The sequence below is a fragment of the Mesorhizobium sp. LEGMi-168a genome, assembly GCF_058312955.1.
Map to the genome: position 1 here is coordinate 230687 of NZ_JBZEGV010000003.1, position 54361 is coordinate 285047.

General features: G+C 64.8%; 57 protein-coding genes and 1 riboswitch (2 of these 58 cut by a window edge). Of the genes, 29 read left to right on the forward strand and 28 right to left on the reverse strand.

Features of this window, described 5'->3' with window-relative positions:
- Positions 1-156: the 5' portion of a LacI family DNA-binding transcriptional regulator gene (locus AC4FWB_RS06675; RefSeq protein ID WP_491025078.1), read on the reverse strand. 867 nt of this gene lie to the left of the window's left edge; 156 of the gene's 1023 nt are visible here — the first part of the coding sequence; the start codon lies at positions 154-156; its stop codon lies beyond the left edge, outside the window.
- A 242-nt stretch (positions 157-398) separates the two neighbouring features.
- Here AC4FWB_RS06675 and AC4FWB_RS06680 point away from each other — a divergent pair, with 242 nt between their 5' ends.
- The 3 genes from AC4FWB_RS06680 (at position 399) to AC4FWB_RS06690 (ending at position 3088) form a co-directional block, all read left to right on the forward strand.
- A complete protein-coding gene (locus tag AC4FWB_RS06680; RefSeq protein ID WP_491025080.1) occupies positions 399-1346 on the forward strand; it encodes a sugar kinase in 948 nt (315 codons plus the stop codon).
- Positions 1343-2629, forward strand: a complete 1287-nt coding sequence (locus AC4FWB_RS06685) for a D-tagatose-bisphosphate aldolase, class II, non-catalytic subunit (RefSeq protein ID WP_491025081.1) — start codon at positions 1343-1345, stop codon at positions 2627-2629. Before AC4FWB_RS06680 ends, AC4FWB_RS06685 begins: the two co-directional genes overlap by 4 nt.
- A gap of 144 nt (positions 2630-2773) precedes the next feature.
- Entirely contained in the window at positions 2774-3088 is a 315-nt protein-coding gene (locus tag AC4FWB_RS06690) for an EthD family reductase (protein WP_491025082.1), read from the forward strand.
- A gap of 127 nt (positions 3089-3215) precedes the next feature.
- Here AC4FWB_RS06690 and AC4FWB_RS06695 read toward each other — a convergent pair whose 3' ends face one another.
- Positions 3216-3755 (reverse strand): Lrp/AsnC family transcriptional regulator, encoded by a 540-nt coding sequence (locus tag AC4FWB_RS06695; protein WP_491025083.1) that lies wholly within the window; start codon positions 3753-3755, stop codon positions 3216-3218.
- A gap of 48 nt (positions 3756-3803) precedes the next feature.
- Between AC4FWB_RS06695 and AC4FWB_RS06700 the strand changes: the two genes are divergently transcribed.
- Complete coding sequence (locus AC4FWB_RS06700; RefSeq protein ID WP_491025085.1) at positions 3804-4982, forward strand: MFS transporter; 1179 nt, start codon at positions 3804-3806, stop codon at positions 4980-4982.
- A gap of 4 nt (positions 4983-4986) precedes the next feature.
- Here the strand turns inward: AC4FWB_RS06700 and AC4FWB_RS06705 are convergent, their stop codons facing one another.
- The 3 genes from AC4FWB_RS06705 to AC4FWB_RS06715 form a co-directional block, all read right to left on the reverse strand.
- Entirely contained in the window at positions 4987-5904 is a 918-nt protein-coding gene (locus AC4FWB_RS06705; RefSeq protein ID WP_491025086.1) for a sigma-70 family RNA polymerase sigma factor, read from the reverse strand.
- Positions 5905-5949: 45 nt separating this feature from the next.
- On the reverse strand, positions 5950-6369 hold the full coding sequence (locus AC4FWB_RS06710; RefSeq protein WP_491025087.1) for a GFA family protein: 420 nt from the start codon (positions 6367-6369) through the stop codon (positions 5950-5952).
- A 218-nt stretch (positions 6370-6587) separates the two neighbouring features.
- Positions 6588-7127 carry a dihydrofolate reductase family protein gene (locus AC4FWB_RS06715; protein ID WP_491025089.1) on the reverse strand — a complete coding sequence of 180 codons (540 nt, stop codon included), beginning with the start codon at positions 7125-7127 and terminating at the stop codon, positions 6588-6590.
- A gap of 144 nt (positions 7128-7271) precedes the next feature.
- On the opposite strand from AC4FWB_RS06715, the gene AC4FWB_RS06720 reads away from it, so the two are divergent.
- Positions 7272-7697, forward strand: a complete 426-nt coding sequence (locus AC4FWB_RS06720) for a GNAT family N-acetyltransferase (protein WP_491025090.1) — start codon at positions 7272-7274, stop codon at positions 7695-7697.
- Here the strand turns inward: AC4FWB_RS06720 and AC4FWB_RS06725 are convergent.
- On the reverse strand, positions 7694-8809 hold the full coding sequence (locus AC4FWB_RS06725; RefSeq protein WP_491025092.1) for an anhydro-N-acetylmuramic acid kinase: 1116 nt from the start codon (positions 8807-8809) through the stop codon (positions 7694-7696). The two genes, AC4FWB_RS06720 and AC4FWB_RS06725, sit on opposite strands and share 4 nt — an antisense overlap.
- Before the next feature lie 220 nt (positions 8810-9029).
- Here AC4FWB_RS06725 and AC4FWB_RS06730 point away from each other — a divergent pair, with 220 nt between their 5' ends.
- From AC4FWB_RS06730 to AC4FWB_RS06765, 8 genes are all read left to right on the forward strand, one after another.
- Positions 9030-9719: an SDR family NAD(P)-dependent oxidoreductase gene (locus AC4FWB_RS06730; RefSeq protein ID WP_491025093.1), complete on the forward strand. Its 690-nt coding sequence runs from the start codon at positions 9030-9032 to the stop codon at positions 9717-9719.
- Between the two features lie 207 nt (positions 9720-9926).
- Positions 9927-10766 carry a substrate-binding periplasmic protein gene (locus AC4FWB_RS06735; RefSeq protein ID WP_491025094.1) on the forward strand — a complete coding sequence of 280 codons (840 nt, stop codon included), beginning with the start codon at positions 9927-9929 and terminating at the stop codon, positions 10764-10766.
- A 2-nt stretch (positions 10767-10768) separates the two neighbouring features.
- Positions 10769-12133 (forward strand): dicarboxylate/amino acid:cation symporter, encoded by a 1365-nt coding sequence (locus AC4FWB_RS06740; protein WP_491025095.1) that lies wholly within the window; start codon positions 10769-10771, stop codon positions 12131-12133.
- Positions 12130-12927, forward strand: a complete 798-nt coding sequence (cuyB, locus tag AC4FWB_RS06745) for a cysteate racemase (RefSeq protein WP_491025096.1) — start codon at positions 12130-12132, stop codon at positions 12925-12927. The genes AC4FWB_RS06740 and cuyB overlap by 4 nt, the downstream gene beginning before the upstream one ends.
- Before the next feature lie 204 nt (positions 12928-13131).
- A complete protein-coding gene (locus AC4FWB_RS06750) occupies positions 13132-13983 on the forward strand; it encodes a MetQ/NlpA family lipoprotein (RefSeq protein ID WP_491025097.1) in 852 nt (283 codons plus the stop codon).
- A gap of 83 nt (positions 13984-14066) precedes the next feature.
- The gene (locus AC4FWB_RS06755; RefSeq protein WP_491025098.1) at positions 14067-15158 is read left to right on the forward strand and encodes a methionine ABC transporter ATP-binding protein; all 1092 of its coding nucleotides are present in this window, start codon (positions 14067-14069) and stop codon (positions 15156-15158) included.
- Positions 15139-15795, forward strand: coding sequence for a methionine ABC transporter permease (locus AC4FWB_RS06760; RefSeq protein WP_491025099.1), 657 nt, complete (start codon positions 15139-15141; stop codon positions 15793-15795). Before AC4FWB_RS06755 ends, AC4FWB_RS06760 begins: the two co-directional genes overlap by 20 nt.
- Positions 15796-16022: 227 nt before the next feature.
- Complete coding sequence (locus AC4FWB_RS06765; protein WP_491025100.1) at positions 16023-17042, forward strand: isopenicillin N synthase family dioxygenase; 1020 nt, start codon at positions 16023-16025, stop codon at positions 17040-17042.
- A 265-nt stretch (positions 17043-17307) separates the two neighbouring features.
- Here AC4FWB_RS06765 and hpaH read toward each other — a convergent pair whose 3' ends face one another.
- The 5 genes from hpaH to AC4FWB_RS06790 form a co-directional block, all read right to left on the reverse strand.
- Complete coding sequence (gene hpaH, locus AC4FWB_RS06770; protein ID WP_491025102.1) at positions 17308-18111, reverse strand: 2-oxo-hept-4-ene-1,7-dioate hydratase; 804 nt, start codon at positions 18109-18111, stop codon at positions 17308-17310.
- Positions 18108-18983 carry a fumarylacetoacetate hydrolase family protein gene (locus AC4FWB_RS06775; RefSeq protein WP_491025104.1) on the reverse strand — a complete coding sequence of 292 codons (876 nt, stop codon included), beginning with the start codon at positions 18981-18983 and terminating at the stop codon, positions 18108-18110. The genes hpaH and AC4FWB_RS06775 overlap by 4 nt, the downstream gene beginning before the upstream one ends.
- A gap of 255 nt (positions 18984-19238) precedes the next feature.
- The gene (gene hpaD, locus AC4FWB_RS06780; protein ID WP_491025106.1) at positions 19239-20219 is read right to left on the reverse strand and encodes a 3,4-dihydroxyphenylacetate 2,3-dioxygenase; all 981 of its coding nucleotides are present in this window, start codon (positions 20217-20219) and stop codon (positions 19239-19241) included.
- A gap of 13 nt (positions 20220-20232) precedes the next feature.
- Complete coding sequence (hpaE, locus tag AC4FWB_RS06785) at positions 20233-21750, reverse strand: 5-carboxymethyl-2-hydroxymuconate semialdehyde dehydrogenase (protein WP_491025108.1); 1518 nt, start codon at positions 21748-21750, stop codon at positions 20233-20235.
- 38 nt (positions 21751-21788) lie between these two features.
- Entirely contained in the window at positions 21789-22175 is a 387-nt protein-coding gene (locus AC4FWB_RS06790; RefSeq protein ID WP_491025110.1) for a 5-carboxymethyl-2-hydroxymuconate Delta-isomerase, read from the reverse strand.
- 223 nt (positions 22176-22398) lie between these two features.
- On the opposite strand from AC4FWB_RS06790, the gene hpaR reads away from it, so the two are divergent.
- On the forward strand, positions 22399-22803 hold the full coding sequence (gene hpaR / locus AC4FWB_RS06795) for a homoprotocatechuate degradation operon regulator HpaR (RefSeq protein WP_491025112.1): 405 nt from the start codon (positions 22399-22401) through the stop codon (positions 22801-22803).
- A gap of 5 nt (positions 22804-22808) precedes the next feature.
- On the opposite strand, the gene AC4FWB_RS06800 is transcribed toward hpaR, so the two are convergent.
- Together AC4FWB_RS06800 and AC4FWB_RS06805 are read right to left on the reverse strand one after the other, a co-directional pair.
- Positions 22809-23318, reverse strand: coding sequence for a flavin reductase (locus AC4FWB_RS06800; protein WP_491025114.1), 510 nt, complete (start codon positions 23316-23318; stop codon positions 22809-22811).
- Between the two features lie 23 nt (positions 23319-23341).
- Positions 23342-24886, reverse strand: a complete 1545-nt coding sequence (locus tag AC4FWB_RS06805) for a 4-hydroxyphenylacetate 3-hydroxylase N-terminal domain-containing protein (protein WP_491025260.1) — start codon at positions 24884-24886, stop codon at positions 23342-23344.
- Positions 24887-24979: 93 nt separating this feature from the next.
- On the opposite strand from AC4FWB_RS06805, the gene AC4FWB_RS06810 reads away from it, so the two are divergent.
- A complete protein-coding gene (locus tag AC4FWB_RS06810) occupies positions 24980-25849 on the forward strand; it encodes a helix-turn-helix domain-containing protein (protein ID WP_491025116.1) in 870 nt (289 codons plus the stop codon).
- Positions 25850-25926: 77 nt separating this feature from the next.
- Here AC4FWB_RS06810 and AC4FWB_RS06815 read toward each other — a convergent pair whose 3' ends face one another.
- Genes AC4FWB_RS06815 through AC4FWB_RS06830 form a run of 4 tightly spaced genes read right to left on the reverse strand, consistent with a single transcriptional unit; the run spans position 25927 to position 30018 of the window.
- Positions 25927-27282, reverse strand: coding sequence for an aminotransferase class III-fold pyridoxal phosphate-dependent enzyme (locus AC4FWB_RS06815; protein ID WP_491025118.1), 1356 nt, complete (start codon positions 27280-27282; stop codon positions 25927-25929).
- A gap of 22 nt (positions 27283-27304) precedes the next feature.
- Positions 27305-27970: an HAD-IA family hydrolase gene (locus AC4FWB_RS06820; protein ID WP_491025120.1), complete on the reverse strand. Its 666-nt coding sequence runs from the start codon at positions 27968-27970 to the stop codon at positions 27305-27307.
- Positions 27967-29217: a Tm-1-like ATP-binding domain-containing protein gene (locus tag AC4FWB_RS06825; RefSeq protein ID WP_491025121.1), complete on the reverse strand. Its 1251-nt coding sequence runs from the start codon at positions 29215-29217 to the stop codon at positions 27967-27969. The genes AC4FWB_RS06820 and AC4FWB_RS06825 overlap by 4 nt, the downstream gene beginning before the upstream one ends.
- Before the next feature lie 30 nt (positions 29218-29247).
- Complete coding sequence (locus tag AC4FWB_RS06830) at positions 29248-30018, reverse strand: IclR family transcriptional regulator (RefSeq protein ID WP_491025123.1); 771 nt, start codon at positions 30016-30018, stop codon at positions 29248-29250.
- Between the two features lie 167 nt (positions 30019-30185).
- Here AC4FWB_RS06830 and AC4FWB_RS06835 point away from each other — a divergent pair, with 167 nt between their 5' ends.
- From AC4FWB_RS06835 to AC4FWB_RS06845, 3 genes are read left to right on the forward strand one after another with little or no spacing between them, the layout of a single operon-like run.
- A complete protein-coding gene (locus AC4FWB_RS06835; RefSeq protein WP_491025124.1) occupies positions 30186-31643 on the forward strand; it encodes an APC family permease in 1458 nt (485 codons plus the stop codon).
- A gap of 58 nt (positions 31644-31701) precedes the next feature.
- Positions 31702-32889 (forward strand): cytochrome P450, encoded by a 1188-nt coding sequence (locus AC4FWB_RS06840; protein WP_491025126.1) that lies wholly within the window; start codon positions 31702-31704, stop codon positions 32887-32889.
- A gap of 2 nt (positions 32890-32891) precedes the next feature.
- Entirely contained in the window at positions 32892-34382 is a 1491-nt protein-coding gene (locus tag AC4FWB_RS06845) for an aldehyde dehydrogenase (RefSeq protein ID WP_491025128.1), read from the forward strand.
- Between the two features lie 28 nt (positions 34383-34410).
- Here AC4FWB_RS06845 and AC4FWB_RS06850 read toward each other — a convergent pair whose 3' ends face one another.
- Positions 34411-35313 carry a LysR family transcriptional regulator gene (locus AC4FWB_RS06850; protein ID WP_491025130.1) on the reverse strand — a complete coding sequence of 301 codons (903 nt, stop codon included), beginning with the start codon at positions 35311-35313 and terminating at the stop codon, positions 34411-34413.
- A 102-nt stretch (positions 35314-35415) separates the two neighbouring features.
- On the opposite strand from AC4FWB_RS06850, the gene AC4FWB_RS06855 reads away from it, so the two are divergent.
- A complete protein-coding gene (locus AC4FWB_RS06855; protein WP_491025132.1) occupies positions 35416-36402 on the forward strand; it encodes a zinc-dependent alcohol dehydrogenase family protein in 987 nt (328 codons plus the stop codon).
- A gap of 87 nt (positions 36403-36489) precedes the next feature.
- Positions 36490-37137 carry a glutathione S-transferase family protein gene (locus AC4FWB_RS06860; RefSeq protein WP_491025134.1) on the forward strand — a complete coding sequence of 216 codons (648 nt, stop codon included), beginning with the start codon at positions 36490-36492 and terminating at the stop codon, positions 37135-37137.
- Positions 37138-37205: 68 nt separating this feature from the next.
- Here AC4FWB_RS06860 and AC4FWB_RS06865 read toward each other — a convergent pair whose 3' ends face one another.
- Positions 37206-38102 carry an AraC family transcriptional regulator N-terminal domain-containing protein gene (locus AC4FWB_RS06865; RefSeq protein WP_491025136.1) on the reverse strand — a complete coding sequence of 299 codons (897 nt, stop codon included), beginning with the start codon at positions 38100-38102 and terminating at the stop codon, positions 37206-37208.
- 147 nt (positions 38103-38249) lie between these two features.
- Between AC4FWB_RS06865 and AC4FWB_RS06870 the strand changes: the two genes are divergently transcribed.
- On the forward strand, positions 38250-38975 hold the full coding sequence (locus tag AC4FWB_RS06870; RefSeq protein ID WP_491025138.1) for an SDR family oxidoreductase: 726 nt from the start codon (positions 38250-38252) through the stop codon (positions 38973-38975).
- A gap of 131 nt (positions 38976-39106) precedes the next feature.
- Here AC4FWB_RS06870 and AC4FWB_RS06875 read toward each other — a convergent pair whose 3' ends face one another.
- The gene (locus AC4FWB_RS06875) at positions 39107-39256 is read right to left on the reverse strand and encodes a helix-turn-helix domain-containing protein (RefSeq protein WP_491025261.1); all 150 of its coding nucleotides are present in this window, start codon (positions 39254-39256) and stop codon (positions 39107-39109) included.
- A gap of 65 nt (positions 39257-39321) precedes the next feature.
- Positions 39322-39945, reverse strand: coding sequence for an IclR family transcriptional regulator (locus AC4FWB_RS06880; RefSeq protein ID WP_491025140.1), 624 nt, complete (start codon positions 39943-39945; stop codon positions 39322-39324).
- 44 nt (positions 39946-39989) lie between these two features.
- Between AC4FWB_RS06880 and AC4FWB_RS06885 the strand changes: the two genes are divergently transcribed.
- The 7 genes from AC4FWB_RS06885 to AC4FWB_RS06915 all read left to right on the forward strand — a co-directional run bounded on the left by AC4FWB_RS06885 (position 39990) and on the right by AC4FWB_RS06915 (position 46798).
- Complete coding sequence (locus AC4FWB_RS06885; protein ID WP_491025142.1) at positions 39990-40178, forward strand: hypothetical protein; 189 nt, start codon at positions 39990-39992, stop codon at positions 40176-40178.
- A 136-nt stretch (positions 40179-40314) separates the two neighbouring features.
- Complete coding sequence (locus AC4FWB_RS06890) at positions 40315-41358, forward strand: LacI family DNA-binding transcriptional regulator (RefSeq protein WP_491025144.1); 1044 nt, start codon at positions 40315-40317, stop codon at positions 41356-41358.
- Between the two features lie 36 nt (positions 41359-41394).
- Entirely contained in the window at positions 41395-42666 is a 1272-nt protein-coding gene (locus AC4FWB_RS06895; protein ID WP_491025146.1) for an ABC transporter substrate-binding protein, read from the forward strand.
- Positions 42667-42754: 88 nt separating this feature from the next.
- Positions 42755-43600, forward strand: a complete 846-nt coding sequence (locus AC4FWB_RS06900; protein ID WP_491025148.1) for a carbohydrate ABC transporter permease — start codon at positions 42755-42757, stop codon at positions 43598-43600.
- Positions 43597-44442, forward strand: a complete 846-nt coding sequence (locus tag AC4FWB_RS06905; RefSeq protein ID WP_491025150.1) for a carbohydrate ABC transporter permease — start codon at positions 43597-43599, stop codon at positions 44440-44442. The genes AC4FWB_RS06900 and AC4FWB_RS06905 overlap by 4 nt, the downstream gene beginning before the upstream one ends.
- Positions 44443-44463: 21 nt before the next feature.
- Positions 44464-45504 (forward strand): ABC transporter ATP-binding protein, encoded by a 1041-nt coding sequence (locus AC4FWB_RS06910; RefSeq protein ID WP_491025152.1) that lies wholly within the window; start codon positions 44464-44466, stop codon positions 45502-45504.
- 16 nt (positions 45505-45520) lie between these two features.
- Positions 45521-46798, forward strand: a complete 1278-nt coding sequence (locus AC4FWB_RS06915; RefSeq protein WP_491025154.1) for an MGH1-like glycoside hydrolase domain-containing protein — start codon at positions 45521-45523, stop codon at positions 46796-46798.
- A gap of 137 nt (positions 46799-46935) precedes the next feature.
- Here the strand turns inward: AC4FWB_RS06915 and AC4FWB_RS06920 are convergent, their stop codons facing one another.
- The 4 genes from AC4FWB_RS06920 to AC4FWB_RS06935 all read right to left on the reverse strand — a co-directional run bounded on the left by AC4FWB_RS06920 (position 46936) and on the right by AC4FWB_RS06935 (position 49986).
- On the reverse strand, positions 46936-47637 hold the full coding sequence (locus AC4FWB_RS06920; RefSeq protein WP_491025156.1) for an MgtC/SapB family protein: 702 nt from the start codon (positions 47635-47637) through the stop codon (positions 46936-46938).
- A gap of 124 nt (positions 47638-47761) precedes the next feature.
- Positions 47762-47920, reverse strand: a complete 159-nt coding sequence (locus AC4FWB_RS06925; protein WP_320223223.1) for a peptide ABC transporter permease — start codon at positions 47918-47920, stop codon at positions 47762-47764.
- Positions 47921-48042: 122 nt separating this feature from the next.
- On the reverse strand, positions 48043-49107 hold the full coding sequence (gene fba, locus AC4FWB_RS06930; RefSeq protein WP_041005077.1) for a class II fructose-bisphosphate aldolase: 1065 nt from the start codon (positions 49105-49107) through the stop codon (positions 48043-48045).
- Positions 49108-49263: 156 nt separating this feature from the next.
- Positions 49264-49986, reverse strand: coding sequence for a FadR/GntR family transcriptional regulator (locus tag AC4FWB_RS06935; RefSeq protein WP_491025159.1), 723 nt, complete (start codon positions 49984-49986; stop codon positions 49264-49266).
- A gap of 369 nt (positions 49987-50355) precedes the next feature.
- On the opposite strand from AC4FWB_RS06935, the gene AC4FWB_RS06940 reads away from it, so the two are divergent.
- Entirely contained in the window at positions 50356-52167 is a 1812-nt protein-coding gene (locus tag AC4FWB_RS06940) for an autotransporter outer membrane beta-barrel domain-containing protein (RefSeq protein ID WP_491025161.1), read from the forward strand.
- Between the two features lie 45 nt (positions 52168-52212).
- Here AC4FWB_RS06940 and AC4FWB_RS06945 read toward each other — a convergent pair whose 3' ends face one another.
- The 3 genes from AC4FWB_RS06945 to mtnK all read right to left on the reverse strand — a co-directional run.
- On the reverse strand, positions 52213-52680 hold the full coding sequence (locus tag AC4FWB_RS06945) for a 6,7-dimethyl-8-ribityllumazine synthase (RefSeq protein WP_491025163.1): 468 nt from the start codon (positions 52678-52680) through the stop codon (positions 52213-52215).
- A gap of 77 nt (positions 52681-52757) precedes the next feature.
- Positions 52758-52902: riboswitch (FMN riboswitch) on the reverse strand.
- Between the two features lie 347 nt (positions 52903-53249).
- The gene (gene mtnA, locus AC4FWB_RS06950; protein ID WP_491025165.1) at positions 53250-54344 is read right to left on the reverse strand and encodes an S-methyl-5-thioribose-1-phosphate isomerase; all 1095 of its coding nucleotides are present in this window, start codon (positions 54342-54344) and stop codon (positions 53250-53252) included.
- On the reverse strand, positions 54341-54361 hold the end of the coding sequence (mtnK, locus tag AC4FWB_RS06955) for an S-methyl-5-thioribose kinase (protein ID WP_491025167.1). The gene runs 1254 nt beyond the window's last position; the window shows 21 of its 1275 coding nt (coding positions 1255-1275); its start codon lies off the right edge, out of view — the gene reads right to left on this strand; its stop codon occupies positions 54341-54343. The genes mtnA and mtnK overlap by 4 nt, the downstream gene beginning before the upstream one ends.

Here is a 54361-nt window from a genome sequence, read left to right on the forward strand (position 1 = left end):
ATTGGGCTGGTAGTCGGACGAGCGCAGCGCCTCCTCGATCCGCTTTCTGGTCGCCGGTTTGACGCTGGTCGGATCGTCGAAATATTTGGAAAGAGTGGGTCTGGAGACGCCGCAGGAACGGGCGAAATCCTCCATTGTCTTATGCGTCATCGGCATTCAAATCCTCGCGACATGGAATCCTTGCTCCCATGCGCTGCCTCGGTGCCTACATACGGTGCGCCGGCGCGCGACTGCAAGTTGAAACTTTACAGATAACTTTGCAAGTTTCAACGCGCCTTGTGAAATTATTCCACGCGTAAATTTATTAATTGACGTGAAAAATCCAAGGTCGTATTCGATTTTTGGTATCTGCGGTGACCCAGAGAGCGGATTCCGCGAACGAATGTCGGGAGGACGTGATGAAGAAGCTGGTCTCAGCGGGCGAGATCCTCGTCGAGATCATGGCCGAGCGCATCGGCCAGAGCTTTCTCGAGCCCGGGCCGCTGGTCGGACCGTTCCCCTCCGGCGCGCCGGCGATCTTCATCGGCCAGGCGGCGGCGCTCGGCCAGCCCGCTGGTCTCATCGGCGCCGTCGGCAAGGACGATTTCGGCCAATTGAACATCGACCGGCTGCGCGTGCTCGGCGCTGACGTCTCGGCGATCGCCGTCCACGAAGGCCACGCTACCGGCACAGCCTTCGTCACCTATCGGCCCGATGCATCCAGGCATTTCGTCTTCAACATCCGCAACAGCGCCGCCGGCTTGCTGGAGATGGACGATGCGGCGAGGCGGCTCCTGGCTGGGGCCGATCACGTCCATGTCATGGGTTCCTCGCTGTTTTCCGACCGCGCCACCGAAGTCGCGCTTGGCGCGATCGCGGCCGTGAAGGCCAAGGGCGGAACCGTGTCCTTCGATCCGAATATCCGTCGCGAGATCATGCAGGCTTCCGGCATGCGCCAGGCCCTCGACAAGGTGCTGGCGCAAACCGATGTCTTCCTGCCCAGCGGCAACGAACTGTTCCTGTTTTCCTCGGCCGGCGACGAGCAGGGTGCCGTCGCCGAATTGCTGGGACGAGGCATCTCCTGCATCGTCCTGAAGAAAGGCGCCGATGGCGCCGCCTATCACGACCGCCAGGGCACAGTCGCAATGCCCGGCTTTGCCGTCGAGGAAGTCGATCCGACAGGCGCCGGCGACTGCTTCGGCGCCGCGTTCGTTTCCTTCTGGCTGCGTGGCGCCGCGCCCGCCAATGCGCTGCGCATCGCCAATGCCTGCGGCGCGCTTGCCGTCACCCGCAAGGGGCCGATGGAAGGCATTCACCGGCTCGCCGAGGTCGAGGCTTTCATCGCCAAGGCAGGACCACACGCATGACCGGGGCCACGACAAGATTTGCCGGCATCGCTGCTCGGCGCACAGCGGGCGGCAAGGGCGGCATCGCGTCGATCTGCTCGGCGCATCCGCTGGTGATCGAAGCGACGCTCCGCCACGGCGCGGCACTTGGCGCCGATGTTCTGATCGAGGCGACCTGCAACCAGGTCAACCACGAGGGCGGCTATACCGGCATGACGCCGGCCGCGTTCCGAAGCTTTGTCGAGGCGCATGCGGTGCGCACTGGCTTTCCGCTCGACCGGCTGATCCTCGGCGGCGACCATCTGGGGCCTAATCCCTGGAAGCACCTGCCTGCCGCGGAGGCGATGCAGAAGGCGGCGGCAATGATCGACGCCTATGCCTCCGCTGGCTTCACCAAGCTGCATCTCGACACCAGCATGGCCTGCGCCGACGATACCGTTGCGCTGCCCGATGAGATCATCGCCCAGCGCGCGGCCGATCTCGCGGCGGTCGCCGAGGCCGCGGTCGCACGCGCCGGCGGCCAAAAACCCGTCTACATCATCGGCACCGAAGTGCCGGTGCCGGGCGGCGCGCTCGAAGCGCTCGACCATATGCATGTGACCGAGCCCGCCGACGCGCTCCGCACCGTCGAGGTCCATCGCCGGGCCTTTTCCCGTCTTGGCCTCGATGCCGCCTTTGCCCGCGCCGTCGGCGTCGTCGTCCAGCCCGGTGTCGAATTCGGCAATGCCGACATCATCGCCTATGCGCCGGAGAAGGCGACGAAGCTGGTGGCGTCGCTGGAGCGCATGCCGCAATTCGTCTTCGAGGCGCATTCGACCGACTATCAGCCGGGGCAAGCGCTTGCCGAACTGGTGCGCGACGGCTTTGCCATCCTCAAGGTCGGTCCCTGGCTTACCTTCGCGCTGCGCGAGGCGCTCTATGGTTTGAGTTCCATCGCCGAACAGCTGGCACCCGACCCATCGCGCGAAAACCTGCCGGCCACCATGGAGCGCGTCATGCTTGCCGCGCCCGGCAACTGGCAGAAATACTATCCCGGCACACCCGACGAGCAGCGCCTGCAGCGGCATTTCTCCTTCAGCGACCGCATCCGCTACTACTGGCCGTCGCCCGAGGCGCAGCGCGCGACAGAAGCCTTGCTCGCGGCGCTGGGCGGGAGCGAAATCCCCCGCCCGCTGATCAGCCAGTATCTTGGGCATCTCGACGCCGAAGTCGCGGCCGGCCGGACCAAGCTGACCGCGCATGAGCTTCTGATCGCCAGCGTCACGCGTGTCCTCGACATCTACCGCAGCGCCACCAACCCGTAAGACGGGTCGGTCGGACCAGCTGCGTTGCTCGCTGCAGCGATCGGCAAGCACACGCCTTCAAGATATTCGAAAATCTTCTATGTCGCGTTCCGTTTCGATCCTTCGGGTCGTCCTTGGTGTGTCCGAAGCAGAAGGAGCACCGCAATGGCCCGGATGGTCGTAATCTACCCGACACCGAAGGACGTCGAGGCATTTGACCGACATTACTTCGAAGTCCACATACCTCTCGCCAAGAAGATTCCCGGTCTCAGGAAATACGAAGTCAGCGACGGCCCCATCGCAACGCCGGTGGGAGCCTCCAGTATCCATCGGATCGGAACGCTGTATTTCGACGACCTCGCGGCGATCGAAAAGGCGTTCGCAAGCCCGGAGGGAAAAGCGGCCGGGGCGGATCGCCGAATCTATGCACCTGACGACTCGGGCGTCCAAATGTTCCTTTTCGACAACAAGGAAGTCTGACCCCCGGATCGTCTGATGGCAGTCCAAAGCATGTCTCCCGAAAGTGGGAACCGGTTTCGGGACAAAGACATGCGTAAAATCAAAACCCTAAAGCGCATGGAGCGAATCTGAAAGATCGCGACGCGCTTTAGTAAACCGGCGTCGCCATGTGCCGAGGCGCCGGCCATTCGGCCGTGATCTCGGGTTGCACTGGACGTTCGAGATAGGTCGACAGCACCACATAGCTGCGCGTCGAGACCACGCCCGGCGTCTCGTAAATGCGCGACAGCAGGCCTTCGAGCGCGCGGGTGTCCTCGGTGCGCACCTTGAGCAGCATGCAGGTGTCGCCGGCGACCGAATGGATCTCCTCGACCTCGGGGCATTCTGAAATCGCCATCAGCTCCGGCGTCTTGCCCCAGCCTCTTGTGTCGATATGCACGAAGGCGAGCAGCGGCTTCTTCACCGCCTTCGGATCGATGATCGCCGAGGTGGCGCGGATGGCGCCGCTGCGCCTGAGTCGCTTCACCCGCTCATGCGCCGCAGGTGGCGAGAGGCCAACCCGATCGCCGAGCTCGGCATAGCTGATGGTCGCATCCTCGACGAGCACGCCTAATATTTTTCGGTCGATCGGGTCGACCTCGCGGGCAGGTTGCCTGTTCCGCTGAACGTCATCTGTTTCTGCGTCCATATGGAAATTCTCCATTGATGCTGAATTTAATTCGGCCATTATGGAGATATGTCGAACAGTGATCAATCAGCAATTATGACTGCGGCGCCGCGCGCGCCGATCCCGGCGGCGGCCTATCTGCTTACCGGCTGCATCGCCGTCATCGGCTCCAACTCGCTGGTTCTCGGGCCGATCGCACCCGCTGTCGCGGCATCGTTCGGGACAAGCGTGCCGGCGGTGATGACAGCCGCCGCCGCCTTCGGCCTTGGCACCTCGGCCAGCGCGCTCTTCCTTGCCCGCTACATCGACAGGATCGGCGCGCGCCGCATGCTGCAGGGCGCTTTGCTTTTGCTTGCACTCGCGCTGGTCGCCAGCGCGCTCGCGCCGACGGTGACGGCGCTGGTGGCGGCCCAGCTCGTCGCCGGCATCGCCGCCGGGGTCGCCATGCCGGCGATCTATGCCAGCTCGGCGGCGATCGCGCCGCCCGGCCGTGAGAGCGGCACGATCGGCGTCGTGCTGACCGGCTGGACGCTCTCCATGGTCGCCGGCGTCTCGTTGTCAGCCGTGCTTGCCGATCTCATCCATTGGCGCGCCGTCTTCGCCGCCGTGGCGCTTCTCGCCGGCACCGCAGTCGTGGGCCTGACGATGAGCTCGCTGCGCGACACCAGGAAGAGCGGTCCCGCGCCTTCGCCGCTTGGCGCGCTGGCCGTGCCTGGGATCATTCCGCTTCTCATCGCCTGCAGCGCCTTCATGACCGCCTTCTACGGCGTCTACGGCTATCTCGGCGACCATCTCCACAAAGACCTCGGTGAGCCGGTCAGCGCCAACGGCCTCGCGGCGATCGCTTACGGCCTCGGCTTCGGCGCGGCCGCTCTGCTCGACGGCATCATCGACCGCCTCGGCGCGCGCCGCGTCATGCCTTTCGCCTATCTGCTGGTCGCCGCCGTCTATGTCGCGATGGCCATGCTGAGCGGTGGCTTCGGCCCGCTGACGGCAACGATCGCCATCTGGGGTCTTGCCAACCATTTAGGGCTGAACGTGCTGGTCATGCGCCTGACCGCGCTCGACCCGTCACGCCGCGGCACCATCATGGGCCTGAACAGCGCGGTCACCTATCTCGCCGTCACCGTCGGCACCGCCGGTTTCGGTCCGCTCTACACAGGCCTCGGCTTCGCCAATTGCGCGCTGATCGCCGCCTTGCTGATGCTGGTAGCGGCGTCGGCCGCGGCATGGCGGTCAGCGGGCTGAGCGCTCAGTTTGGGCTCGCAACCACAATTGCGCGCGCCGCCCTCATCAGCCATGGACACGCATAATAGTCGCTAATCCGGTTGATGGTCCCGTCGGCTGCTTCGATCCGAACCGGATAGGCCGGTTTCCAGCCGCCTTCGCCTCGGTGGAGCACGAGCAGCACGATCTCGTCATCAACCGCGGCGATCGTCATCTTCCAGCTCAACTGGCCCTTTTCATATTCGACGAAGTAGGGCGATTCCGACAAGGGGCCTCTGAAGCAGTCCGAGACCCGCAGCTGCGCGTCGTCGCTGGTCAATGCCCGCACGCCGTCCCAGTCATGGCGGTTGAAGAGTTCGACATAGCGGTTGAGCAATCTCGAAAGCTGCGGATCGCGTCCAGGCTCTGGGCGAACGGTTGGCTGGCTTGGCAACGCGGCCAGCTTGGCGCGGCCGCGGCTCAACGCCGCCTTGACGCCGCCGACCGTCGACCCGACGAGATCGGCAATCTCTTCCAGCGAATGGTCGAAGACGTCCTTCAAGAGAACGCAGGCACGCTCCTTGGGCGGCAGGTGGATCACCAGCCGTTCGATGGCACGATCGGCGCCCTGGCCCGCCGGTTCGGCCGGGAGAACGATCTCGTCGACCGCGAAATTGGCCTCGGCGCGGCGGCGCGTTTGCTGGTTGCGCAGGAAATCGACGCAGCGGTTGTGAGCAGTGCGAAACAGCCATGAACGAAGAGCGCTCGGATCGTCGATCTTCTCAATCTTGCGATAGATCTCGAACAGCGTTTCCTGCATGACGTCTTCGCCGTCGAGTGCCGAGCCTGTCATGCGCGCGCAATAGCGATGCAGCCGTTCTCGCAAATGCGCGACCGTTTGCAGGAACGCGGCGTAGCGAACGTCGAAGAGCCCGCTAGGCTCAAGTCTTGGCTGCATCGTCATGAGAACACCGTTGTGCACGTCTCGCCAGGGCAAGGTCCGGCCATGTTACATCAGCCTGGTGTCATCGGGAGCCCGATCGAAGCGATCGTGCCTGCCGTCGACATACATCACCGGCGCCGCCGCCAACTCTTCTGGATCGATCCTGTCGAGAGCCGCTATCGGAATGGCGATCACGATGCCGCCAAGGGCTGGAACATCACCTCGCGCCGGCATGCGCACGCCGCAGGTCGCGCAGAAGTGATACTGGATGCTGGGCGCAACCCTGCCCGGTGGGGTCCATTGATATTCGGCCTGCGATTCGACCCCAGACACGAGGCGATAGTGCTGAGGGTCGACAAACCCCACCCAGGAGCGCGTCTTGGTGCATGTCGAGCAATTGCATTTGACGGTTCCCCGGCTGAGGTCGATATCGGCCTCGAACCGAACCTTGCCGCAATGGCAGCTTCCTGCGTAGGTTTTCAGCATGGCCCAATATTCTCCGCGCTCGCCGACCGGCACCATCGCCGGCCGACTCCAAGACGTATGGCGGGGAGAAAAAGATACGTGCCGCCTGACGGATTCTTGTGGCGGGCAACTGGCCTACCCGGCCGCACAGTCAAGCCGGTGCGTGCTTCCAGTCCTTCAGGTAGGGCTGCCATCCGAGGCGGTCTGGACATCACAGGATCGACTTCATTGCGCAAAGGTCATTTCAGCACGCGATAGGTCAGCGTGACGACGCCGCTGTCGAACCGGTGTGTGCCCGTCAGCTCCAGCCTGACCAGCGATGGGTCGACATCCTGGAAAGCGCGTTTGCCGTGGCCGACCCGAGTCGGCACGATCGAAAGCTGGTACTCGTCGACAAGCTTATTGGCGAGCAGGGTCTGGTCGAGATTGCTCACCCCGTATTTCAGAATGTCGCCGTCGCCTTGCGCCTTGATCTCGGCGATCCGGCCGGCGACGTCGCCTTCGATCAATGACGCGTTCCAGCCGACCTCTTTCAGGGTTCGCGATGCGACCAGTTTCTTAAGCCCGTTCATCCGGTCCATGTACTTGCCCTCGATCTGCGGCCAGCGGCTGGAAAACAGCTCGTAGGTCACACGTCCAAGAAGGAAGTAGTCCGCCTCGCCGGCTTTGGCATAGGAGTGTTCCAGGGCGTCTCCGACAAAAAAGGGCGACGCCCAGTTCATCGGTGCCTCGATGACGCCATCGAGCGAAATGAAGCTGCCCACGATCAATTTCCTCACCACAAATCTCCTGCTGCATGAACGATGCTGCTAGGACGTTCGAGGCTTGTGTTTGGATACGCCGCTCGGCGATATTTTCAGAAACGGAGGCCGGCTTGCGTCCTCCTGCGGTCTTTCGATAAGGCTTGGTCGAACGGAGCCATGATGAAGACGACGCTCGAGATCACCGCCGAGCCCTTGCCTCGGGACCTCGCTTTTCTCGGCGAGAGCCTCACCGCTTTCAATGACGGCGATGTCGGTGCTTCAGGCAGAAAATCGCTCGCGGTTTTCGTGCGTGACGATGCCGGAGCGATCGTCGCCGGCATATCCGGCTACACCGCCTGGGGCTGGCTCTATGTGCAGTGGCTCTGGGTCGACGAAAAGCTGCGCGGCCGGCGAATCGCCGCCGGCATGCTGGATGCCGCCGAGCGGGAGGCGGCGGCGCGTGGTTGCCAGGCCGCCTGGATCGACACCTTCAATCCGACCGCCGCCAAGGTCTATCAGCGACAGGGCTACCAGCCGTTCGGCACGCTTCCAGACTTCCCTGCTGGCCGCAGCCGCATCTTCCTGCAGAAGCGCCTGGCTGATTAGCCCGCCAGTTTCCCGCCGCGCATCGGCTGCGCCACGCCGGTGGTGCTCGGAAAGCTGATCGGCAGGCCGCGCAGCACGCGCACGGCGAGGAAGGCGAAGCACTCCGCCTCCACCGCATCGCCCTTCCATCCCAGCGTTTCGGCCTGCACCACCTCGACGCCGGCGCGGCTCTCAAGCATCGCCATCATCGTCGGGTTGCGGCGGCCGCCGCCACTGACCGCCAGCCGCTTCGGCCGGCGCGGCAAGAGGTCGAGCGCCTTGCCGACGGCGGACACCGTAAAGGCCGTCAGCGTTGCAGCCCCATCCTCTGCGCCGAGCCCCTCGGCCATCGCCGCCGTGAAATCGAAGCGGTCGAGCGACTTCGGGTAAGGTTTTGTGAGATAGGGATGCTGCAACAGCCGCTCGAGCCTTGCCTCGTCGACCGTGCCCGCGGCCGCGAACTTGCCGTCGCGGTCCATCTCGCCGAGGCCCTTCGCCTTGATGAAATCATTGACCGGCGCGTTGGCCGGTCCGGTGTCGAAGGCGACGATTGCGTCCTTGCCATCCCACCAGGTGATGTTGCCGACGCCGCCGAGATTGAGCACCGCGGTGTCGCCGCTGGCGTCGGCCTCCTTGAGCAGCGCCGCGTGATAGGCGGCTGCGAGCGGCGCGCCTTGCCCGCCGGCGGCCACATCGGCCGAGCGGAAGTCGTAGGCGACCCTGGTGCCGAGAAGCGCCGCCATCAATTCGCCGTCGCCGAGCTGGCGCGTCCGGCCGATCCGTCCCGGCTGCGGAGCACGATGCAGCACCGTCTGGCCGTGGAAACCGACGACGCCGATATCGGCCATGCTCATCCCATGGCTCTCGACAAGATCCCTGACCGCGGCTGACTGAGCCCGTGTCAACGCGTCCTCGGCCTCGCGGAAGATCGCCGGCTCCGGTCCTTCGAAATTCCAGGCGCGCGCCTGGCGCAGCGTCTCTTCCAACAGCGTGCGGATCGATTGCGGGTACGGTGCAAGCGTATAGGTGCCGAAGTCGGCGATGCGCTCGCCGTCGGTCTTGATCAGCGCCACGTCGATATTGCCGTCGAGCACCGTGCCGGTCATCAGGCCGACGGCCCAGATTGGTTCCATGGTCGCTCCTCGAATCGCCGTTGAACCACGTGTCGGACGGATCGGTGCGGCAGGCAAGCCCTGGCGGCGGCCAGCGACCAACACATAGGCCGACGGCTTTTTGCGTCGAACGGCGAAAACGGAGCAACACCGTTCTTGCCTCTTGCGGCCGAAGGCGCGAACTTGTGCGACCATCGGCATCGGCCGAACCTCGAAGGACACATCGCAAAGGAGGAACGAGATGGCAGCCAATGTCGCGGTGATCGCAGGCGCTGGATCTGGCCTCAGCGCCTCGCTGGCGCGGCTCCTCGGCAAGGAGGGCTATCGTGTCGTCCTTGCCGCCCGCAATATCGACAAGCTCGCGGCGCTGGTTGAGGAGACAGGCGCGCAGGCGGTGGAAACCGACGTCTCGGACGCCGCCTCGGTGGCACGGCTGTTCGAGGCGGCCGACAAGGTCGGCCCGCTCGAAATTGCCGTCTTCAACGCAAGCGGGCGTACGCGCGGCCCGATCGCCGAGCTCGATCCCGACACGGTCAAGCAGGCCCTGCTCGTCGGTGCCTATGGCGGCTTCCTGGTCGGCCAGCAGGCGGCGCGCCGGCTTGCTGAGCGCGGTTCCGGCTCGATCCTGTTCACCGGCGCCACCGCAAGCCTCAAAGGCTTCTCCGGCTCGGCCGGCTTCGCCATGCCGAAATTCGGGCTGCGTGGACTGGCGCAGTCGATGGCGCGCGAGCTCAGCCCCAAGAACATCCACGTCGCGCATTTCATCATCGACGGCCAGATCGAACCGCCCGGACAGGCGGCCGATCCCGAGCGTCCCGATCGCCGCCTGTCGCCCGACGCGATCGCCGAGACCTATCTCGCGGTCCATCGCCAGCATCGCAGCGCCTGGAGCTTCGAGGTCGAGCTCAGGCCATGGGTCGAGACGTTTTGACGATCCGCACTGCTTTCGCAGGGGATAGTTAACCGTCCCTTGCGGTGCTCGATATATTAGCCAACTTGCATATTTTGTGAAGCCGCGTTGTTCTATGTACTAGTAATATTTAAAGGTTTAAAAGACACGTTTCTTTAACCTCGCCGTGCATACTGCGAGTTGGTCAGATTTTCTTGTCCGGCTTCCTGCACGAATTGAGAAATGCGCATGTCGCTTACACGTCGCACGCTGCTTACGGCCGGAAGCGTCGGGTTGGCGATGGCGCAAGCGCAGGCGGCGACCCAGCCGGCACAGCCGGCGGAGAACGCGCCACAGCCGATCACGAGCGACAACAAGCTGCGCATCGCCATGCCGGCGTTTGCTTCCGACCCGTTCTTTCCGGCCGATGGGGCGGGGGATAAGGGCATCGACATGGAACTGGCCCGCGGCATAGCCGCGGAGCTTGGCGTCGAGCCGGTGTTCGATCGATCCGCCGTGACGTTCGACGGCATGGTGAGACAGCTGATGTTCGGCCAGGCCGACATGGCGATCGGCAAGCTCAGCCGCACCCTTCAGCGCGGACGCTCTATCCTCTATTCGCGACCCTATGCCATGCTGCATCAGGGGCTGCTCGCCAACCGCCTCAACCTGGCGCGCATCACACAGGGCAAGCCGCCGGAACAGATCATCCGCGACTTCTCCGGCGATCTCGGCGTGATCGAGGGCTCCTCATTCGCCACCTATGCGGCCACGACCTTCCCGCACGCGCAGATCCGTCGCTTCGCGGGATGGAATACGGTTGTCGACGCGATCCGCAACGGCGCGATCGACATGGCCTATCGCGACGACTTCGAGATCAAGAAGCTGATGGTCGACGATCCGTCGATGACGGTCGTGGCGCGCTCGATCACGCTGACGGACAAGGTCGACACGATCGCGATCGGCGTCCGGCCGGACAATCCGCATCTTGCGGCCTTTGTCGACCTCTATCTCGATCTCGCACGGGGCCAGCAGGTTCTCAACACTGACGAGATCATCGCGCGCTATCGCCTGGGGGGCAAAGCCTGACGATGACCGTCGCCGACGTAGCCGCACCCCTGCCTTTCGATTGGCGCCTGGCGGCAAAGCGCATATTACGCTCGCCCGTGACGACGATCGCGATGATCCTGGCCGGGATCCTGTGCGGTCTCTACTATCCAGGCTTCTCCCATGCGATCAGCCCTGTCGCTCAGGTCTATTTGAACTTCCTCAAGATGGTCGTCCTGCCCTACCTGGTGTCGTCGGTCATCTTCTCCATCACGGCGATGGTGCAGGACCCGAAATCCGTCCGTTACCTTGGCAAGGTCGGCATTGCCGTGCTGGTCGTCTCGTTCCTGGCCGTGATGGTGAGCGGCACATATTCGCTGATCCTGCAGCCCGGCCAGATCGAGAACCCTCAGTCGCGCATCGAGCTCGGCGAGTTCATCAATTCCCAAGGCAGCGTATCCACCGATCTCGCATTCCCGTTCCAGCCGCCGCCGTCCACCGGGAACGCAAACGGTGAGCATTCGATCCTGCTCGACCTGGTGCCGAACAACGTCTTCAACGCGCTCGCCTCCGGCCAGACCATCCAGGTCCTGCTCTTCTGCCTGCTTTTCGGGCTGGCGATGGGCAAGATCCCTCAGCCCTCGTCCATGAGCCTGTCCCAGGCGCTCAATGCCGTCTACCGGGCCTGCACGGTGCTGACCAACTGGTTCGTCTGGGGACTGCCCTTCGCAACCTTCATCCTGATCGCCGATCAGACCGCCTCGACCGGAACCAGGCCGCTCACATTGATGGGCGGCTACCTGCTGGTGATGGGCCTGTCCTGCCTCACATTCCTCGCCGTTGCATTTGCAATTATCGCCATCCGGTCGCGACGCAGCTACTGGACCACGATCAAGACCCTTCAGCCCCTTCTCATGGTGGCGATCACCACGCGCTCCACGGTCGCCTCGCTGCCCTGGGTCATCAATCTGTTGAGCGAGCGGCTGCGCTTCAACTTGGTGGTCGTCGAACTGCTGGTGCCGCTGCAGGCGGCACTGCTGCGGACGGGCCCGGCGCTGGTTTACACCTCGGGCGCGCTGTTCATCGCCCAGCTCTACGGTCATCCGCTAGCGATCCCCGACCTCTTGCTTGTCGGCATCGTCTCGGCGCTTCTGGCGCTGACGACCGGCGGCATGGGCAGCCTGCTCATCCTGTCCCAGATGTCCATCGTTTGCGGCTACCTGAAGCTTCCCTTCGAAGCAGCGTTCGCCCTGTTCGTCGCGGTGGATGCGGCCGTCGATACGCTGATGACGCTGTCCAGCGTCAGCACCGTCGCGGCGAGCACGGCAATGATCGCGCCCAGCCACCGGGAGGGGGCGCAGCCTGTTGAGAGCGTCTCGGAAGTGCTCGAAGCCGAGCGCGTCCGATGATCGACGACAGCATCCGTCCCCAGCTCGGCATCATAGGCGGTCTCGGACCGCTTGCATCGGCGGACTTCTACTTCAAGCTGACCCGGATGACCGAGGCGCTGCGCGACAACGAACATGTGCCCGCCGCCATCCTCAGCGTGCCGCAGCTCCCCGACAGGACCGAAGCGATCCTCGGCAACCATGACGGGCCGCTGGCGCCGCTGCAGGCCGCGGTCGCGACGCTCAACGCGCTCGGCGTCGCCTGCATCGCGATGCCGTGCAACACCGCCCATCATTGGTACGGGCAACTGGCAGCGAACTCGCGCGCGGAGATCATCCACATCGGCGACGCTGTAGTGGCGGAAATCCGTCGCAGCCTGGACAGGGGCCGGATTGCAAACCTCGCAACCCGCGGCACGCTGGTCTCCGGCTTCTATCAAGAGAGGATATTGGCGGCGGGGTTCGACCTTTGCCTTCCCGCAAACGTGGAGTTCCAGGAGCGCGTCGATAGCGCGATCGCTCTCGTCAAGGCCGGCTCGATCGCGGAAGCGGCGACCGAAACCGAGCGCGCGCTCCATCTCGCGCAATTGGCCGGCGCCGATGCCGCGCTGCTCGGCTGCACCGAACTGTCCGTGGTGGCCGCCAGCCTTAGCGACACGAACGGGTTGATCGTCATCGACAGCAATGCGGCCCTGGCGCGAGCCTGCCTGACACGATTGGGCTTCGGCGCGCAGGAAGCCAGAGGCCTTCCGACCGTGTCGCGGCTGCCGGGACATGACCGCTTGCCCTGGGTCGCCGCGCAGCGGGCTTCATAAGCGCCAGCGCTTCGGCCTTCCGCCAGATATCTTGCGTCGGCGGCCGGCGTTCTCCAAGTCACAAAATCTTTGAGAGAATATTTTCCGCGTTCCGCTCGATAGGAAAAGCGCTTCTTTGCCCAAGCGGGCAGCATTGGCGATGCTGATGTCAAGGCTTCGCATCCCGCCAGGCCGAAATGACTTCAGCATCGCAAGGAACGCATTATGTCCGAACGCGGCAACGCTTCAAATTCTCTCGTTACGTCAATCACCAGGCGCGCCGGACTTGCCGCGCTTCTCGCCGCGACATTCACTGTGATCGGCCTCGCCGCGCCGTCGCCGTCCTTGGCCGAGGACAAGAAGGCGATCAAGGTCGGCATCATCAGCGGCGAGGATGAGGATGTCTGGCGCGTCGTCACCGCCGAGGCGGCCAAGAAAGGGCTGACGATCGAGACCGTGGTCTTCAACGATTACACCCAGCCCAACGAAGCGCTCGAGCGCGGCGAGATCGACGCCAACGCCTTCCAGCACAAGCCCTATCTCGACAACCAGATCAAGACGCAAGGCTATCACATCGTGCCGGTCGGCTATACCGGCGTCTGGCCGATCGGCCTCTATTCGAAGAAGCACGCCAAGGTCGCCGACCTGCCGGAAGGCGCCGTCATCGGCCTGCCGAACGATCCGTCCAATGAGGGCCGCGCGCTGCACGTCCTGGAGCATGAAGGCCTGATCAAGCTGAAGGACGGCACCGGCATCCTGGCGACGACCGCCGACATTGCCGACAACCCGAAGAAGCTCGAGATCAAGGAGCTCGACGCCGGCATCGTCGGCCGCTCGGTCGACGATCTCGACGCTGCGGTCGTCAACACCGACTGGGCGCTGAAGAGCGGTCTCGGCCCTGAAAACCGCATCGCGCAGGAGGCGGTAGCCGACAATCCCTACCGCAACTTCATCGCCGTCAAGGCCGGAGCTGAGAACGAGCCCTGGGTCAAGACCCTGGTCGCCTCCTACCAGAACGAGACGGTCAAGGCCGAGTTCGACAAGGTCTACAAGGGCACCGGGATCAGCGCCTATTGATCGGCGCCTGGCTGGCAGAAACGGGCGGTCCGCTGTTGAGCGGGCCGCCGTCGCTTTTGTATGACGCTGAAACGGACATAGAGATGAACCAGCATGTCACGACCAAGGTGGTCGGTCCGGACACCATCCAGCCCAAGGGGTCGGAAGATGTTGTCCGCCTCGTCGGCCTGAAGCGCCGCTTCGGCGCCACCGCGGCGCTCGACGGCGTCTCGCTCACGGTGCAGAAGGGCGAGATCCTCGGCATCATCGGCCGCAGCGGCGCCGGCAAGTCGACGCTGATCCGCTGCCTCAACGGCCTGGAGCGGCCGGATTCGGGCGAGGTCTTCATCGAGGGCCGCGAGATCAGCCGTCTAAGCGAGCGCGACTTGCAGCCGCTGCGCCGCCGCATCGGCATGGTGTTCCAGCACTTCAATCTTTTGTCGGCGAAGACGGTCGAGGAAAACGTCGCGCTGCCGCTCAAGATCGAAGGCCGGCCGCGCGCCGAGCGCATGGCGCGCGCCGCCGAGCTGCTGCAACTCGTCGGCCTGTCGGAGAAGGCCAAGGCCTATCCGGCCTCGCTGTCGGGTGGGCAGAAGCAGCGTGTCGGCATTGCCAGGGCGCTCGCGGCTCGTCCCGCGCTGCTGCTCTCCGACGAGGCGACCTCGGCGCTCGACCCGGAGACGACGCGCTCGATCCTGGCGCTGCTCAAGGACATCAATTCAAGGCTCGGCCTCACCATCCTGCTCATCACGCATGAGATGGAGGTGATCCGCTCGATCGCCGACCGCGTGGCGGTGATCGACGCCGGCCGGATCGTCGAGGAGGGCGCGGTCTGGCAGGTCTTCGCCGATCCAAAGTCCGAGATCACCAGAAGCCTGCTCGGAGGCATACGGCCGCAACTGCCACTCGAGATCGCGAGCCGGCTCGCCGCAGGCGAAGGCGCGGAAACGATCCTCAGGATCGATGTGGCAGGCGAGGCGGCACGTGGCGCATTGTTGTCGGATCTAGCCGCGACGGTGCCTGGCCCGTTCCGCCTCGTGCATGGTGGCATCGACCATGTCCAAGAGCAGCCTGTCGGCACGCTGTTCGTCGCCGTCTCCGGCGACGACACGGCGCATCTCGCGCGAATAACGACGTTCCTCAAGGACCGCGGCGCGCGGGTGGAGGTGCTTGGCCATGTCGCCGATCCTGTTTGAACTCCTGCTCCGTTCGATCTGGGAGACCGTGCTGATGACCGGCGCCTCCGGCCTCATCTCGCTGGTCTTCGGCCTGCCGCTCGGTCTCGCGCTCGTCGCCAGCGATCGCGGCGGCATCGCCGAAAATCTTTGGGTGAACCGCATTCTCGGCGCCATCGTCAACGGCTTCCGCTCCGTCCCCTTCATTATCCTCCTGGTGGCGCTGATCCCGGTGACGAGGCTGATCGTCGGCACCTCGATCGGCACCTGGGCTGCGATCGTTCCGTTGTCGATCGCGGCAACGCCCTACTATGCTCGCATCGCCGAAGTGTCGCTGCGCGAGGTGGATCATGGCCTGATCGAGGCGGCCCGCGCCATGGGCGGCAACCGCTGGACAATCATCCGCGAGGTGCTGGTGCCGGAGGCGCTGCCGGGCATCGTCGCCGGCTTCACGGTGACGCTTGTCACGCTGGTCGGCGCTTCGGCCATGGCCGGCGCCATCGGCGCCGGCGGCCTGGGCGACCTTGCCATCCGCTACGGCTACCAGCGTTTCGAAACCAGCGTGATGATTGCCGTGGTAATCGTCCTGATCGTTCTGGTCTGCGGCATCCAGTGGATCGGCGACCGGCTGGTCGCGCGGCTCGATCATCGCGCGTGAGCGACGCGTGGCAAGCGGTGGTCATCCGAACGCAATTTGCCGCAAAGCCCGTGAATTGAGCGGCGGCTTGCTCCGTTTGCAATGAGATTGGTCGGCGCGTTTCTTCACCCGCAATGCCGCGCATGTCATCGTGCGGCGGGGTCGCTAGAGCAATTCCAGGAAAAGTGCGCAGCGGTTTTCCGTCCGGAATTGCGAAAAACAAGAGTTGCGGCAAGAGGAGCCTGTCCATGGCCAGAATAATCCCGGTGCTGGATCTCGACCGCCTTGAACAGGGCGCGTCGGAACTGCGGACTTTCTTGTTTGACCTGCGAACGGCGGCCCGCGATGTCGGCTTCTTCTATCTCACCGGCCACGGCATAACGCAGTCGGATATCGACGCTGTGCTCGATGCCTCGCGGCGCTTCTTTACCTTGCCCGAAGCCGACAAGCTTGGCATCGAAATGGTGAAGTCGCCGCAGTTCCGCGGTTACACGCGCGCCGGCGGTGAGCTGACCAGAGGCAAGGCCGACTGGCGCGAGCAGCTCGACATCGGTGTCGAGCGCACGACCATTGCGCAAGGGCCGGGCATGCCGGCCTGGACGCGACTGCAGGGCCCGAACCAGTGGCCGGTCGCGCTCCCCGATCTCAAGCCTGCGCTGCTTGCCTGGCAGGCCAAGGCGACCGAGGTGGCGATCCGCCTGCTCAAGGCCTTCGCGCTGTCGCTTGATCAGCCGGAAGACGCCTTCGATCCGATCTATCGCGACGAACCGAACCACCGCATGAAGATCGTGCGCTACCCCGGCCGTGACGCTACGGGCGACGACCAGGGTGTCGGCGCGCACAAGGACGGCGGCTTCCTCACTCTTCTGCTTCAGGATGAGAACAAGGGCCTGCAGGTCGAATATGACGGCAGCTGGGTCAATGTGGACCCGATCCCGCGGACGCTCGTGGTCAACATCGGCGAGCTTCTGGAACTGGCCTCGAACGGATATCTGCGGGCCACCGTGCACCGCGTCGTCACGCCGCCGGCCGGCGTCGAGCGGATATCGGTGCCGTTCTTCTTCAGCGCCCGGCTCGACGCGACCATCCCGCTGCTCGACCTGCCGGAGGAACTGGCGGCCGAAGCGCGCGGCCCGGCCAGCGATCCCGACAATCCGCTGTTCCGCAACGTCGGAACCAACGTTCTGAAGAGTCGGCTGAGATCGCATCCCGACGTCGCGCGCCGGCACTATGCCGACCTGTTGGAAAAAGCAGCGGCCGCCGGCTGAACATTTGCATTGCGTGAGCGAGATTTTTTCACGTTTTGGATAGTTTTTGGAATTCTGTTCGTCGCAAACGAACGGGCCAAAGCCCACATAACGGGTATCGTCCGGTGTTTTCCTCCCATTGCGCCGGACGATGTTCCCCTCTGAAGGTTATGACCTTCATTTCTTGGCCGGGCCGCTTTCGCGCCCGGCCTTTTTCTTTCCAAGCAATTCCAGGAAAAGTGCGCAGCGGTTTTCCGTCCGGAATTGCGCAAAAGAAGCAAAGGGATCAGGCGAAGGCGATGCGGATCGCACCGAAAGGGCCGAAATCCGAGACGATCTGGTCGCCATGCCGGCATTCGACCGGCCGGATGAAGGAACCTGAGAGCACCACCTGTCCGGCTTCGATCTGCATGCCGTATTGGTGGAGCCGGTTGGCGAGCCAGGCGATGCCCTTGGCCGGATGATCGAGCACGCCGGCGCCTAGCCCCGTCTCCTCGACCTCGCCGTTGCGCGACACGATCGCCCCGATCCAGCGCAGGTCCGCCTCGCGCGGGCCGCCCGCGCGGCCGCCGACGACGATGCCGGCATTGGCGGCGTTGTCCGAGATCGTGTCGAAGAAGGTCCTGATCTTGCCGGTTTCCTTGTTCATCCGCTCGATGCGGGTGTCGAGGATTTCCAGCGCCGGCGTGACATAATCTGTGGCGTCGAGCACATCGTCGATCGACACGTCGGCGCCGGCGAGCGGCGCCTTCATGACGAAGGCGATCTCTGCCTCGATGCGCGGCTGGATGAAGCGGCCGGCCGGCACCGTGCCGCCATCCTCGAAGAACATGTCGTCGAACAGGATGCCGGAATCCGGGATGTCGATGCTGAGCGCCGACTGCATCGCTTTCGAGGTCAGGCCGATCTTCCAGCCCTTGATTGTCAGCCCCGATGCGACCTTCCGCTTCACCAGCGCCGCCTGCACGCGATAGGCGTCGTCCATCGTCGCTTGCGGAAAATCGAGGCTGAGCAGCCTGATCTGCCGGCGCTCGCGCTCGGCTTCGAAAAGCCGCTGCGCGGCGCCCTCGACTTCGCTGTCCGTCATCATCGGATGGCCCCCTCGTCGACGACGCCGTTTCGGAGCAGGCCGATGCCTTCGGCCTCGACCTCAACGACATCGCCAGGCTTCAGCCAGATCGGCGGCTCGAAACGGGCGCCGGCGCCCGTCGGCGTTCCAGTGACGATGACGTCGCCGGGAACCAGCGTGGTGAAGGTCGAGATGTAGTTGATGATCTTGCGGAAGGAAAAGATCATGCGCCCGGTGCGGTCCTGCTGGCGCACCTCGCCGTTGACGCGCGTGACAAGCGATATGTCGGCGATCTGCGCCTCAGCGGTGAACGGCACCAGCCACGGCCCGATCGAGCCGCTGCGGTCGAAATTCTTACCCTGCGTGACGTTGAACTTGGCGTGGCGCACCCAGTCGCGGATCGTGCCTTCGTTGCACAGCGAAAGCGCTGCGATATGGCCGAGCGCATCCGCCTCGGCGATCCGTCGCCCGCCCTTGCCGATGACGATGACGATCTCGCCCTCATAGTCGAGTTGCGGCGATTCCGGCGGCCGCACCAGCGGCGCGCCGTGGCCGACGAAGGAACGCGGGAAGCGGATGAACAGCGACGGGTTCGAGGGCGCCGCCTGCCCGTCCTTGTACTCCTCGTTGCGGTCCGGATAGTTGACGCCGACGCAGATGATCTTTTCCGGAAAGCGGATCGGGATCTCGTAAGCGATGTCCTCGACGCTGAAATCGGCGGCAAGGCCTTCGGCCTCTTCGGCAAGTTTTGCGAGCGCGCCGGCCTCGATCACCTCGCGCAACGTCGGCCATTGCGCGTGGCGCGCCGACAGCTCGACGACGCCTTTTTCGGTGACCGCGCCATAACGCGTCTTGCCGCTGGCGGTGAACGTGGCGAGGCGTGCTGAACTCATGCTGATACCCCGAAGATGGCACTATCGGATAAGGGCCAACGTCGAGCTCTACGGCGCCCCCCTCTGTCCTGCCGGACATCTCCCCCACAAGGGGGGAGATTGGCTGGCCGCGCGGTCGGCGCTTTTCTTGCCGCGTTCAAAATTGGCGAAGGCGGGAGTGACATCCAATCTCCCCCCAAGTGGGGAAGATGTCCGGCAGGACAGAGGGGGGCGCGAAGGAACGCTGTCATCTGAAGGTACGCCATCATCGAATAGCTACGGCGCAATAATCGGCGAGGCCGCGAGATCCGACTGGCGCGGCTCCACCCCAGCAAACAGGCTGCCCTCCTCGAACCAGCTCTTCGGCGCCGGCGCGCCCCACAACGTCTGGCGCTGCGGGTCCTTGAGGTCCCACTTGATCGGCTCGAGATCGGGGTCGACCGTCTGGTAGTCCGAGCAGTAGATCTCGATGCGATGGTTGTCGGGGTCGCGGACGTAGAGGAAGAAGGCGTTGGAGATGCCGTGCCGTCCGGGGCCGCGCTCGATGTTCGGCAGCCAGCCGGTGGTCGCCATCAGGTCGAGCAGGTCGATGATGTTGAGCGGCGTCGGCACCCAGAAGGCGACGTGGTGGAGGCGGGGACCGAAGCCGTTGGTGAAGGCGATGTCGTGCACGCCGCCCTTGCGATGCGTCCAGGCCGCCCACAGTTTTCCGGTTTCGGCATCCTCGGTGTATTCAGTCACGCGGAAGCCAAGCTCGTTGTAGAAGGCTACCGATTCATCGACATTCGGCGAGAAGCAGTTGAAGTGGTCGATGCGCAGTGGCTTCACGCCTTTGTAGAGCGCGTATCTCTGGTGGATCGGCGGCAGCCGGTCCATCTTCGAATAGAATTCGAGCGGAATGCCATGCGGATCGCGCGTGCGGAAGGTGCGCGACTGGTAGGGCCGCTCGACCCATTCCACCGGCAGGCCCTTGGCCGCAAAGAAATGCGCCGCCTTGTCGAGGTCCTCGTCGGAAAAAACCTTGAAGCCGAGGTCGCGCGCTTCCGGCGTGGTCGCCTTGCGCAGCACGATGCAGTGGTGGCCGCGTTCCTCCAGCGCGCGCAGGTAGATGGCGCCGCTGGTCTCGTCGGTCACCTGCAGGCCGAGCGTGTCGACATAGAAGGCGCGGGATTTCGCAAGGTCGGTGACGGCGAGCTCGACATGGGAGAGCCGCACGATGTTGAAGGCAGGATAGAGGTTGGGTTGGGGCAGGGCCATTGGGTGTCTCCGGTCAGCCGCCGAGCTTCTGGATCGAATGCGGCGCCGTGGCGAACGCGATGTTCTTGGTTTCCATATAGAAGTCGAACGACCAGTCGCCGCCGTCGCGGCCGATGCCCGAGCTCTTGACGCCGCCGAACGGCGTCGGCAGGTGGCGCACATTCTCCGAGTTCACCCAGATCATGCCGGCGTCGAGCGCGTCGGTGAAGCGCAAGGCGCGGGTGACGTCCGAGGTCCAGAGATAACCCGTGAGGCCGTATTGCGTGTCGTTGGCCAAAGCCAGCGCCTCGGCCTCGTCCTTGAACGGAATGGCGGTCAGCACCGGCCCGAAGATCTCCTCCTGGGCGATGCGCATCTTGTTGGTGGCGCCGACGAACAGGGTCGGGCTGACATAGCAGCCGCCGCCCGGGCCGGCGAACTTGCCGCCGCCAGCGGCAACCACCGCGCCTTCCGACTTGCCGATCTCGATATAGGACAGCACTTTTTCCTCATGCACCGGGTGGATCAGCGGCCCGACCACGGTTTCGGGATCGAGCGGATGGCCGATCCTGATGCGCTTGGCTTTCTCCGCCACCAGATCGGTAAACTTGTCGTGGACGGAGGCCTCGACCAAGAGGCGGGAGGATGAGGTGCAGCGCTCGCCGTTCAGCGAATAGATCATGAAGACGGCGGCGTCCGCGGCGCGCTCCAGGTCGGCGTCGGCGAAGACGATGACCGGGTTCTTGCCGCCGAGCTCGAAATGCACGCGCTTCAGCGTTTCCGCGCCCTGTTTCATGATCATCGAGCCGGTGCGGCTCTCGCCGACGAAGCCGATCGCCTTGATATCGGGATGCTCGGTCAGCGCCCGGCCTGCGTCCTCGCCAAAACCGTTGACGAGGTTCCAAACGCCCTTGGGGAGACCCGCTTCCTCGGCGATCTCGACCAGCAGCCGGGCGGTCAGCGGCGAGAGCTCCGCCGGCTTGTGGACGATGGTGCAGCCGGCGGCTAAAGCCGGCGCGATCTTCCAGGTCGACAGCATGAAAGGCGTGTTCCACGGCGTGATCACGCCGACCGGCCCGATCGGCACGCGCGTCGTCAAATTGAGCTGGTTCGGCGCCCTGAGCGAGCGGCCGTCGCGGGCTTCCGGCGCGCGGTCGGCATAGAAACGGAAGTTCTCGGCGCCGCGCAGCGCCGCCTTGGCCATGAACTTCAGCGACTGGCCGGTGTCCATGCATTCGACGAAGGCGATCTCTTCGGCGCGCGCGACGATGGCGTCGGCGATTTTGTGCAGCAGCTTCTTGCGTGCGTCGCCGGATATCGCCGCCCAGTCACGGAAAGCGGCCTTCGCCGCCTTGGCGGCGCGGTCGATGTCGGCGGCCTTGCCGCGCGCCACCTTGGCGATCGGCTTTAGATCCACGGGCGAGATGGTCTCATACGTCGAGCCATCCGCCGCGGGCACGGCCTCGCCGCCGATCTGGTTGAGCACGCCGTCCTTTCGGAAGCGTTCGAGATAGGCTTCGGCCTTCCTCAGATTGTCGTCCAAAGCCGCCATGGATTTCTTTCCTGTTCTAGATTAGTTGCCGCGCCCGTTTACTTGCTACGGAGTCGCGGGTGGATGGCGTTCTTCTTCCAGCTCAGCTCTGCGTCGATCTCGCGGATCTCGAGCGACAGCGCGAAATGCGGCGCCGCAAACAGCGTTGCCAGATGGTCCGTGACGGCCGCGAAGATCGCCTCGCCGGCGCGCTTCTTCTCCTCGGCGCTGCGGCCCTTGCCGATGCGGAAATTCATGTCGATGAAGCCGTTCTCGGGCAGCAGGTCGGCTATCGCATAGGCCTCGGCGCGGAAGGCCCGCACTCTCACCGCGCCCGGCTCGAACAGTCCGGTTTCGAGGATGGTGCGTGAAACCAGCGCGCAGAGTTCGGTCATGTCGACCTTCGCGTCGAGATTCGCCGAATATTCGATCGCCATGTGTGGCAAGGGTTTCCTCCCGCCTGTAGTTAACATGTGAATTACATCTTGACGACCGAATGTCAAGCGTCGTTCTCTAGGCCAATGCAGCTTCCGGGGGTGGGATTGCCGCTCCCGGCAAAATCGCGGATATAGCTGCGACCCGAGCCTTAATATTTGCCGCGAGTCGTACTGGATTGGATTTTTCGGAGACCTGATTTTGCTACCGCCCAGCACTCGCCGTTCGCTGCCGATGGCTTTGCTTCGCGCCCGCGAGGTGATCATGGCGCATTTCCGGCCGATGCTTGCCCGCCACGACATCACCGAGCAGCAATGGCGCGTGCTGCGCGTGCTGGCCGAAACCGGGCCGCTGGAGGCGACCGAGCTCGCCAACCGCGCCTCGATCCTGCCGCCCAGCCTCACCCGCATCATCAAGGCGATGGAGGAGCGCGAGTTCATCACCCGCAACAAGGTCAAGGATGATGGCCGCCGCGCACTGCTCGCCATCAGCCCGGCCGGCGTGGCGCTGATCGAGGAGCTGGCGCCCGAGCGCACCGCCATCTACGACGCCATCGAAAAGCGCTACGGCGCCGAAGAGCACGAGCGCCTGCTCGACATGCTGGAAAGTCTGATCCAGTCGGAGTCAGTGCCGGACTGACCCGGTTAGCCACCGAAACTCCCCAGCGCGCTCGGCTGCATGTAGTTTCGCCCGACATAGAGCAGCGCCGCCTCGTCGCTGCCGTGGCGGATGTCGACGACGCGGCCGAACATCACATTGTGCGTGCCGACCTTGTTCACCGCGCCGATCTCGCAATCGAAGCTGACGATGGCATCGAGCAGCGCCGGCATGCCGGACGGCATGGTCTGCCATCTAGCCGCATTGTAGCGCTCGGCCATGTCGCGGATCGCGCCGGCGAACTTTCCCGCCAGATGCATGTGCGATTGGGTCAGCACGTTGACGCAGAAACGCTGGTTGGCAAGGAACATGCCGGTCTGCGCCGAGCTCTCGTTCATGCAAACGAGCAGCGTCGGCGGGTCGTCGGAAACACTGCACATGGCTGTCGCGGTGAAGCCGCCGCGCCCCGCCGAACCGTCGGTGGTGACGATGTTGACCGGCGCGCAGACCCGCGCCATCGCCTCGCGGAATTCCAGCCTCGAGACTTGCGTTTCCATGGCCGCTTCCATCGCCGGCTCCGTCAGTTGGCCTGGGCGGCGAGCGGCGGCAGCCAGGTGTCGCCGGTCCAGCCCTTTTCGTCATAGTCGGCCATGCAGGCGTCGACCAGCTCTTCCATCTGCTTCAGCCGCCCGCCGCGCTCGGCACCCTTCAGCACCTGCAGCCGCACCTCTTCCGGTGCGCCGGCATAGTTGAGTTCGTAGAGCGCGTGGCGGCCACCAAATTCGGTGCCGGTCGCGTCCCACAACAGCTTCATGATCTTGATGCGCTCGACATGGCCCATGTCGTTGGAGCCGCGCACATATTGCGCGAGATAGCCGTCGATCTCCGGATTGTCGAAATCGCGCGCCGAGGACGGGAGATAGATCAGGCCCGAAGCGATCACCCGGCGCACCGTGTCGATGACGCGTGGATAGGCCTCGGACATGAAGGTGCGATAGGCGAGCGCGGCCTCGAGATTGGGCAGCACCGCGCCGTTGGCCCATGGGATCGGGTTGTGCGCCATCGCGTTGGAAAAACTCCAGAACATGTGGCGCAGCGCAATCACCTCGCCGAGTGCTGCCTGATTGCCGCGGAAGGCATCGCCGCCGGTTGCCCTCAGCGCCTTGGCGAGCAGGCCGGCAAGGAAGTCGAGCTTGACGGCAAAGCGCGTGCAGCCCTGGAAGCAGTAGCCATGCATGAAGCCCGAGGCCGGATGGAAGGACAGGATTTTTTGCGCGTCGCGCAGCACCAGCACGTCTTCCCAGGGGATGAAGACATTGTCGAGCACCAGGATCGCGTCGTTCTCGTCGAAGCGCGACGATAGCGGATAGTCGAAGGGATGGCCGACGCTGTTCGCCGTCTGCTCGTAGGAGACGCGGCAGAACATCTTTATGCCCGGCGCGTTCATCGGCACGATGAACATCACCGACAGTGACGGGTCCTCGGTGACCGTCGCCGAGCTCTGCGCCAGGAAATTGTAATGGGTGAGCGCCGACGACGTCGCCACCACCTTGGCGCCGGATACCCAGATGCCGGCGTCGTTCTCCTTGGTGATATGCACGAACACGTCCTTCACCTGCTCGGCCGGCTTGTGACGGTCGATCGGCGGATTGACGATGGCATGGTTCATGAACAGGACCGCTTCCTGCGCTCTGCTGTGCCAGGCGCGCGCATTGTCCTTGAACGGCCCGTACCATTCGGCATTGGCGCCGAGCGTGTTCATCAGCGCCGCCTTGTAGTCGGCGGTGCGGCCCATCCAGCCATAGGTCATGCGCGCCCAATGCGCGATCGCGCCCTGCTGCGCGGCAAGCTCGGCGGGGGAATGCGCGACGCGGAAATATTTGTGGGTGTAGCCGCCCGAACCGGTGTCGGTGGGCGAGGTGAGCACCGGCTGCTGGTTTGGATCGTGCAGCGCATCGTAGAGGCGCGCCAGCGAGCGCACCGAATTGCGCATCGCCGGATGGCTGGTGACGTCGGCCACCCGATCGCCGTTGATATAGACCTCGCGCCCGTCGCGCAGGCTGTCGAGATATTCGGCGCCCGTGAACGGCCGCGACTTGTCGGCCCGGAAATCTTCCGATCGCATCATGATCCTCCCTTGATCTGTAGAGAGTAGCGGGAGGCGACCTAATGGTTTATGGACGAAAGCGCAAAACCGCTTGGACTTTTTCCGGCAAACATGAGCCAGACCGCCATTCCGGAATTCTTCGTCTACGGCGAGCCCGCGCGAGCGCTCGACATCGGTTTCCTGCATGTCGAGACCGTCCAGGCCCGTGCTTCCGTGCATCGCGGTCGGGTTATGGCGCACAAGCATCCGCAAATGGCGCAGATCACCTTCTGGACGAGCGGGCAAGGCGTCTACCGGATCGAGGACAAAACCTGGAGTTTTTCGGCACCGACGGTGAGCTTCATGCCGAGCGGCGTGGTGCATGGTTTCGATATCGAGCCCGGCACGGACGCCACCGTCGTCTCGGTCGCGGATGCAGCGCTCGCAGCGATCGCGGAGCATTCGGCGCTGCCGCTCGACCAGCCCGTCTTCGTCACCGGACGCGGCGAGGCCGCACTTTGGCAGAGGCTCGCGGATACGATCGGAATGATCCAGGCCGAATATGCAGAGGCGCAGTCAGGCATGGAAAAAATCCTACCGCCGCTGGTTGCTGTCGCGCTGTCCGGCATCGCCCGGCTCGACGCGCAATCGCATGCGGTGATGGTGCCGGCCGCGGTGGCGCTGGGCGGGAGGCTCAGGCGGCTGATCGACGGGCACTTCCGCGACGACTGGCCGGTCGAGCGCTATGTCGAGGAACTCGGCACCACGCGCCATCTGCTCGACAAGGCGGCGCATCAGGTGCTGGGATCGGGCGTGCGCCAGGCAATCGGCGAAAGGCGGCTGGTCGAGGCGAAGCGCCTGCTGCTCTTCACCATACGCACGGTCGAGGACATCGCTTACGAAACCGGCTTCAACGATCCCGCTTACTTCTCGCGCTTCTTCCGTCAGGCCGTTGGCTTGTCGCCGGCGGCGTGGCGGAGACAAAGAGTGAGTAGTGAGTAGTAGGTAGTGAACGATGCGAGGGTTGAACAAACGTTCGAACCAGAATTGATCACTACTCACTACTCACTACTCACTACTCACGCCGCCGCAGCCACCAGCCCCGCATCCAGCCCCTCCGCAATCTTCGCCACGTTTGCGGCTGAGATCACCAGCGGCGGCGACAGGATGATGTTGTTGCCGGAGACACGCAACATGACGCCCGCGCCATAGGCACCGTCCGCGACGGCGGCCATCGTCTTCTTGTCGGCGGGCTTCTTCGCTCCGCGGTCCGAGACCAGCTCGAGTGCCGCCATCAGGCCCTGGTAGCGGACGTCGCCGACGAGCTGATGCTTCGCCTTCAGCGCTTCCAGCGCCTTGCCGAGCTCGATACCCCGCGCGGCGGCATTCTCATTGACGGCCAGTCGTTTCGTTTCGGCGAGCGCCGCAAGCCCCGCCGCGCAGCCGACAGGGTGACCGGAATAAGTGTAGCCATGGCCGATCGAGCCGAAGCTCGTCTTGTCGGCCTCGAAGACGTCGGCGACTTTGGCGCCGATCAAGGTCGCGCCGAGCGGGAAATAGCCCGAGGTGATCGCCTTGGCGATGGTCATGAAATCCGGCTTCACGCCGGAGAGCCGCGAGCCCGCCCAGGCGCCGGTGCGGCCGAAGCCGGTCACTACCTCGTCGGCGATCAGCAGGATGTCGTGGCGGTCGCAGATCGCCCGCACCATCGGCATGAAGCTCTCATGCGGGACGATGACGCCGCCGGCGCCGAGCACCGGTTCCATGATGAAGGCGGCGATGGTGTCGGCGCCCTGGAAGGCGATCTCGTCCTCGATCGCCCGCGCGCAGAGTTTTGCAAGCTTCGCGGAGTCCGTTTCGTCGAACGGATTGCGGTAAGTCCACGGTGCCGGCGTGTGGAAGACGCCGGGCAGCAGCGGCTCGTAGTTGCGGCGGAAATTGGCGTTGCCGTTGACCGAGGCGCCGCCGAAATGCGTGCCGTGATAGCCCTTTTTCAGTGCCAGGAATTTGGTGCGGTCACCCTGGCCGCGGATCTTCCAATATTGCCGCGCGAGCCTGAGCGCCGTCTCGACCGAATCCGAGCCCCCCGAGGTGAAGAAGGCGCGCACCATGCCTTCCGGCGCGAACCATTCGGTGAGCTCATAGGCGAGCTCGATCGACGGTCCGGTCGAGGTGCCGCGAAAGCCGGAATAGTAGGGCAGGGCGTCGAGCTGCGCGGTCATCGCCTTTTTGATCGGATCGCAGCTGTAGCCGAGGTTGACGTTCCACAGGCCGCCGACCGCGTCGAGCACGGTGCGGCCTTCGGCATCGGTCACCGAGACGCCGTCGCCCTTCATGATGATCTTCGGCGGGCTCGCCCGCATTTCGGCCGGATGCGCCATCGGATGCCAGATCGGCTTGGCGTTGTTCTCGGCGAGGAAATTGATGTCACGCATCGGGAGGAACTCCAGTTTCCAATCAGGAGAGCGTCAGGCCGAAATGGCCCAGCGCCTCGGCATAGCTTCGCGCCGGCTCTGCGACGTCGAAATGAACGGCAAGCATGCCGGCGGCGATTGCGCCGTCGACATTGCGCTTCTGGTCGTCGACGAAGACACAGGCTTCGAGCGGAAGTCTTAGCGCCTCTCCGACCATCGCATAGGCGTGAGGATCGGGCTTGAGCACCTTGGTATAGGTGGCGTCGACGATCGTCTCGAACAGCGCAAGCAGCGGCAGCCGTTCGCGAAAGAACTTGCCGTAGAACAGGTCGAGCTCGTTGGAGAGGATAGCGAGCTTAACGCCGGCTTCGTGCGCGATACGGATCGCCTGCTCGGCCTCGGGCCGGATCACGGCCTGCGGTTCGGCGCCGCGCGCCCGCTGCACGAACGTCGACATGTCCTGCCAGTCCTGGCCGACCAGCCGCCCGACCTCGCGCGTGCGCGTCCTCCAATAATCGCGCTCGCTGATCTCGTCGGCCTGCATCGAGCGCCACAGCGCATCGGAGGCGGGATCGAACGGCCCGCGCCAGTCGAGCGTGCCGGGCTTGAGCCCGAGCGCCTGCTCGGTCAGAGCATGCGTCTCGAACAGCGTGCGGGTGACGACGCCGCCGAAATCGAGCACCAGCGCTTGTTGCTTCACCCCGCTCATGCCGCGCGCCTGCCGGGCGGAACGATGCCCTCGGCCACCCAGCGGTCGAAGATCTCCAGCGCCTTGGCGCTAAAGGCGGCGTCGTTGATATGCCCGACGATCTCGTGCAGCTCGGCATTCTTCGGAACGCTTGCGCGCATCTCCTCGACGAAGGCCGAAAGCGCCTCCGGCTCATAGAGCGGCTCGCCTTCCTGATCCCATTGCTGGATGCCGCCGGCCGGCAGGATGAAGGCGGTCGGGCCGGTCGCGGCGGCGAGTTTCCCGCCGATGGCGCGCGCGATTTCCTGGCGTGTCGCGCTGTCCGAGGTGACGGAGGCAAGCAGCCGGTTATGCGCGTGGTAGGGCCGCTCGGTGAAGCGCGACGGCACCGCCTGCCAGGTCGGGAAATCCACCATGTCGATGGCGCCGGGCGCGACGATCTGCGGGATGCCTTGCCGGCCGGCATTCTCCAGCCGGTCGGCGCCCGAGTTCACCACAGAGCCGGTGAGCTGGTTGGCGAGCTCCTGCAGGCTGAAATCCATGACCGCGACGAAACCCTTCTGCGCCGCGATCGCCTCCAGCGCCCGTCCGCCCATGCCCGTGGTGTGAAAAACGATGACCTCGTAGCCACGCTTTTCCAGCTCCGGCTTCAGCGTCACCATATATTGCAGGCAGCTTTTTCCCAGCGAGCTCATGCCGATCCGTGGTTTCGCCTCGCCAGGTTTGACGACGGCGCGCGCGGCGCCCACCACGGCGCCGCAAGCCTGTGACAGCACCGCCTTGCAGGCGCTGTTCAGCCCATAGAGGCCGCCAGCCCACAGGATCATCATCAGGTCGGTGGCGATGCGCTCCGGTGGCAGCAGATGCGAGTAGGCGATCGTCGAGACGACGAATTTCGGCACGCCGAGCGGCAGCGCCAGTGCGACGTCGAGCGCGAGGTCGGTGCCCATCGAGCCGCCGAGCGCGATGACGCCGTCGATCTCGCCCTTGTCGTGCAGCGAGCGGGCAAGCCGCGATGCGCCGCGGGCCATCAACGTCATCGCCGAATTCTCGTCGCCGCTGGCGATGATCGCCTCGATCGTCGTGTCGGCCGCGCGCCCCACGGCATGCCGGTCATGCTCCGGCCTGTAGGGCGGGTCGCCCAGCACGCTGACGTCCATCATCACGGCGACGCCGCCGACGGCTTCGATGCGCTCGCGCATGAACAGAAGCTCGTCGGCCTTGGTATCGCCGGTGCCGATAACCAGGATTCGGCGTGTCTCCTCCACAATCAGTCTCCGTGCAGTGTGTCGTTGTTGTTATGCGCGCTTGCGGCCCGGCAGGCCCTGCCGTCCGAAAAGCCGCTCGCTGATGCCGTGCGCCGCCGCCGCGACGCTGGCGCCGTGGCGTTCGATATCGCCCTTGTGGATCCGCACCCTGGGCGCGGCGATGGCGATGGTGCCGATGGCGAAGCCGTCGGCGCCGAGGATGGGAGCGGCGACGCTGAGCACGCCTTCCTCGAACCCTTGCGAGCCGGTCGAGTGGCCGCGGGCGCGGGCCGCCGCAACATGCTCGGCGAGTGTTTCCACGTCGCCGATCGTAAAGGGGGTGAATGCCGGCAGCGGTCCGGCGAGAATGGCTTCGCGGATGCGTTCTTCGGTGAAGGCGAGGAATGCGATGCCCGACGCCGTCGCATGCATCGGCAGCATGTCGCCGAGCTGCACACTGACCCGGTTGGCCTTGTCGGATTCGATGACCTGGACGGTGATCAGGCCGCGCTTTGAGTATTCGGAGAGATGCACGGTCTCGCCGGTCTCTGCCGCCAGCGCCTCGACCACCGGCGCCGCCATGCGCAGGAACGGAAACTGCGCCTCGCGCATCAGCGCCAGCCGCGCGATGCCGGCGCCCAGCCGGTAGAGACGCGTGGTTTCGTCCTGTTCCACCAGCCCATGCGCAATGAGCGAAACCAGCAGGCGGCGCGTCGTCGCCTTGTCGAAGCCTGCTCCCTTGGCGAGGTCGGCAAGCGCTGTCTCGGGCGCGCCGCTGCCCAGCATTTCCAGCAGCGAAATGGCTTTGCCCACCGTGCTCATCGCCGTCTCAGATCCTCCATCAGATACTTAACGTGCGAATTAACTTGACAGCAAGTCGATTCCTTTGCAAGTCTAATATCGAAATGCCGTTGCAAATAATGAAATGATCATCGGGCCCGCCAGAAGGCCCTCGGCATCTCAGGGACACTTGGTTTCCGCAGCGCGGAATGGAGGGAAAAATGACGACACTTGAAGCCGGCGAAGTGAACCGGCTGAGGAAGAACAGCCTCGGCGTCGGCGCCATCACTTTCATGGTGATCTCGGCGGCCGCCCCGCTCACGGCAGTCGCCGGCGGCACGCCGCTCGGCATGCTCATGGGCAACGGCGCCGGTTTTGCCGGCACCTATCTGATCGTCACGCTTCTGCTGCTCCTGTTCGCGGTAGGCTACGTGGCGATGTCGCGCCACATCGGCAATGCCGGCGCCTTCTATGCTTATGCGGCGCGTGGGCTCGGCGGTCTGACGGGTGGCGCCACCGCGCTGATCGCAATCCTGTCCTACAATGCCATGCAGATCGGCGTCATGGGCCTTCTCGGCGCCGCCACCGCCGGGCTTTTCGCCGGATGGGGCATCACGCTGCCCTGGTGGGTGTGGAGCTTCATCGCCATTGCCATCGTCGCCGTGCTCGGCTACCGCCAGGTCGACCTGTCGGCCAAGATCCTGACCGTATTGGTGCTTGCCGAATACGTCGTGGTGCTGATCCTCGACCTGGCGATCCTCAAGACCGGCGGCGACAGCGGTCTGTCGGCGGCACCCTTCAGCTGGAGCCAGATCACCAGCGGCGCGCCGGCGATCGCCATCCTGTTCTGCTTTGCCGCCTTCATCGGCTTCGAGGCGACGACGATCTATGCCGAAGAGGCGCGCGACCCCAAGGTCACCATTCCGCGCGCCACCTATTTCTCCGTCATCCTGATCGGCCTCTTCTACATGATCACCGCCTGGCTGATGGCGGTCGGCGCCGGCGTCGACAAGCTGCTGCCGTCGCTGCAGGGCCTCCAGGATCCGACCACCTTCCTGTTCGGCCTGTCGGACCGCTATGCCGGAACGCTGCTCACCCACGCCATGAGTATCCTGTTCGTCTCCAGCCTGTTCGCCGGGGTGCTGGCGTTCCACAATGCGGTCGCCCGCTACATCTACGTCGCCGGCCGCGAAAAACTCCTGCCGCAGACGATCGGCGTCACGCATTCGGCGCATCAGAGCCCGCATGTCGCCTCGGTCATCCAGACCGTGCTTGCGGCAATAGTCGTCGGGCTCTTCGCCGTGCTGGGCCTCGATCCGGTGCTGGCGCTGTTCTCGTGGCTCACCAATGTCGCCACGCTCGGCGTCATTGTGATGATGGCGGTGGCCTCGCTTGCGGTGGTGATGTACTTCCGCGCCAATCCGTCCGCTCAGGAGAATGCGCTGAAGACCGCCATCCTGCCGGGGCTCACCTTCATCGCCTTCGTCATCATCATCTATCTGATCGTCATCAATTTCGGCAGCCTGTCGGGCGCCGCCGGCTTCCTCGGCGTGTTCCTGCCGGCGCTGGTGCTGATCGCCGCCGTGGTCGGCCTGCTGCTGGCGAGCGCTCTGCGAAGCCGCGATCCGGCCGCCTTCGAAAGCCTTGGCAAACCGCTGAAGGATTGATGGGCAGAGAAGGGGCGGCGCTTGCGCCGCCCCTTCTCAACGTAATGGGAGCAGCGGCATGAGCTTTGCCGAGAGCATCACGGTCGAAGCGCTGGAGGCCGATCCTTATCCGATCTACGCCGAGCTGAGGCGCAGTGCCCCGGTCGTCTTCGTGCCGGCGGTCAATCTCTGGTTCGTCACCCGCTGGAAGGACGTCGAGAGCGTCGCGAAATCGCCCGACATTTTTTCCGCGGTCGTCGGCACCTCGCCGGTCGAGCGCTCCTTCGGCAAGCCGACCATCCTGACCACCGACGGCGAGGTGCACAAACAGCTTCGCCTGGGCGTCGATCCGAAATACCGGCCGCGCACCGTCGCCTCCTATGCAGGCGAGCTTGTGCGGTCGATCGCCGAACCCTATCTCGACAGGATCGCCGAACACGGCTCGGCCGAGTTGATGGCCGACTATTTCGAGCCGGTGTCGACGCTGAGCCTGGCGCGCTCGCTCGGGCTTGCCGATGTCGACATGCCGACCTTGCGGCGCTGGTTTTATGGCCTCGCCCAAGGCGCTATCAATTTCGAGAACGATCCGAAGCGGCAGGAAATCGCCGACGCAATCAGCGCCGAGGTCGGCGCCGCCGTCCGGCCGACGCTGGAGCGGCTCACCCGCGAGCCAGACGACTCGGCCTTGTCGCACATGCTGCATGACGGCATGCCGGAGGGCTCGACCCGCTCCATCGATTTCCTGATGCCGACCATCAAGGTCATCCTGCTCGGCGGCATGCAGGAGCCCGGCCACGGCGCCGGCTCCATTCTTGTCGGCCTGCTCACCCATCCCGAACAGCTGCGCCGGGTGCTCGACGATCTGGAGACCTTCGTGCCGAAGGCTGTCGACGAGGGCCTGCGCTGGGTAGCGCCGATCGGCACGCAGACGCGCCAGACGACCCGGCCCGTCGAGCTTGGCGACGTCACCATTCCCGCCGGCGCGCCGGTCGCCGCACTCGTCTCCTCGGCCAGCCGCGACGAGAGCCGCTTCAGCGATCCCGACCGGTTCGATATCGGGCGCGACGAGGGCAACCACGCCGCCTTCGGTTTCGGCCATCATTTCTGTTCGGGTCGCTTCTTCGCGCGCGAGCAGATGTGCCTTGCGGTACGCTTGCTGCTGGAGCGCTTTCCAGATCTGCGGCTGGTGCCGGGCAAGGAGCCGGTCTTCCGCGGTTGGGAGTTCCGCGCGCCGGCGACGCTTCACGTAACCCTTGGAGCCAATTGACGATGATCAGCCAGGATACCATCGACACGCTGCGCAAGGTCGATGTCGGCGCGCGGCATCTGTTCATCGATGGAACCCAGGTGGACGCGCAAAGCGGCGCCAGCCTGCCGGTGATCTCGCCGATCGACGGCCGCCCCTTCGCCAGCATCGCCGACGGCGGCGCTGCCGATGTCGACCGCGCGGTGGCGTCGGCGCGCAAGGCGTTCGCGAAAGGCTCCTGGTCGCGCGCGGCCCCTGCCTTTCGCAAGAAGGTGCTGACGAAATTCGCCGAGCTGGTCGAGAAGCATGTCGACGAACTCGCCGTGCTCGGCGTGCGCGACAACGGCACCGAAATCAGCATGGCCTACAAGGCTGAGCCGCTCTCGGCGGCCGGTACCATCCGCTACTACGCCGAGGCGATCGACAAGGTCTATGGCGAGATTGCGCCGACGCCCGACAATGTGCTCGGCCTGATCCACAAGGAGCCGCTCGGCGTCGTCGGCGTCATCGTGCCGTGGAACTTTCCGCTGATGATCGGCGCCTGGAAGATCGCGCCGGCTCTAGCCGCCGGCAATACGATCGTCGTCAAGCCGCCGGAGATCGCCTCGCTGACGCTGCTGCGGCTGGCGGAGCTTGCAGCCGAAGCCGGACTGCCCGAAGGCGTCTTCAACGTCGTCACCGGCCGCGGTTCGGTCGCCGGCGAGGCGCTCGGCCTGCATATGGATGTCGACGCCGTCGCCTTCACCGGCTCCGGACCGGTTGGCCGCCGCCTGCTTGAATATTCCGCGCGCTCCAACCTGAAGCGCGTCTTCCTCGAGCTTGGCGGCAAGTCGCCCAACATCGTCTTTGCCGACGCGCCCGACCTGAAGCAGGCAGCGGTTGTCTCCGCCAACGGCATCTTCCGCAATTCCGGGCAGGTCTGCGTCGCGGGCTCGCGCCTGCTGGTCCAGTCCTCGATCTACGACCGCTTCATGGACGAGCTTCTCAATGCGACCACGAAGCTGAAGGTGGGCGATCCGCTCGATCTCTCAAGTGACATCGGCGCGGTCTCGAGCGCCGAGCAGCTGACCAAGAATCTCGGCTTCGTTGCGAAGGCCGCGGAGGAGGGCGCCCGCCTCGTCACCGGCGGCGAACGCATCCTGGCCGAGACCGGCGGCAGCTACATGGCGCCGACCATTTTCGAGAATGTGACGGAGACCATGCAACTCACCCGCGAGGAGGTGTTCGGGCCGGTGCTCGGCGTCATGCGCTTCGAGAGCGAGGAAGAGGCGGTGCGCCTCGCCAACGCGACCGTCTACGGTCTTGCGTCGGCCGTATGGACCTCGAACCTGTCTACCGCCCACCGCATGGTCCGCGCCGTCAATGCCGGTGTCGTCCACGTCAACACCTATGGCGGCGCCGACATCACCGTGCCGCTCGGCGGCGTCAAGCAGTCCGGCTTCGGCCGCGACAAGTCCCTTCACGCGATCGAAAAATACACCGACCTGAAGACGGCGTGGATCAGTCTCGCTTGACCCTTCGCGGCGGGTCGGCCTGATGCCGCTACGACATCATTCGCGGCAGCCCCGCCGCCAGCGCGTCGACGGCCAGCCGCACTTTCAGCGGCAGATGCGGCGTCTGCAGCCAGAGCGCGTGGCAGTCATAGAGATAGTCGGGCTGGTCGGGCAGCAGCCGGATGAGCCTGCCGTCTTCGACACGCCCGCGCACCAGCCAATACGGAAGCCAGACCAGGCCCATGCCGTCGGTCGCCGCATCGGCGATGGCGTCGAGGTCGTCGAGCCGCAGCCGGCCGGTCGGCGCGACCTCCATGACGGAGCCGTCGTCGCGCGGGAACAGCCATGGCTGCAGCGCCTGGCCGAGCCGCCGGTAGACGATCGCCTGGTGGCCGGCGATGTCTTCGAGCCGCAGCGGCCGGCCGAACCTCTCGATATAGGACGGCGAAGCGCAGACGATCATGCGCTGGCGCGCGACGCGCCGCGCGATGATACCGGCCCTGTCCTCCAGCGTTCCAGTGCGGATCGCCAGGTCAAAACCGTCCTCGACGAGATCGGCGAAACGGTCGCTGAGCGACAGGTCGAGCTCCAGTGTCGGATAGTAGCGGGCAAGCGCGAGCAGGATCGGCGTGACGCAGTGGCGGCCGAAATGCGCCGGCATCGTCACGCGCAGTTTTCCGCGCGGCTCGGACAACTGGTCGGCCGCCAGCGCATCGGCGGCTTGCGCTTCCGCCAGCACGATCCGGCAGCGTTCGTAATAGGCGCGCCCGAAATCGGTCAGGCTCTGCCGGCGCGTCGTGCGGTTGATGAGGCGCACGCCCAGCCGCTCCTCCAGGAACCGGACATGCTTGCCGACCATCGGGCCCGACAGGTCGAGTGCCGCCCCGGCGGCCGCGAACGAGCCGAGGTCGACGGCCTTCACGAACACTTCCATGCTTTCGAGGCGATCCATATTCAAAACCAATCGTTTCGACTGTTTTGCCTACTGCGCGATTTATCGCTTCTCGATGCCTCTGCATAGTCCATTCCATCAACTGGATTTGGAGTTGCATGGATGGCAAGGGTTGTTCGCTTTCACGCTCACGGCGGGCCGGAAGTATTGCGCATCGAGGACGTCGAGGTGCCGCCGCTAGGCCCTGGCGAGGTGCGGATCCACGTCAAGGCGCTCGGCTTGAACCGCGCCGAGGCCTCGATGCGCAGGGGCGCCTACATCGAGACGCCGGCGCTGCCGTCAGGCCTTGGCCTCGAGGCGGCGGGCATCGTCGAGGCGGTCGGCGACGGCGTCGACAGCTTCGCGCCGGGAGATGCGGTCAGCATCATTCCACCGCGCTCGATGGCGCGCTGGCCGGCCTATGGCGAGCTCGTCACCTTTCCGGCCGAGCTCGTCGTCAAGCATCCGCCCTCGCTGAGCTTCGAAGCCGCCGCCGCGACATGGATGCAGTATCTCACCGCCTACGGCGCGCTGGTCGGCATCGCCCGTCTCGGCCGTGGCGAGCCTGTCGTCATCACTGCCGCGTCGAGCAGCGTCGGGCTGGCCGCGATCCAGATCGCCAAAATGATCGGCGCCGTGCCGATCGCCGTCACGCGGACATCGGCCAAGACAGCAGCCCTGCTCGATGCCGGCGCGGCTCATGTCGTGGCCTCGCTGGAGGAGGATATCGAAGCGCGGCTGAAGGCAATCGCGCCGCAGGGCGTGCGCGTCGTCCTCGACGCCGTCGGCGGTCCGATCTTCACGCCGCTGACCGCCGCGATGGCACGCGGCGGCATCCTCATCGAATATGGCGGCCTCAGCCCCGAGCCGACGCCTTTTCCGCTGTTCGAGGTGCTGGCCAAGACGCTGACGCTGCGAGGCTATCTGGTGCACGAAATCACCGGCGATCCGACCCGGCTGGCCGCAGCCAAGCGCTTCATCCTCGACGGCCTCGCATCGGGCGCGCTGAAGCCTGCGATCGCCAAAACTTTTCCATTCGACAAAATCGTCGAGGCGCACCGCTTCCTCGAATCGGGCGAGCAGTTCGGCAAGATCGTCGTGACGGTTTGAGGGTCCAAAGAAAACGAGGCGGGTTGTCGGGAACCGCGCCAGCCGTTCGTCCTCTGGCGGCAAAGCGCAATCAAGAGGAGCCTGCCAATGACCCCGACCATCACCGCTTTCGAACGATCGCCCGATCGCGGCCGGGGACAGGCACGCGACATGCGCGTTCGCTGGGCGCTCGAGGAAGTGGGCCAGCCTTATGATGTCCGCCTCGTTTCGTTTGAAGAGATGAAGCAACCCGCTCATCTTGCGCTTCAGCCTTTCGGGCAGATACCCACCTATGAAGAGGGCGGCCTCGTTCTGTTCGAAACAGGCGCGATCGTGTTGCATATCGCGGAGCGCCACGCCGGTTTGCTGCCCGACGATGCGAATGCCCGGGCGCGCGCGATCAGCTGGATGTTCTGCGCGCTGAACACCGTGGAGCCGCCGATCCTCGACCTGCAGATCGCAAAGTTCGCGGAGCGCAACGAGAGCTGGCACGAGCAGCGCCTGCCCATGGTCCACGATCGCATCCGCGGCAGGCTCGGCGAACTCTACGTTCGCCTTGGCGATAACGACTGGCTCGACGGCGACTTTAGCGCCGGCGATCTTATGATGGTGACGGTGCTGCGCAGGCTGAACATGTCAGGCCTGCTGGACGAATTCCCGAACCTCGCCGCCTATGTCGCCCGCGGCGAAGCGAGGCCGGCCTTCAAGCGCGCTTTCGAGGCGCAGTTGGCGGTTGCGATGGCGGCGGGTGGGTGAGTGATGGAGCAAGCTCGGCAAGACTGCCGTGACGCTTTGAGAGCCTGTGCCGCCACCCAGCGAAGGGCTCAATAAGCTGCAGCGGAGTCCGGTACGGTCTGCAGGCGCTCGATGTCCTGACGGGGTGGTGCGCCGAAAAGGCGACGATATTCACGGCTGAACTGTGAAGGACTGTCATAGCCTACCGCGAACCCTGCCGTGCCTGCGCTCGCCCCGCCCGCAAGCATCAGCCTTCGCGCTTCCTGCAGACGTAGCTGCTTCTGGTACTCGAGGGGGGTCATGCGCGTAATCGCCTTGAAATGGGCATGAAGTGACGACGCGCTCATGCCCGATGCCGCGGCAATCTCGTCAATCCGCAACTGCGCTTGGAAACTGTTGCGGATCGTGGCGATGGCGCGGGTGACCTGGTTGAGGTGGCTATCCACGGACGCCATCTGGCGAAGCAAAGCTCCATGTGGCCCGGTGAGCAAACGGTAGAGGATCTCTCGCTCCACGAGCGGAGCCAGAACGCCGATGCTTTCGGGACGATCGAGCAGCCGGACAAGACGGCAAGCGGCATCGATCAGCTCGGGATCGCTCGGATAGACCGCGAGCGCGGGCAAGTCTCGCCTGGGAGAGGCACGCCCCTCCATCACAAGCAGGTCTGCCAACGCGGCCGGGTCGAAATCGATCTTGCAGCAGAGATATGGCGCGGCCGGGCTCGCCTCCAGCACATGCCCAACCAGCGGCAGGTCAACCGAGACGAGAAGATAGCTCGATGCATCATAGACCACGCTCTGGTCTGCCAGCGAGACACGTTTCGATCCTTGGGCGATTATGCAAAGCGAGGCTTCATAGACCGCCGGAACCGGCGCGCTGGGGTGATTGGCGCGAATGAGCGACAGCCGAGGCACCGTAGTGCTCGATATGCCTGAATCCGGGGCATGCCGCGTGATTAGCTCAGCCAGTTCGGTGATTTTTTCCATGCAGCATAAATCTGTATCGCGCGAAATGTTGCAAGGCTTGCCGGGTTCATTTGGAGGATTGTGCAAGCTCTTTGGACGATCACTCTACCGCATCCAGCCCGCGCAGCGCCACTTTGCGTCCGGTCATCGTAAGCGAAAGGAACGATCATGACGGGACTGAAAGACAAGGTTGTACTTGTTACTGGGGCCTCGAGCGGCATCGGCGAAGCGACGGTTCGAGAGCTTGCCGCGGCGGGTGCCAGACTGCTCATCGGAGCCCGCCGCGCCGAGCGGCTCAAGGTACTGGCCAAGGAAATCGGCGACAGGGTCGCATGGCGCGAGCTGGACGTGACGGACGCGGCGAACTTCAACGCCTTTGCCGACGCCGCTCATGCGGAGTTTGGGCAAATCGATGCGCTCGTCAACAATGCCGGCGTGATGCCCCTATCGCCACTTGCCTCACTCAAGCGCGATGAATGGTCTCGGATGATAGACGTCAATATCGGTGGTGTGCTGAACGGGATCGCCGCGGTGCTGCCCCGCTTCATCGCACAGAAAAATGGACATATCGTCAATGTCGCTTCGGTCGGCGCTCACCTAGTGCTGCCTACCGCTGCGGTTTACTGCGGGACAAAATATGCTGTTTGGGCGATCACCGAAGGGCTGCGGCAGGAGCACGATGACATCCGCGCGACAATTATCTCTCCCGGCGTCACCGCGACCGAACTCGGCGACGATATCAGCGATCCCCAGGTCGCGGCGGCTCTGAAGGAGTGGCGGCAAAAGTCGCTGACGCCGGACGCCATAGCACGGGCGATTCGCTTTGCGCTCGATCAGCCCGACGGCGTTGACGTCAACGAAGTAATCGTGCGGCCAACCGCCGCCAATATGTAGAACTTCGTCTTTCTACCGATGTCGGCTTTCGGGTGAGCAACTGAGCTCCCCGAAAGTCTAACTTTCGGGTCATAAGTTCTGTATCGACCGAATGGATCAAACCAGGCCCGCCAGAGCAATCGGCGTTGCACTCAATGCACCGCCGTCCTCACCCGCTCCCGCAACTCCCGCGGCGCGACATCATACTTGCTCTTGAACGCCCGCGAGAAATGCGCGCTGGAATTGAACCCGCACGCAAACGCGATTTCGGAGATCGAGGCTGAGGCGCGGGTGAGAGCAATCCCTCCTCGCCGCGCTCCAGCCGCACACGAAGCGCTCCGGCGTCATGCCTTCACGGCTGAGATGATCATGCCTCGCCGGTCAGCCGCGCCGAGATCAGTCGCGCCGCCTTGATCGCCGCCACGCCCTGGCCGGCGGCGACCGCGTCGTCGACGCGTGAGATGGGAGAGGCGATAGCCAGTGCGCCGATCGGCTGGCCGTCGGCGCCGAGGATCGCGGCGCCGATGCTGTGCACGCCTTCCTCATAGCCCTGCGCGCTGCGCGAATAGCCGCTGGCGGCGGCGAATGCGATGGCTTTGGCCAGCGTGTCCGGCCCGGTCATCGTATGCGCGGTGAAGGCCTGCAAAGGCTTTTCGAGATAGGCGCCGACCACTTCCAGCCGCGAGGCGGCGAGGAAGGCGATGCCGGAGGCCGTGCCGTGCAGCGGCAGCACCTGGCCGACATCGACATTGACGCGGTTGGCCTTGGCCGACAGTTCGACATGCACGGTGAGCAGCGCGCCGGCGCTGAATTCCGACAGGTGCACGGTCTCGCCGGTCTCCAATGACAGTTCTCGCGCCACCGGCGCCGCCACCCGCACGAACGGAAAATGCGCATCGCGGATGCGGGCCAGCCGCGACAGGCCGGCGCCCAGCCGGTAGCGGCGGCTTTTCGGCTCCTGCTCGATCAGCCGGTGGGCGGCAAGCGCCATCAGGAGCCGCCTGGCGGTGGCCTTGTCGAGAGTTCAGCGCCGTGATGGCCGCCAGCAGAACCGATTTGCAACCGGCGACGATCGAACACCTGCTCGATCGCGAGCAGGCAAGGTTCCTCGACACGCATCCGCGCTCGGCGGCTGCGATGGCGAAGCCGTTCGACCTCACGGGCAGGGTGGCGCTGGTGACCGGCGGCGGACGCGGAGCTGAAGTTCCCGCCGAGGCCGGCTAGGCATCGCCGCCTGTTTCGGAGACGGCAGCGTGGCGATCCTGTCGCCGCGGTAGTCCGCTTGCGTAAAATTTAAAACGTTTGCAATTCCGCAAAAGCCGATTACAAGCGTTTTAACATTCGCGTTCGGGAGGAACGATTGCCGGCCCGCGTCACCACGCTGAAGGAGCTTGCCGCCAGCCTCGGCCTGTCGATCACGACAGTGTCGCGGGCGCTTGCCGGCCATCAGCAGATCGCGCTGAAGACGCGCGAGCGTGTCGCCCAGGCGGCGCGCCAGGCCGGCTACGTTCCCAACACCGCGGCGCGCACGCTGGTTTCCGGCCGCAGCGGCTTTGTCGGCCTGGTGCTGCCGATCCGCGGTCCCAACCTGGTCGATTCCTTCCTCGGCGAGTTCGTCACCGGGCTCGGCGAAGGCCTGGTGGCGCATGGCGCCGACCTCATCCTCGCCACGGCGGCGCAAGACCAGGCCGAGCTCGCGGTATTGCGCCATGTCGTCGAATCCGGGCGCGCCGACGGCGTCGTCATCACCCGGATCGCCGAGGTCGACGAGCGGCTCGCCTATCTGCGCCGGCGCGGCTTTCCCTTCGTCGCCCACGGTCGGCTGCTCGATAGCGACTTTGCCTATAACTGGCTCGACACTGACGGTGCGCACGCCTTCGGTGAAGCCTTCGACATGCTTTATGATCTCGGCCACCGCCATTTCGGCCTGGTGACGATTTCCGAGCCGATGACGTTCCGGCATTTGCGGCAGGATGGTCTCGCCGCCGCGATTGCCCGCCGCGGCGACCCGTCGGTGCGGCTCGATGTGGCGACCGCGCCGCGCTTCGATCGTGGCGCCCGCATTCAGGCTGTCAACCGGATGCTGCACGGGCCCGATCGGCCGACCGCGATCATCGCCCTGTTCGACGAGCTGGCGCTGACGGTGATGGAGGAGGCGGCACGCGCCGGCCTCAATGTGCCGCGCGACCTCTCCCTCATCGGCTTCGACAATGTCGTCGCCTCGGCCTATGCGCCGCCGGGCCTCACCACTTTCGACGCCTTGATCCGCCAATGCGCGCGCGAGATCGCCGACATGCTGCTCACCGTCATCGCCGACAAGCCGGCCGAGCCGCTGACCCGACTGATCCGGCCGACGCTGGTGCCAAGGGCAAGCCATGGACCCGCACCAAAAACGAGAAGCTGACGCCGGCATGACGGCGCCTACCCAGGGAGGAAGAGCATGAAGATCATGTTGAACAAACTGGCGGGTGCCGCGCTGGCGCTGTCGCTTGCCGTCGGGGGCGCCAGCGCCCAGCAGGTGCTGTTCTGGTCGACGCAGGCGCGCCCGGTCGAAGAGACGCAGAAGATGCGCGACGAGGTGCTGAAGGGCTTCGACGGCCAGGTCGACTATCAGGTCGCCGAGGACGGCCCCTGGCTCACTCGCCTGCAGGCCGAATTGCAGGCCGGTTCCGGAACCATCGGCCTGCTGGGTGGCCTGCATGGCGACTTCTCCACCGTCGGCGCCAGCCTTGTCGACCTGTCCGGCGTCGATGTCGCAGGGGCAAAGGTCAACGACGCCTACAAGAAGCTCGGCATGCTCGGCACCGGCGAACAAAAATACCTGCCATGGATGCAGGCCACCTATCTGATGGCGGCCAACAAGCAGGCGCTGCAATATCTGCCGCCGGGCGTCGATCTCAACACCATCACCTACGACCAGCTGATCGAATGGTCGAAGAACATCGCCGAAAAGACCGGCTCGCCGAAATTCGGCTTTCCGGCCGGTCCCAAGGGGTTGAAGCACCGCTTCTTCGAGGGCTTCCTCTATCCGTCCTACACCGGCTCGATGGTGACCAAGTTCCGCTCGGCCGAGGCAGAGACCGCGTGGAACAAGTTCAAGGAGCTTTGGCAGTACACCAACCCGAATTCGACCAACTACGCCTTCATGCAGGAGCCGCTGCTGTCGGGTGAAGTCTGGGTGGCCTTCGACCACGTTGCCCGCCTCGCCGATGCCTTCAACCAGAAGCCCGACGAGTTCGTCGCCTTCCCGGCGCCGGCCGGTCCCGCCGGCCGAGGCTTCATGCCGGTGGTGGCCGGCGTCGCCATTCCGAAGACCTCGCCCGACGTCGACAAGGCCAAAGCGCTGGTCGCCTATATGCTGAAGCCGGAAACGCAGATCGCGACGCTGAAGGCGACCAATTTCTTCCCTGTGGTCGATGTCAAGCTGCCCGACGACGTGCCAGCCTCGGTGAAGGCCTTCGCGCCGGTGATCGCCGCCATGACCAGCGCGCCGGATGCCCTGCCGGCGCTGCCGCCGATGGGACTCGGCGACGTCGGCGGCAAGTTCAACCAGGTCTACACCGACAGCTTCGAGCGCATCGTGCTCGGCGGCGAGGATGTGCATGGCGTGCTCGAAGAGCAGGCGGCCGCGCTCAAGGCGATCATCGACCAGGCCAAGGCGCCGTGCTGGGCACCCGACAAGCCGTCCGAAGGGGCCTGCCCGGTAGACTGACCGATCCTCCCGAGGGGGCGCCCGGAGTTTGTTGCGCTCCGGGCGCCCGGACCGCGAACCTTGACCGCAGCGCGCAAGGACAAACACCATGAACGGCAAGGCTCTGCCCTATCTGCTGCTGATGCCGGCGACGCTGTTCCTGTGCGTCTTCTTCCTCTATCCGTTTGTGCTCGTCGCATTGGAGGCGGTGACCCGCGACGGCGCCTTCACCCTCGACAATTTCCGCACCATGGCCGGCAGCTGGAAGTTTCCAGTCACCGTCCGCAACACGCTGCTGCTTGCGGCCATCGTCGTGCCGATCCAGCTCGCCATGGCGCTGTTGATGGCGAGCGTGGTGTCGCGCCTGGAGAGCGGGCGCAGTGCAGCACTTTACATCTTCGCCATCCCGCTCGGCATTTCCGACCTAGCCGCCGGCCTTATCTGGCTCGCTATCTTCGACCAGTCCGGCTTCCTCAACACACTGCTCTCCAGCCTTGGCATCGTAGACCGGCCGATCATGTTCCTCGGCTACCAGAGCAAGCTCACCATCTTCATCGCCGTCGTCCTGGCCGAGATCTGGCGCGCCACCGCGATCATGATGGTCATCCTGGTCGCCGGCATGGGGCTGATCCCCAAGGAATACTACGAGGCGGCGGAGGTGTTCGGCGCCGGCCCGTGGAAGCGCTTCGTCCGCATCACCCTGCCGCTGCTCCGCCCCAGCCTGCAGACGGCGATCATCCTGCGCGTCATCCTCGCCTTCGAGGTCTTCGCCGTGGTCGCGGCTCTTGGCGGAACGAACTTGCCGGTGCTGATGGGCGAAACCTACAACTGGCAGTTCACGCTGCAGGACCGCAACGTCGCCGCTGCGTCGGCGCTGCTCATCCTCGCCATCTCGATCGGCTTCACGCTGTTTTTCCTCAGAGTGCTGCGTGTGCCCAAGGAGGCGCGCATATGAGCGCCGTCGCCGAAGCGTCGGCCGTTCCGGTCGCCGATACGCGCAAGGCCGGCGGCTGGCTGCTCGTCGCCACCGTCATCCTGCTCTGCGTCTGGGTGCTGCTGCCGATCTACCTTTTGATCGTCAACGCGCTGTCGTCGCCGGAAGAGGTGACCGGCTTTCCCAAGCGCTTCTTCCCGTCCTTCGATGTCGGCAGCCTGTCCTTCTTCATCAACTTCGCCGGCGTCGCCAGGGCGCTGTGGAATTCGGTGCTCGTGGCCACGCTGACGATGATCCTGTCCATCGGCTTCGGCGCGCCGGCCGGCTACGCGCTGTCGCGTTTCGATTTTCCGGGCAAGGGCACGTTCCGTTTCCTGGTGCTGATGACCCGCGCCTTCCCGCTGCCGCTGCTTGCGCTGCCGCTGGCGGTGATGTTCATCCGCACCGGCCTCGACGACACCGCGATCGGCCTGGCGCTGGTGCATTCCACGCTGGCGCTGCCCTTCGCGGTGCTCATCACCTTCTCGCTGTTCTCGGGCATCCCGGTCGAGCTCGAGGAGGCGGCCTGGACGCTCGGCTGCACTAGGTTGGAGGCCTTTCGCAAGGTCATCCTGCCGCTCGCGCTGCCCGGCATTGCCGCCTCGGCTGTATTCGCCTTCACCATCTCGTGGAACGAAGTGTTCGCCGCCGCCGTGCTCACCATCGAGAACCGCACGCTGACCGCCTTCCTGCTGCAGAGCCTCGGCGAGTCACCGCTTTATCTCAAATTCGCCGGCGGCGCGGCGCTGGTCGTGCCGGCGCTGATCTTCATCTTCGCCGTCAGGAAATACCTGTTCGCCATGTGGGGGATCGCCAACCGATGACTGAGGGCAGGGAGAACGCGCATGGCTGAGATCGCCATCAAGGGGGTGGCCAAGCGCTTCGGCGGCTTCACCGCGCTGCACCAGGTCGACCTCAATATCGCCGACCAGGAATTCATGGTGCTGCTCGGCGCTTCCGGCTGCGGCAAGACCACGCTGCTCAGGATCGTCGCCGGGCTGGAAAGCCCGAGCCAGGGCGAGGTCTGGATCGGCGGCCGCCGGATCGACCATCTGCCGCCGCGCGACCGCGGCATCGCCATGGTGTTCCAGAACTATGCCGTCTTCCCGCATTTGACGGTGTTCGAAAACATCGCCTTCGGCCTGCGCATGAAGAAGCTGCCGCAGGCCGACGTCGAGCGCCGCGTCAACCGCACCGCCGAGCTGATGCATATCGAGCAGCTTTTGAAGCGCTATTCCGGCCAGCTGTCCGGCGGCCAGCGCCAGCGCGTCGCGGTCGCCCGCGCGCTGGCCATGGAACCGCATGTCATCCTGATGGACGAGCCGCTGTCGAACCTCGACGCGCTGCTGCGGCTGGAGATGCGCGCCGAGCTCAAGGGCGTGCTTGCCGCATCGAAGACCACCACAATCTACGTCACGCACGACCAGGTCGAGGCGATGAGCCTCGCCGACCGCATCGCCGTCATGCATCAGGGCCGCATCGTCCAGGCGGCGTCGCCGGTCGAGGTCTACCGCAATCCGGCCGCTCGCTTCGTCGGCTCCTTCATCGGCAACCCGCCGATGAATTTCCTGCCTGCGTCTAAGGCCGGGAATGGCAGCTGGAGCGTCGCAGGGCTGAAGTTGGCTGGTCCGAAAGCGGACCGGCAGAAAATCGAATTCGCCATCCGCCCTGAGGATGTCGACGCCGGCGACAAAGGCCTGCCCGCCACCGTGCGCGTCATCGAGCCGCTCGGACCGCACACGCTGGTCACCTGCGATGTCGAGGGCGGACTGTTCCGCGCCGTGCTGGAGTCCGGCGCCACGGTTGCCGTGGGCGACCGCCTGCGGCTCGCCCCCAAGCCGGACCGCATCCGCTGGTTCGATCCCGAAACGACAAATGCCCTCTGAAAGACCCGACGCCGCCATGACCGCATCCGCCGCCCAAGACATCATTGCCCGCGCCGTCGAGGTGCTGAGGGAAAACGACCACGGCGACTACACCATCCCGACGAAGGGCCTCTACCCGTTCCAGTGGAATTGGGATTCCTGCCTGACGGCGCTCGGCCTCGCCCATTACGACGAGGCTCGCGCCTGGACCGAGATCGAGACCTTGTTCGCGCATCAATGGCCCGACGGCATGGTGCCGCACATCGTCTTCCATGTCTGGAACGATGGCTATTTCCCCGGACCGGAGGTCTGGCGGACCGGCCGCCCCACCGCCACTTCCGGCATCACCCAGCCGGCCGTCGCCGGCTTTGCCGTGCGCCGTCTGTTCGTTCGGGCGCGCGACAAGAAACTTGCCGCGGAGCGGGCGCGGGGACTGCTTCCCAGGATCGACGCTTGGCACCGGTGGTTCTATGAGAACCGCGACCCCAAGGGTGAAGGGCTGGTCGCGATCATCCACCCCTGGGAGTCCGGCCGCGACAACTCCATCGACTGGGACGAAGCCTTCGAGCGCGTGCCGACCGAAGGCGTCGAGCCTTACACCCGCCGCGACGTCCTGCATGCCGACCCGGCGCACCGTCCGACCAAGGCGCAATACGACCGCTATCTCTGGCTGGTGCAGCATTTTCGCGGGTTGGACTGGGACAATGCCAGGCTGCACGACGCGTCGCCACTCCAGATCGTCGACCCCGGCTTCAACGCCATTCTGATTCGCGCCGCGGCCGACCTTGCCGATCTTGCCGAGGCGCTGGGCGAGACCGGGATTGCCGCCGCCAACCGCGCCCGCGCCGAAAAGGGCATTGCCGCGATGGGGCGGCTGTGGAGCGAGGCGCATGGCCAATACCTCTGCCTCGACCGCATCACCGGCAAGCTCGTCGACAGCGCCTCCGTCGGCGGCATCCTGCCGGCCTTCGCCGCCATCCCGGAGGCGCGCGCGGCCGCGATCGCCGCAACTGTCGAGCGCCTCGCCGGCAAGGCGCGCCACATCGTCCCTTCGCACGATCCCGACGATCCGCGCTTCGACGCCAAACGCTACTGGCGCGGCCCGGTCTGGCTGGTGGTGAACTACATGATCGCCGACGGCCTTCTCGCAGCCGGTCACGCCGAAGTCGCTCGGCGTATCACCCGTTCCAGTCTCGACCTGATCACCGAAAGCGGCTTTGCCGAATATTACGACCCGCTCACCGGAGAACCGCTCGGCGGCGGCCGCTTCACCTGGACAGCGGCGATGGTCATCGAGTTCTTGCGGGGGGCCTAATGCATGTCGCCCAAAGTGTGCAGCGGTGTTGGGAGAACGACATGCATCAAAACGAAGACTTAAAGCGCGTCGCCTGAATCCGTTTCAGCGCGACGCGCTTTAGGCCCGAATCTCTCGGACACGTATGCCGGCGTCTCTCAGAACGGCTTCTCGCCGGTCACCTCGAAGCGCTCGACCGCGCAATGCTCGGCAACCACCGCCAGCACGTCCGTCGAAGGCTCGACCGCGTCCGGCTGCTTCCACTGAACATTGAAGGAAAACACGAAGCGGTTGCGATCGGGATCGTGCTCCATGCCGACGAAGCGTGCGTCGTAGCCGAGCGGTCGTACCATGTCCCCGATGTCGGGCGGCGAACTCTTCGGCCATGAAACCGAAAGGACCGCCTTGTGGTTGCGCGGGATCTTGAGATCGACCCATTTCAACGCCTGCAGCGTCACCAGGGTCAGCACCGTCGCGATCGCGCCGAGGCCGAACTGGCCGCCGCCGAAGGCCAGCCCGATCATCGTCATGATCCACATCGTGGCGGCGGTGGTGACGCCGGTGACGAGATCGCCGCGCCTCAGGATGGCGCCGCCGCCGATGAAGCCGACGCCGGTGAGCACGCCGAGCGCGAAGCGCATCACATCCATGCGCACGAAGGAGTCCGGCCCCTTGCCGGACACATCGAGCAGCATGTTGGCCTGGACCATGGCGACGCAAGCCGCCAGCCCGACCAGGATGGTGGTCCGCAGCCCGGCGGAATGGCCGCGCGCCTCGCGGTTCAAGCCGATTAGGAAACCTGCGAGCAGTGTGAGCAACAGCCGGATGACGAGATCCGGCCAGGTCGGATGAAGCGGCATGTCGCAGCAAAGCGGCTCGTACATCCGTGACGGCGGCGCAGCAGCGCCCTCCATTGCATCTGGACTGTTCAACTTGGCTTGGCGCGGTTGGTTCCTTGGCGTGCCTGCCACCAACCAACAGCCGTCATCGGACGACGATGCTCAGCACCAGTGCCAGCACGACGATGCCGACCAGTCCGGCAATGAAGATGATGCGCCTTGCGCGCGTGCGCAGGATGATCTCGCCCTGTCGCGCGTCCTGTCCGGAAAAGACCGGACCTTCCTCGTCGCGATCCTTGCTCATGATCAGCTCCTTCCCAGCGGATGGGCACGGGAGGTGTCAGAACAGGAACCGATTTGCCGGCATGAAGTTCCGCCGGATTTGGCTCCCGCGACCGGGTTCAGCCGGTCGCGGGAGCTGATGGCTTAGCCGAATTTCGGGTCGAGGCTGCCCGACTTGTAGCGCTTGGCCATGTCCGCCAAGGGGATCGGCTTGATCTTCGGCGCGTTGCCGGCGGTGCCGAATTGCTCGAAACGCTCCTTGCAGAGCTTCTTCATCGCCGCCATGGCCGGCGTCAGATATTTGCGCGGATCGAACTCGGAAGGGTTTTCGGTCAGCACCTTGCGGATCGCGCCGGTCAGCGCCATGCGGTTGTCGGTGTCGATGTTGATCTTGCGCACGCCGTGCTTGATGCCGCGTTGGATCTCCTCGACCGGCACGCCCCAGGTCGGCTTCATCTGGCCGCCATATTTGTTGATGATCTCCTGCAATTCCTCCGGCACCGAGGACGAGCCGTGCATGACGAGATGCATATTGGGCAGGCGGCGGTGGATCTCCTCGATCACGTTCATCGCCAGCACCGCGCCGTCCGGCTTGCGCGAGAACTTGTAGGCGCCGTGGCTGGTGCCCATGGCGACGGCCAGCGCATCGACATGGGTGTCGCGCACGAACTGCTCGGCTTGCACCGGGTCGGTCAAAAGCTGGTCGTGGCTGATCGCGCCTTCGACGCCGTGGCCGTCTTCCTGCTCGCCGCCGCCGCTCTCCAGCGAGCCGAGCACGCCGATCTCGCCCTCCACCGAAACGCCGCCCCAATGCGCCATGTCGACGACGCGCCGGGTGATGCCGGAATTATAGGCGTAGTCGGCCGGCGACTTGCCGTCCTCCTTCAGCGAGCCGTCCATCATCACCGAGGTGAAGCCGTACTGGATCGCGGTGACGCAGGTGGCTTCGTTGTTGCCGTGGTCGAGATGCATGCAGACCGGGATGTCGGGGTGGATCTCGACCAGCGCGTCGATCAACTTGGCCAGCACCACGTCGTTGGCATAGGCACGCGCGCCGCGGCTGGCCTGCAGGATGACCGGCGACTTGGTCTCCTCGGCCGCCTCCATGATGGCGAGCCCCTGTTCCATATTGTTCATGTTGAAGGCAGGCACGCCATAGCCGTGTTCGGCGGCATGGTCGAGCAATTGTCTCAGTGTGATGCGAGCCACCCAATAGTCTCCCGTATCTGGTGTCGAGCCGTGTTCGAGGGCCGTCCGCTCGTCGGCCGGCCCCGGATGCTTCTGGCCGGAATCCGGCCGGACCGCAACAGCCCGCAGACTTGCACGGCGCAATTCTTGTTACAGCCTGTAGGAGGCGCGCGGGCGCTATTTCCGGCCGCCCTGCCTGGCCGCGAGCGACAGCCGCACGTCCTCTTCCGCTCCGTCCAGCAGGACGATCAGCGCCTTGCTGGTGGCGGCCGGGTCGCGCTTCTCGATGTTCTCGGCGATCTCCTGATGCAGCCTCAGCGAATGGCTCTGGCCTGCCGGATTGTCGTCCGAAAGCCGGAAGCTGATCACCAGCGCCGTTTCGATCAAGGCCGCCAGCGAGCCGATCAGCTCGTTTCCGGACATGTGCAGGATCGATTGATGGAAGGCGAGGTCCGGTATGGCGAAGCGTTCGCCGTCGTCGCCGGCCTTCTCCATCTCGTCGAGAATTGCCCACAGTTCGGCGATCTGCTCAGGCGTGGCACGCTCCGCCGCCAACGCCCCTGCCATCGGCTCGATGGCGCGGCGCAGCTCGAACAGGGAGCGCGCATCCTCAGCCGTCGCCCTCGGTCCGAACCGCCACATCAGCACGTCGGGATCGAGGAAATTCCAGTCCTTGCGCGGGCGCACGCGCGTTCCGGTCCGGGGGCGCATCTCCACCATGCCTTTGCCTGCCAGGACCTTGACCACCTCGCGCAGGCCGGTGCGGCTCGCGCCATAGGAGGCGCTCCAGTCGTCGCCGTTCGGCAACTGGTCGCCGGGCGTGAAGTCGCCGCTGACGATGCTCTGGCCGATCTCGTTGAGCAGTCTGCCGTGCAGCCCGGTATGCGACGAACCCGCCATGTACGGCGTCATCCGGAGGGTCCGCGGGCGGCCGGCATTAATCTTCATACTATTCCCATTATTCATATGATTGTCACGCGCTCCCCCTAGGAAGCACATCGTTGAACAAGCAGCCAGAGCCGATCGACAAAATACCGCGCAACAGCACCTGAAGAACCACAAAAATCCGGGTTCTGATATCGCCGGCGGAGCCTCCCGTCGTCGGTCGATGTCGTGCGCGCGCAATTGGTCGAGCGAGCCATACAACAGGAACGCGACAGAATGTCTTCGATGATTGACCGCGCCGGCCAGGCCGCCGCAAAGCAAACGGCCGTAGCTTTAATCCCCAAAGCCACGGCCTCCTGTCTCCTTATGTCGGGGGCTCTCGTCATGGCATCGGCGCCGGCTTTTGCCGTCGAACCGTGGATCATGGTCGAGAAGACCACCTTCACGGGCGACGCGATCACCTCCAAGCAGCAGGGCGTGACGACGGACGGAACGAACTGGTACTTCTCCGGCACCAACGTGCTGGAGCGCACCGACAAGAACTATAACCCCAGCCTGCGGGTCTCGCCGGCCATTCCCGGTGTCCTCAAGCTTCCGTCCCAATATTCCGACATCGGGCTCAACCATATCGGTGACATCGACTACGCCGACGGGCTTCTCTACATCTCGCTCGACTCCAGCCAGCGCGACCCGGTTACCGGCGGCAAATATGAAAACCCCGTCTTCGCCGTCTACCGCGCCAGCGACCTGAGCTTTACCGGCCAGGCCTTTGCGCTCAATCCGCCGCACGGCATCCACGACATCGCCAGCTGGGTGGCCGTCGATGCCAAGAACGGGCTCGGCTATGGAATGGCCTATGAAAACGCGACGGAAATAGCGGTCTACAATCTCGCCGACTGGAGCTTTAAGGAATACATCCCGCTGTCCCATACGATCGACCAGGCGCAGGGCGGCAAGCTGCTCGACGGCTGGATGTATTTTTCCACCGACAATGACGACAAGATCATCTACCGGGCGAATTTGAAGACCGGTGAAGTCGAGAATCTGGGCAACCTGAAGCTCGACCGCGAGCAGGAGGTCGAAGGTCTTTCCTTCAACATGACCAAGGACGGCTGGTCGATGTACATCCTCAACCGCGAAGCGCTGGAAGGAGACCCCGACCAGGAGGCCGTCGGCTTCTACCGCTATCTGCGGCCCTACGGAAACGCGCTTTCGGGCGAAGTGCATGCCGACATCATGGGCGCGCTCGTCGACGACAGCCGCTTCGCGCGGGATTCGGCAAACCGCCGGCTCCGCTCGGCCTTCGATGCGGACGACGTGTCCTTGACCACCGCCGCCATCGATGCCAGCGGCGTGCATGCCGCGCCCGCCACGGCCGACGGCATCGTGGTCTGGAGCGAAGCGCTCGCCATGACGGGCGACGTGAACGGCTCGGGCGATGCCGCCGGTTTCGATCGCAAGACGGCCGGCTTCGTCGGCGGCGCGGATATCCCGGTCGGAAGCTGGCGGCTGGGCCTGCTCGGCGGTTACAGCCGCACCACCTTCGATGTCGCGGACCGCGCCTCCTCCGGCTCAAGCGACAATTACGATCTCGGCCTCTATGCCGGCACGCAATGGGGCGCTCTCGGCTTCCGGGCCGGCGCGATCTACGGCTGGCACGACATCGACACAAGGCGCAATGTCGTCTTCCCGGCCTTCAGCGAACAGTTGTCGGCGGACTACAGGGCAGAGACGGCGCAAGCTTTCAGCGAGCTCGCCTACAAGTTCGATACAAGCCTGGGCGCTTTCGAACCCTTTGCCAATCTGGCCTATGTCCATTTGGACGCCAATGGCTTTGCCGAGAGTGGCGGCGCCACGTCGGCTTTGGCCAGCCAGGGAGCGTCGAGCGAAAACACCTTCTCGACGCTCGGCTTGCGCGCCTCGACCCGGTTCGGCACGGGCATGACCGCCTTGCATGGCATGCTGGGCTGGCAGCACGCCTATGGCGATGTTCAACCGGCGACGACGCTTACCTTCAACACCGGAGCATCCTTCGCCAGCGCCGGTGTGCCGATCGCCAGGGACGCGTTGGCGCTGGAGGCCGGTTTCGATGTGTTCCTATCGCCCAAGGCAACGCTCGGCGCGTCCTATTCCGGCCAGATCGCCAAGGACGCCCAAGGCCACACCTTCAAGATCAACTTCGATCTGAAGCTGTAAGCAGGATGGAACGCCGGGGCGGGATTCCCGCCCGGCACCCCTGTTTCAGGCGGCGATGCGTGCGCGCGCGGCGAGGATCTCGACGCAGGCTTTCGCCGCTTCCTTGCCCTTCACCTGAAAATGCTCGTGGAAGAAGCGGTGGTGCTCGGCGCTATCGTGAAAATTGTGTGGCGTGAGCACGGCCGAGAGCACCGGCACGCCGGTCGCAAGCTGCACATTCATCATGCCGTCGATAACGGCGCCGGCGACGAAGTCGTGCCGGTAGATGCCGCCATTGACGACAAAGGCGGTGCCGAGGATCGCGGCGTAGCGGCCGGTTTCGGCGAGCGTCTTGGCATGCAGCGGGATCTCGTAGGCGCCCGGCACGTCGAAGATCTCGACGGTGAAGCCGCCGAGCGCCGCAAGCTCCGCCTCGAAGGCCGTCACGCACTGGTCGACGATATCTGCGTGCCAGCGCGCCCGGATGACGGCGATGCGGCGGTATTGTTGGTCTTTGGGGAAATGCTGATTCATGGGTCCTTCCTTCCGTTTCGAACCAGAATCAGGACGCACGACGCAAAAACCGGCCCGCGTAAGCGGGCCGTCCTCACGTACGTTCTCTTCCATCCGGACTTTAACCGTCGGCTCCGGAATCGCACCGGATCTGCTGACCCTTCCGTTGCCGGAAGGCGCTCGCGGGCTTGAGCCGAAGCTCTTACCGCCGGTGGGGACTTTCACCCCGCCCTGAGAACTTAACGCGGTCTGTATGGAAGAGGAGAGGCGTGCTGTCAATTGGCGTCGATGGTTAGCCAATCTCCCCCTTGTGGGGGAGATGCCCGGCAGGGCAGAGGGGGGCGCGAAGGATCACGACGTTGCAGGATCAATTCCTCGCCCCCACGCAGGTGGGAGAGAGGTGGCTCGGCGAAGCCGAGACGGAGAGGGGGAAAGCCGCGCCCTACGAAGGGCCCCCTCTCCGTCCGATTCGCGGACACCTCTCCCCCGCCTTTGGCGGGGGAGAGGAACCCAAGCATTGATACGCTGGCGGGACAGCGCCCCCCTCTGTCCTGCCGGACATCTCCCCCACAAGGGGGGAGATCAGCTAATTACCCCCGCTCTGGAAACATCGCTTTCAGTCCCTCGCGAGAAGCCTTGGCCACGCCGCGCTCGGTGATCAGGCCGGTGACCAGCCGCGCCGGCGTCACGTCGAAGGCGGGGTTTGCCGCCGGCGTCGCGTCGGGCGAGACACGCACCTGCGCGACCTTGCCGTCGGCCGTCTTGCCCCAGACCAGCGAAACCTCGTCGCCGGAGCGCTCCTCGATCGGGATCTCGGCGAGCCCGTCGGCTACCGTCCAGTCGATGGTGGGCGAGGGGAGCGCGACATAGAAGGGCACGTCGTTGTCGGCGGCGGCTAAAGCCTTGAGATAGGTGCCGATCTTGTTGCAGACGTCGCCATTGGCCGTCGTGCGGTCGGTGCCGACGATCACCATGTCGATGTCGCCATGCTGCATCAGATGGCCGCCGGCATTGTCGACGATCAGCGTGTGCGGTACGCCGTGGCCGGCCATCTCCCAGGCGGTGAGCTGGGCGCCCTGGTTGCGCGGCCTCGTCTCGTCGACATAGACATGCACCGGAATGCCGGCCTCGGTCGCCAGATAGATCGGCGCGGTGGCGGTGCCGTAGTCGACCGTCGCCAGCCAGCCTGCATTGCAATGGGTGAGGATGTTGACGGTCTCGCCTGGCTTTTTGCGTGCCGCGATCTGTTTGATGATCGCAAGCCCGTTCTCGCCGATGGCGCGGTTCAGCCCGACATCCTCGTCGGCGATCTCGGCCGCCCGCCGGTAGGCCGCCCCGGCGCGCTGTTCCGGCGCGAGCGGTTTCAAGAAACGCCGCATCTCGTCCAGCGCCCAGCGCAGGTTGATCGCGGTCGGCCGCGTCTTGTGCAGCGTCTCCCATACGGCGTCGAGCGCTTCGTCCGAGGCATCGTCGGTCATCTGGATGGCAACGCCGTAGGCGGCGGTGACGCCGATCAGCGGCGCGCCGCGCACCCACATGTCGCGGATCGCGGTGGCGATGCCGGCGACGGTTCCAATCTTTTCGATGCGGAACTCATGCGGCAGCCAGCGCTGGTCGATGATCTCGACCGAACGCTTGTCGTCGCTCAGCCAGATGGTGCGGTAGTGGCGCTCGCCGACGTTCAAATTCTGCTCTCCTGTTC

What these genes read in the sequence shown, in the direction of transcription:
- AC4FWB_RS06695 (WP_491025083.1), bottom strand. Translation starts at nt 3,755, where the DNA reads ATGGACGCAGAAACAGATGACGTTCAGCGGAACAGGCAACCTGCCCGC.
- AC4FWB_RS06710 (WP_491025087.1), bottom strand. Translation starts at nt 6,369, where the DNA reads ATGCTGAAAACCTACGCAGGAAGCTGCCATTGCGGCAAGGTTCGGTTC.
- AC4FWB_RS06835 (WP_491025124.1), top strand. Translation starts at nt 30,186, where the DNA reads ATGGAGGGAAAAATGACGACACTTGAAGCCGGCGAAGTGAACCGGCTG.
- AC4FWB_RS06945 (WP_491025163.1), bottom strand. Translation starts at nt 52,680, where the DNA reads ATGAATCAGCATTTCCCCAAAGACCAACAATACCGCCGCATCGCCGTC.
- cuyB (WP_491025096.1), top strand. Translation starts at nt 12,130, where the DNA reads ATGATCGACGACAGCATCCGTCCCCAGCTCGGCATCATAGGCGGTCTC.
- AC4FWB_RS06705 (WP_491025086.1), bottom strand. Translation starts at nt 5,904, where the DNA reads ATGACGATGCAGCCAAGACTTGAGCCTAGCGGGCTCTTCGACGTTCGC.
- AC4FWB_RS06850 (WP_491025130.1), bottom strand. Translation starts at nt 35,313, where the DNA reads ATGGATCGCCTCGAAAGCATGGAAGTGTTCGTGAAGGCCGTCGACCTC.
- AC4FWB_RS06755 (WP_491025098.1), top strand. Translation starts at nt 14,067, where the DNA reads ATGAACCAGCATGTCACGACCAAGGTGGTCGGTCCGGACACCATCCAG.
- AC4FWB_RS06815 (WP_491025118.1), bottom strand. Translation starts at nt 27,282, where the DNA reads ATGCGTGACATCAATTTCCTCGCCGAGAACAACGCCAAGCCGATCTGG.
- AC4FWB_RS06860 (WP_491025134.1), top strand. Translation starts at nt 36,490, where the DNA reads ATGACCCCGACCATCACCGCTTTCGAACGATCGCCCGATCGCGGCCGG.
- AC4FWB_RS06910 (WP_491025152.1), top strand. Translation starts at nt 44,464, where the DNA reads ATGGCTGAGATCGCCATCAAGGGGGTGGCCAAGCGCTTCGGCGGCTTC.
- AC4FWB_RS06820 (WP_491025120.1), bottom strand. Translation starts at nt 27,970, where the DNA reads ATGAGCGGGGTGAAGCAACAAGCGCTGGTGCTCGATTTCGGCGGCGTC.
- AC4FWB_RS06735 (WP_491025094.1), top strand. Translation starts at nt 9,927, where the DNA reads ATGTCGCTTACACGTCGCACGCTGCTTACGGCCGGAAGCGTCGGGTTG.
- AC4FWB_RS06895 (WP_491025146.1), top strand. Translation starts at nt 41,395, where the DNA reads ATGAAGATCATGTTGAACAAACTGGCGGGTGCCGCGCTGGCGCTGTCG.
- AC4FWB_RS06830 (WP_491025123.1), bottom strand. Translation starts at nt 30,018, where the DNA reads ATGAGCACGGTGGGCAAAGCCATTTCGCTGCTGGAAATGCTGGGCAGC.
- hpaH (WP_491025102.1), bottom strand. Translation starts at nt 18,111, where the DNA reads ATGATGACGGACAGCGAAGTCGAGGGCGCCGCGCAGCGGCTTTTCGAA.
- AC4FWB_RS06880 (WP_491025140.1), bottom strand. Translation starts at nt 39,945, where the DNA reads ATGGCGCTTGCCGCCCACCGGCTGATCGAGCAGGAGCCGAAAAGCCGC.
- hpaE (WP_491025108.1), bottom strand. Translation starts at nt 21,750, where the DNA reads ATGGCGGCTTTGGACGACAATCTGAGGAAGGCCGAAGCCTATCTCGAA.
- AC4FWB_RS06845 (WP_491025128.1), top strand. Translation starts at nt 32,892, where the DNA reads ATGATCAGCCAGGATACCATCGACACGCTGCGCAAGGTCGATGTCGGC.
- AC4FWB_RS06920 (WP_491025156.1), bottom strand. Translation starts at nt 47,637, where the DNA reads ATGCCGCTTCATCCGACCTGGCCGGATCTCGTCATCCGGCTGTTGCTC.
- AC4FWB_RS06915 (WP_491025154.1), top strand. Translation starts at nt 45,521, where the DNA reads ATGACCGCATCCGCCGCCCAAGACATCATTGCCCGCGCCGTCGAGGTG.
- AC4FWB_RS06725 (WP_491025092.1), bottom strand. Translation starts at nt 8,809, where the DNA reads ATGGAACCAATCTGGGCCGTCGGCCTGATGACCGGCACGGTGCTCGAC.
- AC4FWB_RS06685 (WP_491025081.1), top strand. Translation starts at nt 1,343, where the DNA reads ATGACCGGGGCCACGACAAGATTTGCCGGCATCGCTGCTCGGCGCACA.
- AC4FWB_RS06760 (WP_491025099.1), top strand. Translation starts at nt 15,139, where the DNA reads ATGTCGCCGATCCTGTTTGAACTCCTGCTCCGTTCGATCTGGGAGACC.
- AC4FWB_RS06805 (WP_491025260.1), bottom strand. Translation starts at nt 24,886, where the DNA reads ATGCGATCGGAAGATTTCCGGGCCGACAAGTCGCGGCCGTTCACGGGC.
- AC4FWB_RS06885 (WP_491025142.1), top strand. Translation starts at nt 39,990, where the DNA reads ATGGCCGCCAGCAGAACCGATTTGCAACCGGCGACGATCGAACACCTG.
- AC4FWB_RS06900 (WP_491025148.1), top strand. Translation starts at nt 42,755, where the DNA reads ATGAACGGCAAGGCTCTGCCCTATCTGCTGCTGATGCCGGCGACGCTG.
- AC4FWB_RS06905 (WP_491025150.1), top strand. Translation starts at nt 43,597, where the DNA reads ATGAGCGCCGTCGCCGAAGCGTCGGCCGTTCCGGTCGCCGATACGCGC.
- AC4FWB_RS06840 (WP_491025126.1), top strand. Translation starts at nt 31,702, where the DNA reads ATGAGCTTTGCCGAGAGCATCACGGTCGAAGCGCTGGAGGCCGATCCT.
- AC4FWB_RS06940 (WP_491025161.1), top strand. Translation starts at nt 50,356, where the DNA reads ATGGCATCGGCGCCGGCTTTTGCCGTCGAACCGTGGATCATGGTCGAG.
- AC4FWB_RS06700 (WP_491025085.1), top strand. Translation starts at nt 3,804, where the DNA reads ATGTCGAACAGTGATCAATCAGCAATTATGACTGCGGCGCCGCGCGCG.
- AC4FWB_RS06925 (WP_320223223.1), bottom strand. Translation starts at nt 47,920, where the DNA reads ATGAGCAAGGATCGCGACGAGGAAGGTCCGGTCTTTTCCGGACAGGAC.
- AC4FWB_RS06765 (WP_491025100.1), top strand. Translation starts at nt 16,023, where the DNA reads ATGGCCAGAATAATCCCGGTGCTGGATCTCGACCGCCTTGAACAGGGC.
- AC4FWB_RS06720 (WP_491025090.1), top strand. Translation starts at nt 7,272, where the DNA reads ATGAAGACGACGCTCGAGATCACCGCCGAGCCCTTGCCTCGGGACCTC.
- AC4FWB_RS06935 (WP_491025159.1), bottom strand. Translation starts at nt 49,986, where the DNA reads ATGGCGGGTTCGTCGCATACCGGGCTGCACGGCAGACTGCTCAACGAG.
- AC4FWB_RS06800 (WP_491025114.1), bottom strand. Translation starts at nt 23,318, where the DNA reads ATGGAAACGCAAGTCTCGAGGCTGGAATTCCGCGAGGCGATGGCGCGG.
- hpaD (WP_491025106.1), bottom strand. Translation starts at nt 20,219, where the DNA reads ATGGCCCTGCCCCAACCCAACCTCTATCCTGCCTTCAACATCGTGCGG.
- AC4FWB_RS06775 (WP_491025104.1), bottom strand. Translation starts at nt 18,983, where the DNA reads ATGAGTTCAGCACGCCTCGCCACGTTCACCGCCAGCGGCAAGACGCGT.
- AC4FWB_RS06810 (WP_491025116.1), top strand. Translation starts at nt 24,980, where the DNA reads ATGAGCCAGACCGCCATTCCGGAATTCTTCGTCTACGGCGAGCCCGCG.
- AC4FWB_RS06870 (WP_491025138.1), top strand. Translation starts at nt 38,250, where the DNA reads ATGACGGGACTGAAAGACAAGGTTGTACTTGTTACTGGGGCCTCGAGC.
- AC4FWB_RS06865 (WP_491025136.1), bottom strand. Translation starts at nt 38,102, where the DNA reads ATGGAAAAAATCACCGAACTGGCTGAGCTAATCACGCGGCATGCCCCG.
- AC4FWB_RS06740 (WP_491025095.1), top strand. Translation starts at nt 10,769, where the DNA reads ATGACCGTCGCCGACGTAGCCGCACCCCTGCCTTTCGATTGGCGCCTG.
- AC4FWB_RS06855 (WP_491025132.1), top strand. Translation starts at nt 35,416, where the DNA reads ATGGCAAGGGTTGTTCGCTTTCACGCTCACGGCGGGCCGGAAGTATTG.
- AC4FWB_RS06750 (WP_491025097.1), top strand. Translation starts at nt 13,132, where the DNA reads ATGTCCGAACGCGGCAACGCTTCAAATTCTCTCGTTACGTCAATCACC.
- AC4FWB_RS06680 (WP_491025080.1), top strand. Translation starts at nt 399, where the DNA reads ATGAAGAAGCTGGTCTCAGCGGGCGAGATCCTCGTCGAGATCATGGCC.
- AC4FWB_RS06690 (WP_491025082.1), top strand. Translation starts at nt 2,774, where the DNA reads ATGGCCCGGATGGTCGTAATCTACCCGACACCGAAGGACGTCGAGGCA.
- hpaR (WP_491025112.1), top strand. Translation starts at nt 22,399, where the DNA reads ATGGCTTTGCTTCGCGCCCGCGAGGTGATCATGGCGCATTTCCGGCCG.
- AC4FWB_RS06730 (WP_491025093.1), top strand. Translation starts at nt 9,030, where the DNA reads ATGGCAGCCAATGTCGCGGTGATCGCAGGCGCTGGATCTGGCCTCAGC.